General features: G+C 65.1%; 53 protein-coding genes and 2 tRNA genes (1 of these 55 only partly in view). 17 read left to right on the top strand and 38 right to left on the bottom strand.

Annotated elements, in window-relative coordinates; genetic code table 11:
- Positions 1 to 730 carry the 5' portion of a PrpF domain-containing protein gene (locus AD89_RS0105985; protein WP_035320092.1) on the bottom strand. 404 nt of this gene lie to the left of the window's left edge, so 730 of the gene's 1134 nt are visible here — the first part of the coding sequence; its start codon is at positions 728 to 730; the stop codon falls past the left edge of the window.
- 113 nt (positions 731 to 843) lie between these two features.
- On the opposite strand from AD89_RS0105985, the gene AD89_RS0105980 reads away from it, so the two are divergent.
- Positions 844 to 1761 carry a LysR family transcriptional regulator gene (locus AD89_RS0105980; RefSeq protein ID WP_025777700.1) on the top strand — a complete coding sequence of 306 codons (918 nt, stop codon included), beginning with the start codon at positions 844 to 846 and terminating at the stop codon, positions 1759 to 1761.
- A gap of 70 nt (positions 1762 to 1831) precedes the next feature.
- On the opposite strand, the gene AD89_RS0105975 is transcribed toward AD89_RS0105980, so the two are convergent.
- Positions 1832 to 2743 (bottom strand): LysR family transcriptional regulator, encoded by a 912-nt coding sequence (locus AD89_RS0105975; RefSeq protein WP_025777699.1) that lies wholly within the window; start codon positions 2741 to 2743, stop codon positions 1832 to 1834.
- A 64-nt stretch (positions 2744 to 2807) separates the two neighbouring features.
- Between AD89_RS0105975 and AD89_RS0105970 the strand changes: the two genes are divergently transcribed.
- Positions 2808 to 4289: a malate:quinone oxidoreductase gene (locus AD89_RS0105970; RefSeq protein WP_025777698.1), complete on the top strand. Its 1482-nt coding sequence runs from the start codon at positions 2808 to 2810 to the stop codon at positions 4287 to 4289.
- Here AD89_RS0105970 and AD89_RS0105965 read toward each other — a convergent pair.
- Positions 4276 to 5187 carry a helix-turn-helix domain-containing protein gene (locus AD89_RS0105965; RefSeq protein WP_035320091.1) on the bottom strand — a complete coding sequence of 304 codons (912 nt, stop codon included), beginning with the start codon at positions 5185 to 5187 and terminating at the stop codon, positions 4276 to 4278. The genes AD89_RS0105970 and AD89_RS0105965 overlap by 14 nt on opposite strands.
- An 18-nt stretch (positions 5188 to 5205) precedes the next feature.
- Between AD89_RS0105965 and AD89_RS0105960 the strand changes: the two genes are divergently transcribed.
- Entirely contained in the window at positions 5206 to 5628 is a 423-nt protein-coding gene (locus AD89_RS0105960; RefSeq protein ID WP_025777696.1) for a VOC family protein, read from the top strand.
- A 44-nt stretch (positions 5629 to 5672) separates the two neighbouring features.
- Here the strand turns inward: AD89_RS0105960 and AD89_RS0105955 are convergent, their stop codons facing one another.
- From AD89_RS0105955 to AD89_RS0105915, 9 genes are all read right to left on the bottom strand, one after another.
- Positions 5673 to 6257 carry a hypothetical protein gene (locus tag AD89_RS0105955; protein WP_025777695.1) on the bottom strand — a complete coding sequence of 195 codons (585 nt, stop codon included), beginning with the start codon at positions 6255 to 6257 and terminating at the stop codon, positions 5673 to 5675.
- 1 nt (position 6258) lies between these two features.
- Positions 6259 to 7797: a sodium/proline symporter gene (locus AD89_RS0105950; RefSeq protein WP_025777694.1), complete on the bottom strand. Its 1539-nt coding sequence runs from the start codon at positions 7795 to 7797 to the stop codon at positions 6259 to 6261.
- Positions 7794 to 8000, bottom strand: a complete 207-nt coding sequence (locus tag AD89_RS0105945; protein WP_051505110.1) for a hypothetical protein — start codon at positions 7998 to 8000, stop codon at positions 7794 to 7796. The genes AD89_RS0105950 and AD89_RS0105945 overlap by 4 nt, the downstream gene beginning before the upstream one ends.
- Before the next feature lie 164 nt (positions 8001 to 8164).
- A complete protein-coding gene (locus AD89_RS0105940; protein WP_035320108.1) occupies positions 8165 to 9739 on the bottom strand; it encodes a molybdopterin-dependent oxidoreductase in 1575 nt (524 codons plus the stop codon).
- A gap of 22 nt (positions 9740 to 9761) precedes the next feature.
- Positions 9762 to 10088, bottom strand: a complete 327-nt coding sequence (locus tag AD89_RS0105935; protein ID WP_025777691.1) for a hypothetical protein — start codon at positions 10086 to 10088, stop codon at positions 9762 to 9764.
- Between the two features lie 260 nt (positions 10089 to 10348).
- Positions 10349 to 11143, bottom strand: a complete 795-nt coding sequence (locus AD89_RS0105930; RefSeq protein WP_035320090.1) for a Bax inhibitor-1/YccA family protein — start codon at positions 11141 to 11143, stop codon at positions 10349 to 10351.
- Between the two features lie 195 nt (positions 11144 to 11338).
- The gene (locus AD89_RS0105925; protein ID WP_025777689.1) at positions 11339 to 12922 is read right to left on the bottom strand and encodes an AbgT family transporter; all 1584 of its coding nucleotides are present in this window, start codon (positions 12920 to 12922) and stop codon (positions 11339 to 11341) included.
- A gap of 300 nt (positions 12923 to 13222) precedes the next feature.
- Positions 13223 to 14308 carry an inositol-3-phosphate synthase gene (locus AD89_RS0105920; protein WP_025777688.1) on the bottom strand — a complete coding sequence of 362 codons (1086 nt, stop codon included), beginning with the start codon at positions 14306 to 14308 and terminating at the stop codon, positions 13223 to 13225.
- A 152-nt stretch (positions 14309 to 14460) separates the two neighbouring features.
- Entirely contained in the window at positions 14461 to 16053 is a 1593-nt protein-coding gene (locus AD89_RS0105915; RefSeq protein WP_035320088.1) for a peptide chain release factor 3, read from the bottom strand.
- Between the two features lie 125 nt (positions 16054 to 16178).
- Here AD89_RS0105915 and AD89_RS0105910 point away from each other — a divergent pair, with 125 nt between their 5' ends.
- Positions 16179 to 16547: a hypothetical protein gene (locus AD89_RS0105910; RefSeq protein ID WP_025777686.1), complete on the top strand. Its 369-nt coding sequence runs from the start codon at positions 16179 to 16181 to the stop codon at positions 16545 to 16547.
- A 44-nt stretch (positions 16548 to 16591) separates the two neighbouring features.
- Here the strand turns inward: AD89_RS0105910 and hrpA are convergent, their stop codons facing one another.
- The 3 genes from hrpA to AD89_RS0105895 form a co-directional block, all read right to left on the bottom strand.
- A complete protein-coding gene (gene hrpA / locus AD89_RS0105905) occupies positions 16592 to 20899 on the bottom strand; it encodes an ATP-dependent RNA helicase HrpA (RefSeq protein ID WP_025777685.1) in 4308 nt (1435 codons plus the stop codon).
- Between the two features lie 60 nt (positions 20900 to 20959).
- Positions 20960 to 22282 (bottom strand): Nramp family divalent metal transporter, encoded by a 1323-nt coding sequence (locus AD89_RS0105900; protein WP_025777684.1) that lies wholly within the window; start codon positions 22280 to 22282, stop codon positions 20960 to 20962.
- A gap of 217 nt (positions 22283 to 22499) precedes the next feature.
- Positions 22500 to 22790, bottom strand: coding sequence for a mycothiol transferase (locus AD89_RS0105895; protein ID WP_025777683.1), 291 nt, complete (start codon positions 22788 to 22790; stop codon positions 22500 to 22502).
- Between the two features lie 86 nt (positions 22791 to 22876).
- Between AD89_RS0105895 and AD89_RS18225 the strand changes: the two genes are divergently transcribed.
- The 5 genes from AD89_RS18225 to AD89_RS0105870 all read left to right on the top strand — a co-directional run bounded on the left by AD89_RS18225 (position 22877) and on the right by AD89_RS0105870 (position 26348).
- Positions 22877 to 23305 (top strand): YidH family protein, encoded by a 429-nt coding sequence (locus tag AD89_RS18225; protein ID WP_051505106.1) that lies wholly within the window; start codon positions 22877 to 22879, stop codon positions 23303 to 23305.
- On the top strand, positions 23302 to 23664 hold the full coding sequence (locus AD89_RS0105885) for a DUF202 domain-containing protein (protein ID WP_025777681.1): 363 nt from the start codon (positions 23302 to 23304) through the stop codon (positions 23662 to 23664). Before AD89_RS18225 ends, AD89_RS0105885 begins: the two co-directional genes overlap by 4 nt.
- 79 nt (positions 23665 to 23743) lie before the next feature.
- Positions 23744 to 24061, top strand: coding sequence for a hypothetical protein (locus AD89_RS0105880; RefSeq protein ID WP_231488480.1), 318 nt, complete (start codon positions 23744 to 23746; stop codon positions 24059 to 24061).
- A gap of 101 nt (positions 24062 to 24162) precedes the next feature.
- On the top strand, positions 24163 to 25089 hold the full coding sequence (locus AD89_RS0105875; protein WP_025777679.1) for an AEC family transporter: 927 nt from the start codon (positions 24163 to 24165) through the stop codon (positions 25087 to 25089).
- A gap of 68 nt (positions 25090 to 25157) precedes the next feature.
- The gene (locus AD89_RS0105870) at positions 25158 to 26348 is read left to right on the top strand and encodes a TIGR01906 family membrane protein (RefSeq protein WP_035320106.1); all 1191 of its coding nucleotides are present in this window, start codon (positions 25158 to 25160) and stop codon (positions 26346 to 26348) included.
- A 207-nt stretch (positions 26349 to 26555) separates the two neighbouring features.
- On the opposite strand, the gene ppk2 is transcribed toward AD89_RS0105870, so the two are convergent.
- Together ppk2 and AD89_RS0105860 are read right to left on the bottom strand one after the other, a co-directional pair.
- Positions 26556 to 27458: a polyphosphate kinase 2 gene (ppk2, locus tag AD89_RS0105865; protein WP_025777677.1), complete on the bottom strand. Its 903-nt coding sequence runs from the start codon at positions 27456 to 27458 to the stop codon at positions 26556 to 26558.
- A 67-nt stretch (positions 27459 to 27525) separates the two neighbouring features.
- Positions 27526 to 28812 (bottom strand): MFS transporter, encoded by a 1287-nt coding sequence (locus AD89_RS0105860; protein WP_025777676.1) that lies wholly within the window; start codon positions 28810 to 28812, stop codon positions 27526 to 27528.
- 90 nt (positions 28813 to 28902) lie between these two features.
- On the opposite strand from AD89_RS0105860, the gene AD89_RS0105855 reads away from it, so the two are divergent.
- A tRNA-Leu gene (locus AD89_RS0105855) sits at positions 28903 to 28979 on the top strand.
- A gap of 68 nt (positions 28980 to 29047) precedes the next feature.
- Here the strand turns inward: AD89_RS0105855 and bioD are convergent.
- Genes bioD through bioB form a run of 4 tightly spaced genes read right to left on the bottom strand, consistent with a single transcriptional unit; the run spans position 29048 to position 33603 of the window.
- Positions 29048 to 29917, bottom strand: a complete 870-nt coding sequence (bioD, locus tag AD89_RS0105850; RefSeq protein ID WP_025777675.1) for an ATP-dependent dethiobiotin synthetase BioD — start codon at positions 29915 to 29917, stop codon at positions 29048 to 29050.
- Positions 29914 to 31047 (bottom strand): aminotransferase class I/II-fold pyridoxal phosphate-dependent enzyme, encoded by a 1134-nt coding sequence (locus AD89_RS0105845; protein ID WP_025777674.1) that lies wholly within the window; start codon positions 31045 to 31047, stop codon positions 29914 to 29916. Before AD89_RS0105845 ends, bioD begins: the two co-directional genes overlap by 4 nt.
- Complete coding sequence (locus AD89_RS0105840) at positions 31044 to 32369, bottom strand: adenosylmethionine--8-amino-7-oxononanoate transaminase (protein ID WP_155807381.1); 1326 nt, start codon at positions 32367 to 32369, stop codon at positions 31044 to 31046. The genes AD89_RS0105845 and AD89_RS0105840 overlap by 4 nt, the downstream gene beginning before the upstream one ends.
- 13 nt (positions 32370 to 32382) lie before the next feature.
- Entirely contained in the window at positions 32383 to 33603 is a 1221-nt protein-coding gene (bioB, locus tag AD89_RS0105835) for a biotin synthase BioB (protein ID WP_025777672.1), read from the bottom strand.
- A 71-nt stretch (positions 33604 to 33674) separates the two neighbouring features.
- Between bioB and AD89_RS0105830 the strand changes: the two genes are divergently transcribed.
- Positions 33675 to 34115 (top strand): hypothetical protein, encoded by a 441-nt coding sequence (locus tag AD89_RS0105830; RefSeq protein ID WP_025777671.1) that lies wholly within the window; start codon positions 33675 to 33677, stop codon positions 34113 to 34115.
- Positions 34116 to 34339: 224 nt separating this feature from the next.
- A complete protein-coding gene (locus AD89_RS0105825) occupies positions 34340 to 34780 on the top strand; it encodes a carcinine hydrolase/isopenicillin-N N-acyltransferase family protein (RefSeq protein ID WP_025777670.1) in 441 nt (146 codons plus the stop codon).
- A gap of 27 nt (positions 34781 to 34807) precedes the next feature.
- Here AD89_RS0105825 and AD89_RS0105820 read toward each other — a convergent pair whose 3' ends face one another.
- A complete protein-coding gene (locus tag AD89_RS0105820) occupies positions 34808 to 35197 on the bottom strand; it encodes a winged helix-turn-helix transcriptional regulator (RefSeq protein WP_025777669.1) in 390 nt (129 codons plus the stop codon).
- Between the two features lie 112 nt (positions 35198 to 35309).
- On the opposite strand from AD89_RS0105820, the gene AD89_RS0105815 reads away from it, so the two are divergent.
- Entirely contained in the window at positions 35310 to 35915 is a 606-nt protein-coding gene (locus AD89_RS0105815) for an NAD(P)-dependent oxidoreductase (protein WP_025777668.1), read from the top strand.
- Positions 35916 to 36031: 116 nt separating this feature from the next.
- Here AD89_RS0105815 and AD89_RS0105810 read toward each other — a convergent pair whose 3' ends face one another.
- The 5 genes from AD89_RS0105810 to AD89_RS0105790 form a co-directional block, all read right to left on the bottom strand.
- Positions 36032 to 37405, bottom strand: coding sequence for an NAD(P)/FAD-dependent oxidoreductase (locus tag AD89_RS0105810; RefSeq protein ID WP_025777667.1), 1374 nt, complete (start codon positions 37403 to 37405; stop codon positions 36032 to 36034).
- 91 nt (positions 37406 to 37496) lie between these two features.
- Complete coding sequence (locus tag AD89_RS0105805) at positions 37497 to 38741, bottom strand: S8 family peptidase (RefSeq protein ID WP_025777666.1); 1245 nt, start codon at positions 38739 to 38741, stop codon at positions 37497 to 37499.
- The gene (locus tag AD89_RS0105800; protein ID WP_025777665.1) at positions 38738 to 39685 is read right to left on the bottom strand and encodes a Ppx/GppA phosphatase family protein; all 948 of its coding nucleotides are present in this window, start codon (positions 39683 to 39685) and stop codon (positions 38738 to 38740) included. The genes AD89_RS0105805 and AD89_RS0105800 overlap by 4 nt, the downstream gene beginning before the upstream one ends.
- Positions 39686 to 39693: 8 nt before the next feature.
- Positions 39694 to 40221 (bottom strand): DUF501 domain-containing protein, encoded by a 528-nt coding sequence (locus AD89_RS0105795; RefSeq protein WP_025777664.1) that lies wholly within the window; start codon positions 40219 to 40221, stop codon positions 39694 to 39696.
- The gene (locus tag AD89_RS0105790) at positions 40221 to 40715 is read right to left on the bottom strand and encodes a septum formation initiator family protein (RefSeq protein ID WP_025777663.1); all 495 of its coding nucleotides are present in this window, start codon (positions 40713 to 40715) and stop codon (positions 40221 to 40223) included. The genes AD89_RS0105795 and AD89_RS0105790 overlap by 1 nt, the downstream gene beginning before the upstream one ends.
- 421 nt (positions 40716 to 41136) lie before the next feature.
- Here AD89_RS0105790 and AD89_RS18220 point away from each other — a divergent pair, with 421 nt between their 5' ends.
- Complete coding sequence (locus AD89_RS18220) at positions 41137 to 41784, top strand: hypothetical protein (protein ID WP_051505099.1); 648 nt, start codon at positions 41137 to 41139, stop codon at positions 41782 to 41784.
- A 173-nt stretch (positions 41785 to 41957) separates the two neighbouring features.
- Here the strand turns inward: AD89_RS18220 and eno are convergent, their stop codons facing one another.
- The 5 genes from eno to mfd form a co-directional block, all read right to left on the bottom strand.
- Positions 41958 to 43238 (bottom strand): phosphopyruvate hydratase, encoded by a 1281-nt coding sequence (gene eno, locus AD89_RS0105780; RefSeq protein WP_025777662.1) that lies wholly within the window; start codon positions 43236 to 43238, stop codon positions 41958 to 41960.
- 76 nt (positions 43239 to 43314) lie between these two features.
- On the bottom strand, positions 43315 to 44157 hold the full coding sequence (locus AD89_RS0105775) for a tyrosine-protein phosphatase (RefSeq protein ID WP_025777661.1): 843 nt from the start codon (positions 44155 to 44157) through the stop codon (positions 43315 to 43317).
- Complete coding sequence (locus AD89_RS0105770) at positions 44154 to 44639, bottom strand: MazG nucleotide pyrophosphohydrolase domain-containing protein (protein WP_025777660.1); 486 nt, start codon at positions 44637 to 44639, stop codon at positions 44154 to 44156. The genes AD89_RS0105775 and AD89_RS0105770 overlap by 4 nt, the downstream gene beginning before the upstream one ends.
- A 61-nt stretch (positions 44640 to 44700) precedes the next feature.
- Positions 44701 to 44895: a CsbD family protein gene (locus tag AD89_RS0105765; RefSeq protein WP_025777659.1), complete on the bottom strand. Its 195-nt coding sequence runs from the start codon at positions 44893 to 44895 to the stop codon at positions 44701 to 44703.
- A 120-nt stretch (positions 44896 to 45015) separates the two neighbouring features.
- Positions 45016 to 48615 (bottom strand): transcription-repair coupling factor, encoded by a 3600-nt coding sequence (gene mfd / locus AD89_RS0105760; RefSeq protein ID WP_025777658.1) that lies wholly within the window; start codon positions 48613 to 48615, stop codon positions 45016 to 45018.
- Between the two features lie 103 nt (positions 48616 to 48718).
- Between mfd and AD89_RS0105755 the strand changes: the two genes are divergently transcribed.
- Together AD89_RS0105755 and AD89_RS0105750 are read left to right on the top strand one after the other, a co-directional pair.
- Positions 48719 to 50191, top strand: a complete 1473-nt coding sequence (locus AD89_RS0105755) for an arylsulfotransferase family protein (RefSeq protein ID WP_197021715.1) — start codon at positions 48719 to 48721, stop codon at positions 50189 to 50191.
- Between the two features lie 122 nt (positions 50192 to 50313).
- Positions 50314 to 51030 carry a rhomboid family intramembrane serine protease gene (locus AD89_RS0105750; protein WP_025777656.1) on the top strand — a complete coding sequence of 239 codons (717 nt, stop codon included), beginning with the start codon at positions 50314 to 50316 and terminating at the stop codon, positions 51028 to 51030.
- A gap of 25 nt (positions 51031 to 51055) precedes the next feature.
- Here AD89_RS0105750 and pth read toward each other — a convergent pair whose 3' ends face one another.
- From pth to AD89_RS0105720, 6 genes are all read right to left on the bottom strand, one after another.
- Positions 51056 to 51655 carry an aminoacyl-tRNA hydrolase gene (gene pth / locus AD89_RS0105745; RefSeq protein ID WP_025777655.1) on the bottom strand — a complete coding sequence of 200 codons (600 nt, stop codon included), beginning with the start codon at positions 51653 to 51655 and terminating at the stop codon, positions 51056 to 51058.
- A 189-nt stretch (positions 51656 to 51844) separates the two neighbouring features.
- A complete protein-coding gene (locus AD89_RS0105740) occupies positions 51845 to 52489 on the bottom strand; it encodes a 50S ribosomal protein L25/general stress protein Ctc (RefSeq protein WP_025777654.1) in 645 nt (214 codons plus the stop codon).
- Between the two features lie 148 nt (positions 52490 to 52637).
- The gene (locus AD89_RS0105735; protein ID WP_035320100.1) at positions 52638 to 53654 is read right to left on the bottom strand and encodes an alpha/beta hydrolase; all 1017 of its coding nucleotides are present in this window, start codon (positions 53652 to 53654) and stop codon (positions 52638 to 52640) included.
- A gap of 144 nt (positions 53655 to 53798) precedes the next feature.
- The gene (locus AD89_RS0105730; protein ID WP_025777652.1) at positions 53799 to 54770 is read right to left on the bottom strand and encodes a ribose-phosphate diphosphokinase; all 972 of its coding nucleotides are present in this window, start codon (positions 54768 to 54770) and stop codon (positions 53799 to 53801) included.
- Positions 54763 to 56220, bottom strand: a complete 1458-nt coding sequence (gene glmU, locus AD89_RS0105725) for a bifunctional UDP-N-acetylglucosamine diphosphorylase/glucosamine-1-phosphate N-acetyltransferase GlmU (protein ID WP_025777651.1) — start codon at positions 56218 to 56220, stop codon at positions 54763 to 54765. Before glmU ends, AD89_RS0105730 begins: the two co-directional genes overlap by 8 nt.
- 32 nt (positions 56221 to 56252) lie before the next feature.
- Positions 56253 to 56324: transfer RNA gene (locus tag AD89_RS0105720), tRNA-Gln, on the bottom strand.
- A gap of 64 nt (positions 56325 to 56388) precedes the next feature.
- Between AD89_RS0105720 and AD89_RS0105715 the strand changes: the two genes are divergently transcribed.
- Entirely contained in the window at positions 56389 to 56781 is a 393-nt protein-coding gene (locus tag AD89_RS0105715; protein WP_025777650.1) for a hypothetical protein, read from the top strand.
- The last annotated feature ends 24 nt before the right edge of the window (positions 56782 to 56805 follow it).

Here is a 56805-nt window from a genome sequence, read left to right as displayed (position 1 = left end):
CGCTCAGTCCCATTGACCTCGAGGCGGCCGAGCGGATCTCGATGAGTTCCTTGAGTCTCAGACGAATCTCCGCGGTCGGCTCGGCCCCGGACAGTCCGAGGTCAGCGGCATTGACGAAGCAGGCTGGAGCACCGGCGTCGATGCAGCTAACGGTGATCGAAGCACCGTCGAGGCTCAACTCGGTGGCTGCCTCTCCAGCCGGCAGCAGTTCGCCGGTTGAAGCACCGTCGACGTTTTCGAAGAAGACGTTGACCGGAATGCCCGGCATCGAACTTCCCGGTATCGCTTCGGAGCCGTTCGATGGAATCCTCTTTCCGGGTGTCGCGACATGAGCGACCACGACGGAGCGAGTGTTCTCATTCACCATCCTCACCGGAGTGACTTCACCGTCAGGGCGGACCAGTCCGTTCTGGATGGCATAGAGCGCGACAGCCGAAGCACAATTGCCGCAGTTCGAGGTGAATTCGACCGCTGACTGACCGATTCCGACCTGTGCGAACAGGTAGCTGATGTCGATGTCGGGGATCGCCGACGGCGAAATGACAGCAGCTTTGGAGGTCGTCGAGGAAGCCCCGCCGACTCCGTTGAGCTGGCGGTCGTCTCCCGACCCAAAGGCCGCAGATAAGGCTTGCGCGATCCCGGCTCTGTCTGCAGGCATCTCGTCATTGGCGAACAACCAGCACTTGGATGTTCCGCCTCTGTACCACTGTCCGTGGAGCTGACTTTCCACTCGCTTCTCCTTGGTCCATCGCCGCTGCCTGCGACGACGAACATCAAGTTTTCACATCGGCAAGTTAAGTTCAATCAACACCTATTAACCTCGCTATAAGCTACGCTTAAATCATGAGCTCAGCGCCCTATAACGTCGATCGCCTGCTCCTGCTGCTTCTCGTCTTTCGGACAGGCAGCCTCTCTGCCGCCGCCGACGAACTCGCGTTATCGACCTCGGCAGTGTCACAGCAGATCAGCAAACTGGAACGCGAAGTCGGCCTTCCGCTGGTCGTCCGCCACCCGAAGGGCATGCGCCTGACAGATGCCGGAGTCAAGCTTTCGTCTTATGCGGCGACCATCGACAATGCGCTCACTGCGGCACGGAACGACATGTCCGCGTTTGCTCAGCTCGACCGAGGTGAAGTGCGGATTGCCACTTTTCCGACCTTCGCCGCGTCGGTGATGCCGAAGATCCTTCAGCATTTCCATCAACTGCACCCGGACCTTGATGTGACGGTCAAGAGCTACCGTCTCGACCGCATCCAAGAGGCGCTCGAACGACGCGAAGTCGATCTCGCGACACTGTGGGACTACCCCTGGGCACCGATCGACGACCAGATCCCCGTGACGACGCTGCTCGAAGAACCCACCATGCTGCTCCTTCCATCAACTCACGCGCTGGCACGGCGCCGAGTCGTGGAGCTCCAAGAAGTGGCGGACAATCCATGGATCACTCGCTCTTCGCACCCCGTGGCCTCGGTGCTCGGGCGGATCTGCAGTGATGCAGGATTTGCACCACGCATCGTCTTCGAGGCCAATGACTACCAGGAGCTCCTGGGTATGGTGGCCGCTGGACTAGGGGTGGCAATCGCTCCCCGCCTTGCGGTCCAATCCCATGGCCCCGATGTCAAAGTCGTCTCCATCAGAGGAAATTCTGCACCGAGACGCATCGTTCTTACTCAACTGCCCGAACGAGTCCCATCACCGGCAGTGCTGTCGCTGGTTCGCGCCTTCCGCAAGATCGCCAGCGCGAAGGAATGGCGAAATTGACTGGCCCCTCCGGCTTCAGGACCGGGCACCTTCCACCAACGGCGCCCTCATCGGCACCCACGCTCGGGCGTCAGCCCTCTCGCGCCCACTCGGCCGCGTGCTCGCGGATGAAGTCGCGCAGGCGTTCGACGACTCGGCCGGGCCGGCGCACGGCCGAACACAGGGCGATCTCACGGACATGATCGGGCCCGTCCAGGGCCACCTCGGTGATCCCGTCGACCGGACGCACCGCGGGCGGGATCAATGCCACGCCCATTCCGCGGCCGACGAATTCGCGGATCGTCGAGAATTCGGTGACCTCGATCTTCACTTCCGGATCGAATCCGCTCGCCCGACACCACCGGTCGGTCAGCACCCGCAGGTTGTAGCTCGCAGGGGTGGCAATGAATTCCTCGTCGGCCAGCCGATCCAGGGTGATGCTGCGAACGCCTGCCAACGGGTGCGCATCGGGCAGGGCTGCGATGATCGTCTGCCGAGCGAGCACCTCGTGGTTGACCTCGGCCGGAGGCGGAATGATGATCGCCAGATCAAGGGTTCCCGTCTGCAGATCAGCGACGAGCTCGGCACCGTGGGCCTGCTTGAGATCGAGTCGGATGCCGGGATGAGCCCGATTGAATGCCGCGAGCAGATCGGGCACCTCACCGGCGCCCATCGTCAGCGGAAATCCGAACCGGATCGTGCCGTGTTCGGGGTCGGTCGCCTCGGCGAGATCGGCCAGCGCCGCATCGATCTCCGTCAGCGGGGCACGCACCGCGGCCACGAGATCCAGTGCCGCCGTCGTCAGACCGATGGCGCGTCCGCGCGGGACGGTCAACGGCACGCCGAGGTGGCTCTCGAGGGCATGGATGCGTCGGCTCATCGTGGACTGGGGTATGCCGAGGGCGGCGGCGGCCTCGGTCAGATGCCCGTCCTGATCAGCAAGTTCGACAAGTTCCCGAAGTGCCGTCAGCAGAGCCGTGCGGGAATCCGATGATCGTTCCATATTCGGATCATACAGTTCCGAACGCTCATTGGACGGATGATTCCTGTGGGCGCATGGTGAGAGCATGACTGCGAACCCCCAGCACACCAACCAGCTGCCGGATGCCGATATCGTCCTCATCGGTGCGGGCATCATGTCAGCGACTCTGAGCTCAATGCTGACCTTGCTCGATCCTGATCTGCGGATCCTCGTCCTGGAGAAAGCCGAGGACATCGCCGATGAGAGCAGCGACCCGTGGAACAATGCCGGCACCGGTCATTCGGGGTACTGCGAGCTCAACTACATGCCCGATCCGGCTGACGCAGCGAAGCCTGCCGAGATCGCCGGGCAGTTCCACCTCACCCGGCAGTGGTGGACCCATCTCGTCCGACTCGGGCTCCTCGACCCGGCGGACTTCGTCCATTCGGCCCCACACATGAACCTCGTCTTCGGCGACACAGACGTCGCCTACCTGCGCCACCGAGTCGACACCCTCAAAGCCGATCCGCTGTTCTCAGAGATGGAATACACGGAGGATCCGGACACCATCGCCCAGTGGGCTCCGCTGACGATGGAGGGACGGGTCGACAGCGACGAACCCATGGCGGCGGCACGGCATCCGCGCGGCACCGACGTCGATTTCGGCGCGCTGACCTCTCAGCTGCTGAGGATCGGGTCCACCGAGGTGCGCACGAGTCACGCGGTGACCGGGCTCGAATCACGCGCTTCGGGCTGGATGGTCAGCGGTTCGACGCCGACGGGACCATTTGCCGTGCACGCGAAGACCGTGTTCGTCGGTGCGGGCGGCTTCGCGCTGCGGCTCCTGCAGAAGGCGAAGATCCCCGAAGTCCGCGGCTATGCGGTTCTGCCGGTCGGTGCCGCCTTCTACCGGTGCTCGACGCCGTCGGTCGTCGCCCGGCATGATGCGAAAGTCTACGGTCAGGCCGACGTGGGAGCCCCGCCGATGTCGGTGCCGCATCTGGATCGGAGAGTCGTCGACGGCAGGGAGCATCTGCTGTTCGGCCCGTATGCGACCTTCAGCACGAAACTGCTCAAGCACGGTCGCCTCTCGGATTTCTTCACGACCGTCCGGCCGGGCAACCTGCACGTCATTGCGGCAGCCGGTCTGCAGAACCTCAGCCTCGTGTCGTTCCTCGTCAAAGAGCTGGCGGCCAGCCCGTCGGGGAAGTTCGCGCAGCTGCGTCGCTATGTCCCGTCGGCCCGACGCAACGAGTGGACCCTGCTGCCAGCCGGGCAGAGAGCGCAGCTGGTCAAACCGAATCCGAAGAGGATCGGCGTTCTGCAGCAGGGCACCGAACTCGTCGTGTCCGCCGACGGTTCGATCGCAGGCCTCCTCGGGGCCTCCCCCGGAGCATCCACGGCGGTGCCGATCATGGTCGACCTGCTCGCGCGAGCCTTCCCCGCCCAGTGGCACGGCGGCTGGAAGTCACAGATCGCCGAGGCGGTCCCCGACCTCGACCGCACCGACTGGACCGCCGAGGCGGTCGCCCGCTCCCACAGCGACACCGACGAGGCGCTCGGGCTGACCGCGCTCAGCCGCGGGTGACCCGCGCGGACTTCCGCTGCGCGTACTCGGCGGGGCTGAAGCCGGTGACGCGAACGAAATCCGTGCTGAAGTGCGATTGGTCGAACCAGCCGAAGTGTGCGCCGAGGTCGGCCAGAGTTCCGTCCCAGCCACGGTCGATCGCACCGACGGCGTCGATGACACGCGCCCGGGCCAGGACCTTCTTCACGCCGACCCCGCAGAAGCTGCTGAACATCCGCTGCAGGGTACGTTCACCGATATCGGTTCTCTCCGCCAGGATCTTCAGGCTCACGACGTCGGGGTCGGAAAGTATGTCAAGCACCCGTTTCAGCCGTTCGAACGACGGGGTCATCTGCGGTCTCCACGACAGCAGCCAGCTCTCCACCGACGCGGCCAGATCACCGAACTCCGGTGCCCCAGCCGTCTGCGACTGCGCAAACATCTCTGCCAGTCCGAGGTCGGTCTCCAACCGCGGAAACCACTGCTCGGCCGGGATCGTCGAATCACGGATGCTCGCCGGCTTCCCGTCGGAGAAGGCCAGAGTCGCGCCCGGCTGAAAGTTCACGCCGAAGACTCCGCCACGGCCGAAGATTCCCACATCGAAGCGCCGCTTCGTGACCGGACCGGTCACCCACGCACCCGGCCCGTCGACGTGGGCCCGACGGCTGTTGCCGAACTCGAAGGTCAGATGGATGGTCGGTTCGGACAGAGTAGCCGTCTGGTAGCTCTCGCCCTCCGGCAGGTCCCATTCGACAGCCCAATAGCGTTTGACGAACGGACGCAGACGCTCGGAGACAACGCGCACCGACGAATAGCGCGCGTGCTCGAGCATCTCCCCCGGCTTGAGCACACGGCCGAGGAAATGCTGCGGCATGTCTTTGCCCGGTGACGCATTTTTCCTAGTGACCTCATCGTCCATGGCACAAGAATGTCAGACATGACTGACACACAGAAGACCGACACCGCCGCGACCACCGCCGACGACACCACCGCTGCCCCCATCGCCACCTTGGCGATGGTCACCCTCGACGCCCCGAACGCCGCAGTCCTCGGAGAGTTCTACTCCTCCGTCCTCGACTGGCCCATCGCCTACTCAGACGAGAACTATGCGATGCTCACCGGCCCGAGCCACGCTCTGGGCATCGGCACGATCCCGGACTATCAGCGACCGAGCTGGCCCGACGACGGACACAAGCAGTTCCACCTCGACCTCGCCGCCGACGACATCAAGGCGGCGGCCGATCGCTGCGTCGAACTCGGCGCCACCCGAGCCGAACCGCAGCCGGGCGAGACCTGGGTCGTTCTCCTCGATCCCGCCGGTCACCCGTTCTGCATCTCGGACGCGAAGAACTGGGGCTGAGCACCCCGGCACCCCACCACACCCGCACGACCTCAGCTGAGCCCTCAGCTCTGTCCGGCCTTGTCCACCCGCACGATGTAGTGAGACCCGTCGAGACCGTCGACGAGAATCGTCGCCGAATGCTTCGCGTTCCCACCGGTGACGATCCAGTTGGGTTTGAGCACTCCGCGCAGACCGCCCGCGGGAGTGACCTCGATGCCCATTCCGAGCTTGACCGTCTTGACGACCTTCGCACGCGCCAATGATCGCGCGGTTCGCTCCGCCTCTCTCCGAGCCGGCAGCGGTCCCGACTGCTCGCCGAACCGACTCAACCACTCCGATGATCCCGCAGTGGCGCCGCGAGGGGTGAAGTCGGCGATCATGCCCCGTCCGGACACAGCATTGACGAGCACATCCAGGAGCTGCCCCGGTCCGGACGCATCCCGGCGGAAGAGCCCGCGAATGCGCACATCGAGCGCGGCCCACCAGAAAGGATGATGCGTCTGCCTGACCTCGGCGAGCGCGCCCGGGAGCTTGCGCTGGAAGACGGCGAGCGCCTCGGCGGCGGTGACGAGCGGTTCCATCCGCATCGGGTCCTCGACCTGCAGGTCCGGGCGAAGCGAGTGCCCGGTTCCGATCTCGGCACTCATCTCAAGCGTCCTTCGGAACCTGACCGGCCAGGGAATCGTTCTGACCGGTGAGCATGTGGGCGGGAATCGCACCGATCTTGTCGGTCTCCTGCATCGCCTCGAGAACGTGGCCAGGCACCGGGTGCGACCGCTGGGTGGCCAGAGAGACGAGGATGAGAGCCAATGTCGAGCAGACGATGCCGATTCCCATCGGGTCGACTCCGGTGACGTCGACGAGTCCGGTCAGCTGCCATACGACCGACGACACGGTACCCAAGATCATCGAGGCGATCGCACCGGGCACGTTCGCCTTCTTCCACCAGGCGGCGGCGATGTAGACGGGAACGAACGCGGCACCGAGCACTGTGGTGGAGAAGATGACCACCTCGGCGACGGCAGGAGGATCGTTCACGGCGACGAGGTAGCCGATGACTGCGAGCACGAGGACGGTGAACCGCGACACCCACACGGACTGCTGGTCGGACATGTCCTTCTTGACGAAGCGTTGGAACAGATCCTGGCTGGCGATCGTGCCCGACTGCAGCAGCAGAGCATCGGCGGTGGACATGATCGCAGCCATGATTCCGGCCATGACGATGCCCACGGCGAAGTCCGGCAGCACTGTGTCGGCGACTGCGAAGACTGCGAGCTCCGGGTTGTCCAAGGTCGGCAGCAGGATGAGCGCCATGATGCCGACGATGTAGGGAGCAGGGATGAACAGCAGATTGAAGCCGGTGGCGTAGAGGCTGGCGCGCCTGGCCACCGACGGCCGCTTCATCGCCATATGGCTGACGTTGACGTGCGGCCAACCCATATAGCCGATGGAGAAGACGAGGACGGCACCGACGATGACTCCCCATTGGACGGATTCGATGCCGTCCGGGCCCCACATGGTCAGCAGGTTCGGGTTGATCTGCCCGACCGCCTCGTTGCCGGCCGTCCATCCGCCCACCGCCTGCAGGCAGGCGATGAGGATCCACACCATGCCGATGAGCATGATGATCGCCTGCACGAAGTCGGTGTAGGCCACGGCGAGGTAGCCGCCGAGGAAGGTGTAGAAGACGATGACGCCGACAGCGATGAGCAGCGCCCACGCGTACGGGATGCCGGTGACCATCTCGAGCCCGCGTCCGCCGGCGATGAACTGACTCATCACATAGAAGAAGATGCAGAACACGGCGACCGGTGCGGCGATCGCGCGGATCCACTTCGACGGATACCGATGTTCGAGGTATTCGATCGACGTCAGCGACCCGAGGATCTGAGAGAGCTTGCGCATCCGCCGGCCGAGGATCGAGAGATTGAGGACACCGCCGCCGATGTCGCCCATCGCGTACCAGAGTGAGAAGTAGCCCTTCGTATAGGCCAACGAACCCGCACCGAGGAACATGTACCCAGACATCGACGATGACTGCAGACGCAGAGCAGTGACCGCAGCGCCCAAGCTGCGTCCGCCGAGCAGATAACCCTCGCTGCCCTTCGACCCGACCTTGAGCGTCCACACACCGATCCCGGCCATGGCGGCGAAGTAGATGAGCAGGAACCAGGTTTCGATATTCATGCCGCTCCCCCGTTCCCCTTCGCCGAGGCGGCCCCGCCATCTCGTCCGCCCGCTCCGTTCGCGGTTGATGCCAGGGCCTGATCCTCGGCCACGTCCTCAGCCTTCCAGCCGCGGGAGAGGAAGACGAAGACGAGGGTGTAGATCACCCAGATCGCAGGAATGCCGGCAATGATGACGACTGTCGCCGTCGGGAGACCGAACACGTAGACCACCTCGTTGTGATGCGGGGATACTGATGCTGTGAGTGAGATTACAGCTTATCGCGAGAAGCCTGAGGCTGCCGCGCCGGGTTCGCATGGTGGGAACCCGCCCGAACTGCATGTCCGGGCTGTCGGTCCGTACTGCCTGTCCGTTCCGCAGTGCCGCCTCACTCGATGGTGAACTGGCGCTCGTGAAGCCCCGTCGCCGCACCCGGAATAGGCGGTCGGCGCTCCGAGGTCTGCACGTTGCCTGCCTGGTCGATCGCGCGCACGGCGACCGTGTGCGTGCCGGAGCTCAGTCCCGTGTGCTCGCATCGCCATTGTCGCCACGTATCTGTGGTGAGCTCCTCGCTGAGTTCCGCTTCCGCCCAGTCCCCGTTGTCGATGCGCACCTGCACCTTCGCGACGCCCGTGTGCTGCGCCCAGGCCATTCCTGCGGTGATGATCCGGTCGCCGCTCTTGGGTGCCACGGTGGCGCCGGGGCGAGGCACATCGATACGCGAGGCCACCAAGACGGGTCCGTGCGTGGACCATCCGCGAGTCGTCCAATACGCTTCCCTGTCCGCGAACCGGGTGACCTCGATGTCGGTCACCCATTTCGTGGCCGAGACGTACCCGTAGAGCCCCGGGACGACCAGCCGGGCCGGGTATCCGTGATCGCGGGGCAGGGCATGGCCGTTCATTGCCACGGCCAGCAGGGCCGCGCGATCGTCGGTGAGCACTTCGAGCGGGGTGGAGGCGGTGAATCCGTCATCGGAGCCTGAGAGCACCATGTCTGCGCCGGTGTGCGGTTTCGCCCGGGCCAGAAGGTCCCGGATCGGATAGCCCAGCCATTTCGAATTCCCCACCAGGTCGCCGCCGACTTCATTCGAGACGCAGGTCAGGGTCACATAGTGCTCCTGAAGAGGGAGGTCGAGGATTTCGACCATGGTGATCGTGAACTCGTTCTCGACCATGCCGTGGACGCGCAGCATCCACGTTCCCGCGTCGATCGCCGGCGGGAAGAGCGCTGTGTCGATGCGGTAGAAGTCCGAGGTCTCCGTGACCAGCGGAGTCAGTCCGGACACGTCGAGTTCCGCGCCCGCGGGGATCTCCGGCGCCGAGGTGGCCGGCCGTGGCAGGACGAGTTTCGTCACAGTGCCTGCCGCACTGCGTGCCAATGTGGCCGCGGACTGCCCGGCCGCGACGGCGGCGATGCCGACCGCGCTCAGTCCCGCCGCCAGCCCGAAGAACGCCCGCCGCCCGGGTCGGGCAGGAGATCGATTCTGCTGGTCGTCTCCCGCCGCAGTATCGGCCGAGGAGTGATCCGCCGTGCCCGCGAGGTGGAGAAGGACGAGGAAGGCTGCGGCCCCGGCGGCGGCTCCGCCGAGACTCGGGCCGGTGGCCGCAAGACCGGCACCGGAGCTGAAGCCGACGACGGCGGGCAGCAGTCCGAAGCCGATGAGCAGCACGAGCGCGAGACCTTGACGACGGGCACCGATCCACCCGATGAGCGCACCGCACCCGGCACCTCCTGCGACGATGGTGATGACGAGGGCGAGCTTGTCGTGAGTGCCGAAGACCGCGATCGCGGACTTGATGAGCACGGTGGGCATCAGCGGGATGAGAGCTTGGCCGATGAGCAGTGCCGGGGCTGACGCGACGTCCAGGCTGCGGGCGATGAGTTCGGCGGTGCCGAAGTAGATGAGGGTCGCGACGACCCCGGTGACCACGGACAGCCACGCGCGCCGAGTGCCCGCCATCATGCCTCCCCCGTCCGCATTCTCAGGCCAGGGCGCGACGCAGCCGCACGGCCGCCTCGGTGAGGGCGTCGATGCGGTTCTCACGGTCGGGTTCGGGCAGTGTCTGAGCCGAACACAGACCGTGTTCGAGGAGCACGACGACCTGGTCGGCGAGGTTATGATCGGCGAGCTCCGGGACCGGTCGGGCCTCGGAGCCGACCTGCGAGAATTCGGTCAGGGCCGCACGGATGGCGGCACGCCTGCTCGGTGCCGGCGGGGCCGCCTCGTCGAGTTGGGCAGTGGTCAGTGAGATGATCCGGATGCGCAGACGACGCACCTCCGTCTCGAGTTCCGCCGCTGCTGTGGTCATGGACTCATGATAGTGCTCATCGAGCGGTGCAGCGGCAGAACATCAGCCGATGCTCAGGTGTCTCCCACCCAGGCGATCATGGTCTCCCGATCGGGCTTCCGGGCCGTTGTCTCGGTCCCGGAATCCGGACTGTCGCGCGGCCATGCGCCGGGGAAGGGCCGCCTCGGCGCAGATGACGAAGGGCGGATCCCCACTCGGGGATCCGCCCTTCGTTCAGCGATCGACGGCAGCCGGCCTGGCAGCTGCGGTCAGTGCTGCGCTCAGTCTCTGAAGTAGGAGATGAGGCGCAGGATCTCGATGTAGAGCCACACGAGAGTGACCATGAGCGAGAAGGCGCACATCCAGGAGTACTTCTCCGGGATCTTGTGCTTGACGCCCTCTTCGATCATCTGGAAGTCCATGATCAGGGTCATCGCGGCGAGCACGGTGGCGACGATGCCGATGATGACACCGAGCGGGAACGTCATTCCCATGATGTTGACCTCGACGCTGCGGGCGCCGCCGGTGCCGGTGAACATGGCGATGCCGAAGTTGATGAGCGAGAAGATCGCGTAACCGCCGACAGCGATCATCATGAACTTCATCATCTTCGAGCCGTAGCGCACACCCTTGAACTTGAACAGGGCGAGCATGACGCCGAAGACGCAGAGCGTGGCGAGCACGGCCTGGACGACGATTCCGGGAAACGCCGCCTCGAACATGGACGAGATGCCGCCGAGGAAGACGCCTTCGAATGCGGCATAGCCGATGATGAGGGCCTTGCTCGGCTCCTTCTTGAAAGCGTTGACGAGGCCGAGCACGAGCGCGATGAGCATCGCCGGGAAGGCGAGCACCGGCACGAACCAGCCGACGGCGGCTCCGGCGAGGAGGATGGCGAAGAGCACTCCGGTCTTCATCATCACATCGTCGTAGGTCATCGCGCGGTCGGCGACCTGAGGTCCGGCGTTGCGGTTCTCGGCGGCCGGCTGGTTGAACAGGTTGTTGAGTTCCTGATCGGACATGACCGGCTGGTTGCGGCCGGCCTGGGCGCCTTGGTTGATCGCCCGGTTCATCATGGGGTTACTCACGGTCGAGATCCTTTCGATCTGAGCAGAATGTGCACAGCCGAGAAGCTGCGCATCAGTCGTTCACGATCACAGTCTAACCGGACGGTCTGGACGGGAACTGAGGATTCCGGCCTGCGGAGCCCGACGTTGCATGATCGTGATCATGTCGTGGACAACGCCCGCATCGGCCGGAGAATTCCCGGTTCAGCCCATCTGGTAGTGGGTGGCCGAACCCGGGCCCCAGGGGATGCCGGTGGCCCACCAGATGAAGAACAGCAGCCCCCAGAGGACGAACATGGAAAAGGACAGCGGGATCGTGAAGGAGAGCACCGTGCCGATGCCCGCATCCTTCTTGTACCGCTGGACGAAGCCGAGGACGACGACGAAGTACGGGCTCATCGGGGAGATGATGTTTGTCGTCGAATCGCCGATGCGGTAAAGCGCCTGAGTGGTCTCCGGGGCGATGGACAAGAGCATGAACATCGGCACGAGCACCGGGGCCATGAGCGTCCACAGTCCCGATCCGGAGGTGAGGAACAGGGCACCCAGCGCCACGAGCAGCCAGCCGCCGAGCAGGATGACGAACGTTCCGGTGTCGAGCGCCCCGAAGACCTCCGCCCCCTTGATCGCGAGGATCTCACCGAGGTTGGACATCTTGAACAGCGCCAGGAACTGGCTGGCCGCGAAGAACAGGACGATGACCGGGACGAAGGGCAGCAGACCCTTGCCCATCATCTCGGGGATGTCGGCGGTGCGCTTGATCGACCCGGTGGCATAGCCGTAGACGATGCCGACGATGAAGAAGCCGAAGCCGATGATCGCGGCGATTCCGGCCATCAGACCCGATTCGGGGCCGAAGCCTCCGGATTCATCACGGAGGAACGATCCGGCGGGCCAGGCGAGGGCGAACAGCACTGCGGCGCAGACGACGATGGAGATGACGGCGATGACGATTCCGCGCTTCTCCGTGGCGTCGAGCGCCATCTTGACGTCGAAGCTGTCGGGATCGTCATCGGCCTCCTCGTCGAGTTCGATCTGGTCGGCGCGCTTGGACAGCACCAGCTCGGTCACCAGGGTCACGGCGATGGCGACGACGAACATGGAGACGAAGTTGAAGTAGAAGTTCGCGACCGGGCTGACGGTGTAGTCCGCGTCGATGATCTGCGCGGCCGAGGTCGAGAGACCGCCGAGGATCGTGTCGAGCGAATTGACCATCGGCGCTGCCGAATAGCCTCCCGAGGTCGCGGCATAGGCGACGAGGCAGCCGAGCAGCGGATTGCGGCCGACAGCTTTGAATGCGAGCCCGCCGAGAGGAATCATGATCATGTAGGACGCATCGGAGGCGATCGACGCGGCGGTTCCGGCCAGGGCGACGATGAACGTGATCCACCGCGGCGAGGCTCCGGCGATGGTGCCGCGCAGCATCGCCGGAATGAGTCCGGACTGTTCGGCCACGGCCACGCCGATGAGCACGATGAGCACGAGTCCCAGCGGTGGGAAGGTGACGAAGTTGTTCGTCGCTCCCGCGACGATCTCTCGCAGCGATTCGGTGGCGAAGAGGTTCGTCACCGTCACCGTCTCGTCCGTGGCCGGGTTGACGGCGTTGAGACCGGTGGACGAGAAGATCGCCGAGAGGACCATGACGATGACCGCCAGCGACAGGAACAGCCAGAACGGGTGCGGCAGTTTGTTGCCGGCCTTCTCGATGATGACGAGGACGCGCATGAGCCAGCTCAGCTCGGAACCGTCGGTCCTCTTCTCTGCGGTCGCAGGTGTGGTGCTCGACATCAGTTCTCCTCGGTCGGTGTGGCGCTGGCGAATGCGTTGTGCCAGGTGTCGCTCCTGTGAGTGCGATCACCTCAAGGGGCAAGTCTCATGGACAATCAGCATTGTGTCGCGGGAATCTCATATTCCGGATGTTCGGTGGCTGCCAGATGCACCCGTCCCCCGCCGAGGCGGCCGTGTGGTCTCGTACTCACCGACCTTGGTGAATGCGGCAGGGCGCCGACCGCAGAAGTCTGCGGTCGGCGCCCTGCCAGCCGGACGGCGGCGCAGCACTCGGGCTGAGGGTGGGCCGCCTCGGCGAGATCAGCGTTCGAGGTCGCCGCGGATGAAGGCTTCGACGGCCTCGTGGGCGGCGTCGTCGTCCTTCTGCTCCGGCGGCGATTTCATGAAGTACGAGGAGGCGGAGATGAGGGCTCCGCCGATTCCGCGGTCGAGGCCGATCTTCGCCGCACGCACGGCGTCGATGATGACGCCGGCAGAGTTCGGCGAATCCCACACCTCGAGCTTGTATTCCAGGGACACGGGAGCGTCGCCGAAGTTGCGGCCCTCGAGGCGGACGAACGCCCACTTGCGGTCGTCTAGCCATTCGACGTAGTCGCTGGGTCCGATGTGGACGTCGCGGTCGGACAGCTGAGCCGACGTGTTCGAGGTCACGGCCTGGGTCTTCGAGATCTTCTTCGACTCAAGACGCTGACGCTCGAGCATGTTCTTGAAGTCCATGTTGCCGCCGACGTTGAGCTGGTAGGTCCGGTCGAGGACGACGCCGCGGTCTTCGAACAGCTTCGCCATCACACGGTGAGTGATGGTCGCACCGATCTGGGACTTGATGTCGTCACCGACGATCGGGACACCGGCGGCACGGAACTTCTCGTCCCATTCCTTGGTGCCGGCGATGAACACGGGCAAAGCGTTGACGAACGCGACCTTCGCGTCGATGGCGGCCTGAGCGTAGAACTCGACGGCTTCCTGGGAACCGACGGGCAGGTAGCACACGAGGACATCCGCCTCGGCGTCCTTGAGTGCCTTGACCACGTCGACGGCCTCACGGTCGGATTCGACGATCGTGTCGCGGTAGTACTCACCGAGACCGTCGAGGGTGGGTCCGCGCAGGACCTCGATGCCGGTCGGCTCCACGTCGGCGAGTTTGATGGTGTTGTTCTCGCTGGCGGTGATGGCCTCGGCGATGTCGACGCCGACCTTCTTGCCGTCGACGTCGAAGGCGGCAACGAAATCGATGTCACCGACGTGATAATCCCCGAATTCCACGTGCATGAGGCCGGGAACCTTCGTCCCGGGCGACGCGTTCCGGTAGTACTCCACGCCTTGGATCAGGGACGAGGCGCAGTTGCCCAGTCCGGCAATCGCGACTCGAATCGATTTCGTTCCCACAATTCTCCTTTGTCTGTACGGGTTTCACCGAGCGGCGGGAGGGTCCCACACGGGCGGTTGGCCCTGCGGGGCTTCGCTTCGGCCCCGACTCACCATAATAATGTCCGCGTCAAAATGCCGAACACCGGCATCCGACCACGGCAGCGTTCGTCTCAGCTGACGACCAGAGGTTCGAGGACCAGGTCGGGGTGGTTCTTCTGCACGCCCTGCAGCCGCCACCGGTCGGAGAACAGCGCCAGCAGCTCTCCGTCGGAACGGTGGAGGACCTCGACCGAGCGCTCCCGGGCCAGGGTCGGCACGCATTCGGCTGTGGTGCGTCGGGCGAGGGAGAAGTTCAGACGCTCCAGGGTGCAGGGAGCGTTGAATTCGTTGGTCATCCGGTCTTCGGCCACTTCGAACTGCATGGGGCCGACCGCCCCGAGCACGGGCGCCTGGTCACCGCGCAGATCGGAACGCAGCACCTGGATGACACCTTCGTGGTCGAGCTGTTCGATGCCGCGGCGGAACTGCTTGTACTTCGAGGAGTCCTTGGCGCGAATGACCATGAAGTGCTCGGGAGAGAACGTCGGGATTCCGGGGAACTCGACTTTCTTGTCGAGGTAGAGGGAATCACCGACGCGCAGCGCGGAGGCGTTGACCAATCCGACGACATCGCCGGGGAACGCTTCGTCGACGACGTCGCGGTCGCGGCCGAACACCTGCTGAGCGTACTTCGTGGCGAAGGGTTTGCCGGTGCTGGCGTGGGTGAGCACGGTTCCGCGTTCGAAGACTCCCGAGCAGACGCGAATGTAGGCGAGCCGGTCGCGGTGGTTCGAGTCCATTCCGGCTTGGACCTTGAAGACGAAACCGGAGAACGGTTCGTCGACGGGACGCGGTTCGTCGTTCTTGTCCAGGCGCGCCTCTGCCGCTGGGGCGAGGTCGACGAGGAGGTCGAGGAGTTTGTGGATGCCGAAGTTGAGCACGGCCGAGGCGAACATCACCGGGGTCGACTTGCCCGCCAGGAAGGTCTCCTGGTCATGGTTCTGGTCCTCCATCTCCAGCAGATCGGACTCATCGACAGCGGTCGTCCAGGCATCGCCTTCGAGGTCGGCAGCCGCCTCGTGGGTGTACGTGTCCTCACCGGCGATCGTGGCGCCTCCGTCGGTGCGGGTGTACTTCGTGTACTCGCCGCTGGCGCGGTCGAGGACTCCGCGGAAGTCGCCGGACTGGCCGACGGGCCAGGTGATCGGGGTGGGCAGGAGGCCGGTGCGCTGCTGGACCTCGTCCATGAGTTCGAGCGCGTCGAGGCCGGGACGGTCCCATTTGTTGACGACCGTGATGATCGGGATATTGCGGTGGGCACAGACTTCGAAGAGCTTCATCGTCTGCGCCTCGAGGCCCTTGGCGGCATCGATGAGCATGACGGCGCAGTCGACGGCGGAGAGCACACGGTAGGTGTCCTCGGAGAAGTCGGCGTGGCCGGGGGTGTCGACGAGGTTGAACACGGCGTCGCGGTACTCGAACTGCAGAGCAGCCGAGGAGATCGAGATTCCGCGGTCCTGCTCCATCTGCATCCAGTCGGAGACGGTGGCACGGCGACCGGCCTTGCCATGGGTGGCTCCTGCCTGGCCGATGGCACGGGCGTGGAGGGCGAGCGCCTCGGTGGTCGTCGATTTGCCCGCGTCGGGGTGCGAGATGACAGCGAACGTGCGGCGGCGGGACGCCTCGTGTCGGATGTCCTTGTCGGAATACTGGCCAGAAGTCACCGCAATATCCTATCGTTCTTCGCCCCGCTCCGGCGTGTCCGCTCAGTCACAGTGGCCGAGGCCGGGTCCGCCGGTCCGCGTTGCGTCCAGCATCCTGTCGGAATCGGCCCATATGCTGGGGGGCGATGTCTGAGGAATACGTCGAATATGCCGGCCGTTCGGAGCCGAAGGAACGGTGGCTCAAGGCCCTGCCGCTCATCGTCGCGGGAGTCCTGGGCGTCCCGCTGCTGTGCGCGGCGATCTGGTTCTCCTGGCAGATAGCACAGACGACGAAGTACCTCTTCGATCTCGGCACCTCCGGCGGCGAGGCGGCCGGAATGGTGCTGCTGAGCCTCTCGGGCGCCTTCTGCCTCATCTTCTATCTCGCGTTCCTCTTCATCGGCACCCGCCGTCGCACGTGGAAGTGGCGCCTCTGGTGGAGTGTCGCGACCCTTCTTGCCGCCGGAGCTCTGCCGCTGTGGTGGCTCTTCAGCGGCTTCTTCGCCGACGTCTGACGTTCGCGGGCCCCGGCGGCAGCTGCCGGTGAGAAATGGTCTGCTCAGAGCTGGGCGAGAGCCTTCGCGATGCGCTTCTCCGACACCGGATGTGCCGTGCCCAGCGAGTTCGCGAACAGTGAGACGCGCAGCTCTTCGGCCATCACGACGACCTCGACCCACTCGGTGGGCAGAGACACGATCAGCTGCGACCACTCGGCCTTCGCCAGTGCCGGGAAGCGGTTGCCGATCTTCTTGACCACATCGCTGCTGCAGCCGGTGACTCGATCCATGAGCTGCTTGTCACGGATCGGCGAGTCCTGCATTCCGCCGATGCGCACCACTTCGGCCTGCACCCAGCGGGGCAGCTCGCGCAGCATCTGCGGAGTCATCGCCGCAATGGCGCCTGCCGTCGTCCGGGAGGCCCTCCACGCCTGCACATCGGCGAGGTTCGACAGGATTGCCAACGAGGAGGCTTTCGAGACGAGCTTGTCGAGCTCGGTCGCCGCCTTCAGCGCCTTCATCAGGCGCGGCAGCAGCGTCGAACAGGTCAGCGGCAGCTCGGCGTCGACGTCCATGCGCAGCTGCGCGAACTCATCGGCGGTGGCCACCCACGACGTTTCAGCCGGCCCCAACCGGTCGGCGACGAGTCCGCGGATCCCCACTCGAATCAGCCCGACCAGCAGCTCATCGGCGGTCTTCTGATGACCGGCGAGGATGAGCTTCTCCTGAGTGGTCAGCCCGTCCTGCAGGTACTTCAGAGCATCAGCAGTGTGCCGGCCCAGCAGGGTGATGATCGACTCTCGCGTGGCCAGGCGTGCCTGCGCAGCGGTGTCGAAGGCAACCAAGTCCACCGAATCCGTACGGTCGGCAAGCCCCGGAACGACACCGGCTGCGGCCTGATCGGGGTCGGCCAGTTCACCGAACGACCAGTCCGTCAGCCCCGTCTTCGGGGTGAACGCGCTCTGCTTCTGGCGGGCCTTGCGCACCTGCGGTGTGGCCTTCGTCGTCAGTGCGCTCAGGTCCTCGCCGAGACCGACGGTCTTCTTTCCATCGACGACCCGGAAGGTCAGCCGCAGATGAGCGGGAATCCGCGATCGGTCGAAATCGTCGGCGGTGACCGTGATCGGCACGAGGTCGTTCAGCCCTCCCCCGCCGGCGCGTTCGCTCAGATACGCGGCGAGCACCTCCGGCAGGCTTCCCTGGTACGGGGTGAGCGCCGGCAGAATCTCGCGGGCGACGTCGGGAGCGGGAACGAAGTAGCGACGCTTGTTCTTCGGCAGCGACCGGATATAGGCGGCGACGAGTTCCTCGCGCAGGCCCGGGACCTGCCAACTGAATTCGTCCGCGTCGACCGCGGGCACCGCCTCGGCGGGGATTTCCACGGTCACCCCGTCCTCGGTGCTGCCTGGGTCGAACGAGTAGCGCAGCTTCGCCCGCGAGCCATCGGTCAGTTCCCATTCCATCGGGAAGTCCGAGGCCACCGAGGCGGTCAGTTCCTCGCTGTCGTCGCTGAGCAGCACCGAGGTGGTGAGGTCGAGCAGGTGCGCGTCCCGTCGTTTCTGCTTCTTCCACCATCCCCGGAAATCCGCCGCCGAGGTGATCCCCGCCGGAATCCGCTCATCGAAGAATTCGTACAGGGCATCGTCTTGGTCGAGCACCCGACGGTTCCGTGTCCGCGATGCCAGATCTTCGGCCTCGTCGATGACGGCCGCGTTGTGGTCGAGGAAGCCGAAGCGTTCGTGCCAGTCGCCTTCGATGAGACCCTTGCGGATGAAGGCGTCGCGTGCGGCTTCTGCGTCGATCTGCCCATAGCCGACGCGACGGTCGCTGACGAGTGTGACCCCGTAGAGGGAGATCTTCTCGTACACCATCGAGGCGCCGGCCTTCGTCGACCAGTGCGGGTCCGAATGCTGACGGGTGACCAGATCACCGGCGGCTTCGACGACCCAGTCCGGGTCGATCGCGGCCACGGTGCGTGCCCACAGGCGGGAGGTCTCGACGAGTTCGGCGGCCATGACGAAGTCCGGATTGACCTTGAAGAGTCCGGATCCGGGGAAGATCGCGAAGCGTGTGCCGCGGGCTCCCTGATAGTCCTTGTGCCGCTCCGACCGTGAACCGATCATCGTCAGCAGACCGGTGAGCAGGGACCGGTGGATGGCGGCGGCATGCGGGTCGAGTTTGGCTGCGGCCACCTGTTTCCCGGTGTCTCCGGCCGGCCCGGTCGCTCCTCGCTTCTTCGCGCTGCGTTTGGCGGCGCTGAGTTCGGCGAATCCGATTGTGCCGTTCGCGCCGCGTCGGCCTTGAGCATGTCCTCCGCCCCGACCGCCGCGGGTGTCCTGATCGCCACGAGCAATCTGGCCCTGACGACCACGACCGCTGCGACCGCCTTGACCACGGTCGGAACCGTCACCGGACTCAGCAGGATTCGCCTTGCCGCCGTCACCGTCGAGGTCCGTCTCGTCGGACGTCGCGTCCTCGCCCGGCCGCCAGACGGACTTCTCGATCCTGATCCCTGCGGAACCGAGCAGGGAGCGCAGCTGTCCGACGAGATCCTGCCATTCGCGGATGCGCACGAAGTTGAGGAACTCGTCCTTGCAGCGCCGACGGAACTTCGAGGATCCCATGTCCGCCTGCAGGCTCTGCAGATAGTTCCACAGGTTGAGGTAGGACAGGAAATCACTGCCCCGGTGGGTGAACCGAGCGTGCTTCTCATCGGCTGCGGCGCGGAATTCGGCCGGTCGTTCCCGGGGGTCCTGGATGGACAGTGCGGCGACGATGACGGTGACCTCTCCCCCGCAGCCGGCCTCCGCGCCGGCGATGACCATCCGGGCCAAGCGGGGGTCGATCGGCAGCACGGTGAGTTTCCGACCGATCTCGGTGACGTGGATCTTCCCGGCAGAGTCGCTGGTCAGCGCCCCGAGTTCGGTGAGCATCGTGCGTCCGTCGCGGACGGCTCTGGCCTCCGGCGGAGTGAGGAACGGGAAGTCGAGGATCTCCTGATCACTCGAGGCGAATCCCAGTGAGGCCATCTGCAGGATGACGCTGGCGAGGTTCGTGCGCAGGATCTCGGGATCGGTGAATTCGGGCCGCGACTCGAAGTCGTCCTGCGAGTACAGCCGGATGCAGATACCGTCGCTGGTGCGCCCCGAGCGGCCCTTGCGCTGGTTCGCACTGGCTTGGGAGATCCGTTCGATCGGCAGTCGCTGCACTCGGGTGCGATTGGAATAGCGGGAGATGCGGGCGGTGCCGACGTCGATGACGTATTTGATTCCGGGCACCGTCAGCGAGGTCTCGGCGACGTTCGTGGCCAGGACGATCCGAGGTCGCGAATGCGGTTGGAAGACCTTCTGCTGCTCGCCGGCCGAGAGTCGGGCGAACAGCGGCACGACCTCCCAGCTGCTCATCCGCGGGCGTCTGCGCAGGTGGTCGGTCAGGGCATCGGCGGTGTCACGGATCTCGCGTTCACCGGAGAGGAAGACGAGGATGTCACCGGGGTCCTCGGCGGCGAGTTCGTCGACGGCGGCGATGATTCCATCCGTCTGCTCCTCGACTCCGGTCTCGTAGTTCCCGGATTCGCCGGGACCGTCGACATCGTCATCGGCAGGATCGTCCCCGAGCGGCCGGTACCGGACCTCGACGGGGAAGGTCCGACCTTCGACGGAGATGATCGGAGCGTCGTCGAAGTGAGCGGAGAACGATTCGGGGTCGATCGTCGCCGAGGTGATGATGACCTTGAGATCGGGACGTTTGTCGAGGACTTCCTTGAGGTAGCCGAGGAGGAAGTCGATGTTGAGGCTGCGTTCGTGGGCTTCGTCGATGATGATGACTTCATAGTCGCGCAGCAGTTTGTCCCGGGAAAGCTCGGAGAGCAGGATGCCGTCGGTCATCACCTTCACCCGGGTGGAGTCGGCGACCTGCGCAGTGAACCGCACCTGATAGCCGATGGTGCTGCCGAGTTCTTCATCGAGCTCGTCGGCGATGCGCTCGGCCACGGTCCGGGCGGCGATGCGCCGAGGCTGGGTGTGGCCGATGAGTCCGTCGATCCCGAGACCGAGGTCGAGGCAGATCTTCGGCAGCTGTGTGGTCTTTCCCGATCCCGTCTCACCGGCGATGATGACGACCTGGTTGTCCCGGATCGCCTCGGCGATCTCGTCCTTCGCCGCGGTGACCGGCAGATCCTCGGGGTAGGAGACGGTGACCGGATGAGCCGCGCGGGCGTCCTTGAGTCGGGCCCGGCGCTGCTGGTGGTGCGCTGCCGTGGTTCTGCGTCGCTGAGACGCACGCCCACGTCCGTTCTTCCCGCGCCGAGGCGGCCGTCCCGGATTCGTGTTCGCTGGAGTGGTCGACGGGGTCGGGTTCTGTTCTGCCATTGCGTCTCCCAGCTTAGCGGCAACCCCACAGCAGAGGCAGACGACCGGGCAGAGCCCCGGTCAGCTTCCGCCGCCCCACAGCGGTGCCAGCGCCGAGTAGAGCTGCCGGATGCCGAGGATGATGAACAGCAGTGCGGTGATCGCCAGGGCGACGTTCGTGTGCAGCTTGTTCGCCCATTCCTTCGGGATCTTCTTGCCGTTGAGCAGCCCGAGGAGGGTGATGGCCAGGAACGGCATGAACAGCGAACCGAGGACGCCGTAGGCGAGGATCAGCCCGATCGGCTTGCCGAGGATGAACAGCAGCATCGGCGGGAACGTCAGCCACAGCACATAGAACTTGAAGTACTTGCCGCCGGTCAGGGTGTCGGGGTGCCCGCCCGGCTTCTTGCGCATGTGCCCCCAGAAATCGGCGAACATCAGGGACACACCGTTCCAGACGCCGATGATCGAGGAGAAGGACGCGGCCCAGAAGCCGACGAGGAATCCTATGCCCACGACCTCGCCGTAGCGGGCCTTGAGGACGTCGGCGAGGTCGAGCAGCCCCTTGTCCTCGGCGGAGATCGACACTCCCGCGGCACGGACGACCTCGGCACCGACGACGAGCATGGCGATGACGAAGATGCCGGTCATCACGTACGCCATCGAGTTGTCGATGCGCATCACCTTCATCCACTTCGGGGTGTGCCAGCCCTTCTCGCGCAGCCAGTAGCCGTAGGCGGCCAGCGTGATGGTGCCGCCGACTCCTCCGGCGAGCGCAAGGGTGTAGATCACGCCGCCCTCGGGGATGATCGGGATCAGACCGGTGAGCATGTCGGGAATGTTCGGGGCGGCGATGATCGCCAGCCCCACGACGGTGATGAACATGATTCCGACGAGGACGGCGGTGATCTTCTCGAACACGGCGTAACGGCCGAACCACACCATGGCGAAGCCGGCCAGGCCCATGAGCACCGACCATACTGTCAGGTTGATCCCGGGGAAGAGCGCGGCCAGCGGCAGTGCCGCCGAGCTCATCGCGGTGGCCCCGTAGACGAAGCCCCAGATGATGATGTAGGGACCGAAATACCATGTGGTCCAGCGGCCGAGCGATCGCCAGCCTTCGAAGATCGTCTTACCGGTCGCGAGGCTGAACCTGCCGGCGCCTTCGACGAGAACGATCTTGAGGATGACGCCGACGATCACCGCCCACAGCAGTCCGTAGCCGAACTGGCTGCCGGCCACCAGGGTCGCCACCATATCGGCCGCTCCGACACCCGTGGCCGCGACGACGAGGCCGGGACCGATGACCTTCCATTTGGCCGGGCCCGAGGCCTCTTCGATTCCCGAGACGGTCTCCGCATCACCCGCGTCGCCGGGGCCGGAACCGTTCGACTGCTCACTCATGGTGTCTTTCGCTTTCGTCTTCGGCCGCGCACAGTCTCACGATGTGGTCGGGGGTCGATCATCGGGCTCTCCCACACACCGGCGACGCAGCGGTCTCCGTATTTCCTCAGTCATGATAGGTGACAACCGCGCTTTCGTCTCAGCGGTGTCTCACGAGCGTCTCACCAGTCGCCTCCCCCACGACGGCCGACCTCGGAATGACGCGGATCGTTCCTGATCAGAACCGGTCGGCGATGCTGGCCAGGCGTTCGAGATACGCATCCTGATCGAAGTCCTGCGGCAGGTTCGGAGCCGCCTCGGAGAGTCCGGCGGCACCGTCGATGCCTTCCCGGATGACGTCGATCTGGCCCACGTGTCGGGTGAGATCGACGAGGACGTGGACCATGATCTGTCCCAGGGTGGTCTCGTCGCGGCCATTCGGCCGATGCGGCACCCGCCCCGGCGAATCGAGCCTGAGCGACTCGATGGTCTCATCAGCGAACTTTCGTCGAGTCCGGACAACTTCCACCGCAGGTTCGTCCGGCCTCGGTGAAGGGACTGCTGCAGGAAGGACTTCATCGTCTCGTCGTCGCCCATGAGCTCAGGGTTCCACACATGCCGCACACCGTCTGCCGCTATCCTCGAAGGGTGAGTGAGAACAATTCTTCGCAGGACTCCCGCAGCCGCATCGCCCGTCGGGTCTTCCCCGACGGCGTCGACCCCGATCCGCGATTCACCCTGGCCAACGAACGGACCTTCCTGTCCTGGATCCGCACCGCCCTGGCCTTCATCGGCGGCGGCATCGCCGTCGAGGCCTTCACCTCGGAGATCTTCTCGACCGGTCTGCGGGCGACCCTGTCGATCGTGCTCATGGTGATCGGGTTCATCCTCGCCGCCGGTGCCGCGTTCCGCTGGCACCGCATCGAATCGGCGATGCGGCGCAAGACCTCCCTGCCGCTGCCGCTCATCATTCCCATCGTCAGCCTCGCCTCGGCGCTGGGTGCGGGGCTGCTCGTCCTGGTGTTCGCCGGCCTGCTGCGATGAGTCCTCGCATTCCGCGACCGCGGCGGCCCCGGCCGCTGCCGCACCCCGATCCGGGCCTGCAGCCCGAACGCACCACGCAGTCATGGCTGCGCACGAGTCTGACCATGACCGTCGTCAGCCTCATCTTCATGCGCTTCATCCATGTCTTCGGAGGCTGGTCGGTCGCCGTCTTCGTCGTGTGCATCGGACTGGCCATCGCGGCGCTGTCCATGCAGGTCAGGCGCTACCGGCTCGGTTCTGTCTCGATCCAGGCCGAACGCAGCCGCCCGACTCCCTGGGCCGTGGCCTTCCTCACCGCCTCGGTGTGCCTCATCGCGGTCATCAGCATCGCCTCGGTCATCAAGATCTCACTGCTGTGATCATCAAGACGTCGCATCGGAGTTCCTCGTTATGAGACCACCGTCCGAGCCGATGACCTGCGCGCCTAAACTGGTCCGTATGAAGGATGCACGCGAAGTCTCCACCGCCCCGCTCGTCGCCGTCGGCCTCATCGGCGGTTTCCTCACCGCCCGCGAGACCGGGATCCGCCCCCTCGGCGGAGTCGTCCTCGCCGCCGCAGGCGCCTACGCAGCCCGCTCCTGGTATGTGAAGAAGGGCTGGCCGGCCGCCACCGGACTGAGCGTGGCCTACCTCGGCGGGTTCGGCGCCTCCCATCCCCTGGCGAAGAAGATCGGTGCGTGGCCGGCCGTGTTCGCCGTCAGTGCGGTCAGCGCCGCAGCGTCCTATGTCGTCTCCGATATCGCCGAGGCGGACTGACCCCGACCGTCCGACGCTGACCCCGACTTTCCCGGACCGGCACACCGTCCCGAACTGACACCGACCGACCCTGACGCAGGAAGCGAGGACCCGAACAGCCCATGCTGGCCGTATTCGAAGGTTTCGCCGTCATCGCCGGAGTCATTCTGGTCGGGTTCATCCTCGGCCGCTCCGGTGTTCTCGGACCCCACGGCCAGCAGGTCATCGCGAAGCTCGTCTTCTACGCCGGCACCCCGGCTCTGCTCTATGTCACCGTCGCCGATACCGACCTCGGGCTGATCTTCAACACCGCCCTCTTCGCCACCGGCGGGTCGGCGCTCATCGTCGGGGCCGCCCTCTTCGTCCTCACCAAGTGGATCCGGAGACGCAGCACCGGGGAAGCGATGTTCTCCGCGTGGGCGACCAGCTACGTCAACATCGGCAATCTCGGCATTCCGATCGCCGCCTATGTCCTCCATGACATCGGCTACGTCGCCCCGGTCCTGCTCTTCCAGCTGCTCATCCTCGCCCCCATCGGCATGGCCGTGCTCGACGGGGCGGGCAAGAAGCAGCATGATTCGCACTGGTATTCCGCGATCCTCCAAGTGCTCAAGAATCCCATCGTCCTCGGTGCCGCAGCCGGAGTGGCCGCCTCGGCGACGGGTTTCGAGCTGCCGCGGTTCGTCTTCGAACCCATCGACATGATCGGCGCCACGGCCGTGCCGGGCGCCCTGCTGGCCTTCGGCATCTCGCTCAAAGACGGTTGGGGAATACCCGTCAAGGGCAGCCGCGCACAGCTGAGCTACATCACCGGCACGAAACTCATCGCCCAGCCGGTCATCGCCTGGGCCATCGGCGGCCCCCTGCTCGGCTACACCGGGATCGACCTCTTCGCCATCGTCGTCACCTCGGCCCTGCCGACCGCACAGAACGTCTACATCTACTCGATGCAGTACCGACAGTCCGAGGCACTCATGCGCGATGCCGTCTTCATCACCACGGTCCTGTCCGTTCCAGCGCTCGTCATCATCGCCGCCCTGCTCGGCTGACTCCGCGAAATCGACCGCCGTGGCGTGTCCTCCCCCGCTTGGACCCGGTGGTCACTGACAATGGGGATGTGTCCAGAGACGAGAAGAACGAGACCGAAGACCTCCTGAGCAGGCGGATGAGTTCAGGGTCTGCCAGTGCTGCCGATAAGCAGTCGCAGGCTCCTCTGGAGGCGGCGAATGATCCCTCGACCGACACCGAGGCGTTCGATCCGATCACGGACCCCATCGCCGAGGATGCCCCTGAGCATTCCGCGGATGCGAAGCCCTCGACGGGTCCGGTGAGGGTGGCTCCCGCCCATTCGACGAATCCGCACTCCCAGCCCGCGACCGCGAGCACGCGTGCCGCCGAGCAGAATGCTGCGCAGAAGTCCGCCGGCACGCATTCGGCCTCCGCTGCATCGACTGCCGGGGCATCAGCCTCGACCGATGCCGGGGCCACCCGCGAGGTGCCACAGAATGCGCGCACCGCGGTGATGAGCGAAGCCGATTGGGCAACGGTGTCGAAGGCGGCGACGTCGACCGATGTCCGCGACCCCGACGTGCCCGAGCGCCGTCGGTCGGTGCTCGACGTCATCGGCACGATCTGGATCATGATCGCCACCCCTTTCGTCCTGCTGGCCCTGGGGGTGCGCTTCGTCGCCTCGGGGATCTTCCTCAAATTCGAGTACTTCCGGCCCGGGTTCCCGGCCGATCAGTTCGGTTTCAGTGCCGCCGACCGTGAGCACTACGGGACCTATGTCATCGACTACCTGCACAACTTCGATTCCCGGCGCTACCTCGCCGATATCATCATGCCCAACGGGGAGCCGATCTTCATCTCCGACGAGCTCAGCCACATGGCTGACGTCAAGGGTCTGATCTCACTGCTCTACCTTGTGGCGCTCGTCGGCATCATCGGGTCCGTCCTCTTCGGCATCTACATGTGCCGCAAGAACGGATCGGGCATCCACGCGGGCGTGCGTCTGGGGTCGATCTTCAGCATCATCTTCATGGCCGCCGTCGCCGTCGTCGCCGTGCTCGGATGGGACAGCTTCTTCCGCGGTTTCCACAGGGTGTTCTTCGCCGATGGGACGTGGGAGTTCTACGCCGATGATTCGCTCATCCGCCTCTTCCCGCCCCAGTTCTGGGTCGATGCGGGCATCGCCGGCGGCGGGCTGTTCGTGCTCATGGCGATCGTTCTCTTCCTGCTCAGCTTCACTGGTCACAAGAAGCGCCGTGCGCTGCGCAAGGCACGGAAGGACGCCGCAGCAGAAGTCTGATTCTTCTTCACTCCGCGCCGGCGGTCCGGCTCCGGGCGGCGCTCCGGTTCCGGCGGCACAGCAGCACGTCACTGCACAGCGGGTTCGAGTCCCGCTCCACGGTTCCGGCCGGGTGGTCTTTCCCCTTCCACCCGGCCGAATCTCTGTCCGGAGTCAGTCGACCGGACCAGCGATCCCCCGCCTCGGAGACGGTGAACGGTGACTGAACTAGTCGTCGACGGCGTCGCGACCGCGACGAACGAGCAGCGGGTCGGCTTCATAGACGACCGATCGGTCTTTGTCCGCGTAGTCGAACTGATTGAGGAAGTAGCGCATCGCATTGAGGCGGGCGCGCTTCTTGTCGTTGCTCTTGATCGTGATCCACGGAGCGTGATCGGTATCCGTGCGGCGGAACGTCTCTTCCTTCGCTTTCGTGTAGTCGTCCCAGCGATCGAGGGACTCGAGGTCCATCGGTGAGAGCTTCCACCGCCGCACCGGATCGATCTGACGAATCGCAAACCGGGTCCGCTGCTCTCTCTGGGTCACGGAGAACCAGAACTTCGTGACGTGGACTCCGGAGTCGATGAGCATCTTCTCGAACACGGGGGCCTGCTCCATGAAGGTCTCGTATTCGTCGTCGGTGCAGAATCCCATGACCCGCTCGACATTCCCCCGGTTGTACCAGGATCGGTCGAACATGACGATCTCCCCGCTCGTGGGCAGGTGGGAGATATAGCGCTGGAAGTACCATTGGCCGGCTTCGCGGTCAGAGGGTTTGTTGAGTGCGACGACGCGGGCGGCACGCGGATTGAGGTGTTCGGTGAAGCGTTTGATCGTTCCGCCCTTGCCGGCGGCGTCACGACCTTCGAAGACGATGACGTGTTTGGCGCCGGTGTCCTGACCCCAGTACTGGAATTTCAGCAGTTCGACCTGCAGTCTGTACTTCTCGAGTTCGTATTCTTCGCGGTCCAACTGTTCGTCGTACGGGTACCCTTCCCGCCACGTTTCAACGGCCCGGCCCATGGGGTCGATCAGGTGCGGATCCGTCGTCTGGCTGTCCGCGACGGCGTAGCCTTCGAGGCGGAGTTTGTCGATGTACTCCCGCAGATTCTCTTGGAACAGACTGTTCACGAGATCCTTCCCTTTCACTGTCGACACCGGAGTGTGCCTCGTGCACGATAATGTGCCGAGATGAATATCAGGTTATGCGATCGACGTCGCGTCGCGGGATGATTCCGACGCTCAGAAGTGGGGCCAGTGCGATGAGTCCGAAGGACAGCGGATAGCCGAACGCCGTCACCAGGGCACCGAATCCGGGACCGAGCAGAGCCGACATGACGAACTGTCCCGTGTTCTGGGCTCCCAGCGCCTTGCCTGACCACCGCGGTCCGGCGGCTTCGGCCACCGAGGCGAAGGCCAGACCGTTGTCGGCCACCGACACAGCAGACGCGAGGACGAAGACGACGGCGGCGATGACGGGCAGCTGTGTCAGCGACAGGACGGCGATGGCGACCACGACGATTACGGCCGCGACGGCGACGATGCGCATGAGGCCCACGCGTGATTCCGTGCGGTCGGAGAGTCCGCCGACGACCATGCGACCGACAGCGCCGACGATCTGCGCGATCGCGACGATCGCTCCGGCGGTGCCCGCCCCGATCCCTTGGACGACGATGAGCCAGACGAGTCCGTAGGTGGAGAACGCGAACTGCGGGACGACGAGGAGCGCGGAGACAGCGTGGATGCGCCACAGGAAGGAATCGCTGCGGTAGGGATTGATCGCCGAGGCGGCGCTGGGCTGTCTTTCCCCCGCCGAGGTGATCCTCGGTTGGGTGTCATCGGTGCGCGGCGTTTGGGGATCGGTGTCCTGGTCGAGTTCGGCCACCTCGGTGCGGGTGGGGGTCTGGTCCGGTGGGTTGCGAATGAGGGCGAAGCAGACGAGGCCGAGCGCCCCGGTCACAGCGGCGACGAACCACAGGTAGGCGGGGAATCCCCCGGCCGCGGCGATTCCCGGGATGGTCACGGCGGCCACACTTGTGCCCAGGGGTTGGGACATCTGGCGGATGCCCATGGCCAGTCCTCGGCGGTGGCGGGGGAACCAGCCCATGACGACGCGGCCGGACGCCGAATTCACGGAGGCGGCGGCAGCACCGGAGGCGGCGATGACGATGACCATCCAGATCGGCGAGTCGACGACGAGGACAGCGGCGGCCGAGAACGCAGCGGTCAGCCCGATCCCCAAGGTCATCGCCAGTCGTTCGCCGAAGCGGTCGGCGAATGCGCCCCAGGCGATGAGGGTGAGGATGAGTCCGAAGCTCGGAGCGGCGGCGACGGTGCCGGCCTGGGTGAGGGTGAACCCGAGGTCGGAGTGCATGTAGGGGATGAGGAAGGCGGGTCCGGCGATCGCGATGGTCGCCGCCATCTGCGTGAGGACACCGACGACGAGGATCACCCAGGCCTGCCCGGTGGGTCCGTTCGTCGTCATCGTTCCAGGTTAGCCGTGTGCCCGGATTGTCCGCGGAATGTCTCAGATCGCGGTGGCCGGGCTTTGCCGATAAAGTGTGTTCTGAGCATTCCCCCTATAGCCCAATCGGCAGAGGCAGTCGACTTAAAATCGATTCAGTGTGGGTTCGAGTCCCACTGGGGGGACCAGAGATATTTGAGCTGACCTGCGACGATTCACAGTGACGACCAGGCTGATTCCTTCACCGCCTCTGCGATCAGGACAGCCGCAGCCACCCAGGTGCCCGGGCAGTGAACTCGTTCCGATCGAGCCTGTCTCCGACCCCGGCGGGAATCGCTCCGAGGACAGGCGCCATCGCCGACAGTGCAGCCAAATTGTCACGGTCAACCGGAGACGCCTTTTCGGGCCACGAACCGATGATGATGCCGGTGGTCGAAACCCGCCGTCTCTCAAGGGCTTCAGCGGTGAGAGCAGTGTGGTTGAGAGTCCCTAGGCGTGAGCGGACGACGATGGCGGCACCGACCGAGTTTTCTCCCTCTGACAGTCCGGCTGCGATGTCGGCGAGGGTCAGCCCTCCGAAATCGACGAGGACTCCCCCGGACCCTTCGACGAGGACATGGTCGGCATCGGTTCGTGCCAGTGCCGTGCGTATGAAGTCCACATGCTCGGCCGCGCTCGGCAGATTCGAGACTCTGTCGGCTCCTGAAAAGTCCGGAACGGGTCGTACAGCGCCAGCTGACTCATCATCGACTGACTCAGGGTCTGCTGGCCATGGGTCGGCTGATCTGGCATCAGCTGATTTGTCGTCGGCCGACTTGAACCCGTCCCGTTCGGCTTTGGCGGCGGGAACCGGAGCCATCGACAGGCGGAGGGTGGTGTTCGTGAACGTATAGATGCCGGTCAGCCGCGCCACCGCCTCCGCGTCGGATTCTGTGACGACGTCGCAGTAATCGGACTCGAGCTGCTCACGTTCAGGATCGTCGGACCTGATATGCCCCGTCTGGATCGGCTTGCACATGATCACTCGACGTCCAACCGCCGTCAGTGCCGCGGCCAGCGCCGCGGTGGCGATGGTCTTGCCGACGCCGGTGTCCGTTCCCGTGACGAGCAGAAAGCGCGGGATCATGCCGCCGACTCCGCAGCGCAGATTTCGGTGATCGCCCGAATGCGCTCACAGGCGTAGGCCAGCTCCCCAGGACTGAGTCCGGCACGAGCTGTCAGCCGCAGACGCGTGATGCCGTCGGGCACCGAAGGAGGGCGGAAACAGCCGACGAGGAGCCCCTCCTCGCACAGCAGTTCGCGCGCCCGGACGCCTGATTCCGGACTCGGCATAGGAACGGACAGCACGGCGCCGGCCGGGACCGGCACATCAAGTACGGCTGCCAGTTGTGCGCGGGCCGCCTTCATCGACGCCACCCGCTCAGCGGTGATGAGGTCGAGTGCGGCACGCGCTGCGGCCGCCATGGCAGGGGAAAGACCGGTGTCGAAGATGAAGGTGCGAGCCGTGTTGACCACAGCATCTCGGACGAGACCGGCTCCCAGCACAGCCCCTCCCTGGGAGCCGAGCGCTTTCGACAGCGTGGCGGTGACCACGAGGCGGTCGCGGAATTCGCTCACCGCGGCAGCCGCCCCCATTCCGACGGCTGTCTCGGCGCCGGTCACACCGATCCCGTGCGCTTCGTCGACGAGCAGCAGAGCGTCGTAACGAACGCAGAGGTCAAGAAGACAAGGCAGGTCCGCGGTGTCACCGAATACGGAGTACACGGATTCGACGACGACAAGCGCCTCTGGCTGCTGACGACCAGCCAAAGCGGCTTCAACGGCCTCCAGGTCGTTGTGGGCGACGATTCTCGTCGGAGCTTTCGCCAGACGGCAGGCATCGATGAGTGACGCATGGTTGTGGGCGTCGGAGATGATGAGAGTATCAGGACCGGCCAGAGCAGTGACGGCGGCGATATTAGCCAGATAACCGCTGGAGAAGGTCACACACGCAGGGTGCCGCAGCCGTTCGGCCAGCGCAGCTTCCAATCGGTGGTGGGCGTGTGTGGTCCCGGTGACGAGTCGCGATGCGCTGGCCGAGGTGCTGCTGCGTTCGATCTCCTCGATCGCTGCGGCACGCACCAGCGGATGCGCCGAGAGCCCGAGGTAGTCGTTCGAGGCGAGGTCGAGTCCGTCGAGCACGAGGTCACTGCGATGAAGACCGGCAGTACTTCGGCGCTCGGCGGCTGCGGAAAGGCGGGAGAAGAGGGCATTCACGATGCAACCTCGAACTCGCACCCATCCCCGTGTGCCGCGGCTGCCGCGACAATCGCCTTCGTGATGGTGTCCACCACCGCCGGAGTCGAGATATAGGGCGGCATCGTATAGATGTGCTGCCGAAACGGCCGCAGCCACACCCCGTGTTCGGAGGCTATGCGCGTGGTCAGCGCCACGTCGACCGGGCGGTCGAGTTCGACGACGCCGATGCCGCCGGTCACCCGCGCCTCGATGACATGATCCAGCCGCCTGGCAGGAGCGAGGCCCGTTTCGAGGGCCTGAGAGATCCGTCCAATGGCCGGCTCCCAGCCGCTCGTCTCGTCATCGATGAGGAGGCCGACAGACGCATTTGCCGCAGCACACGCCAGGGGATTCGCCATGAACGTGGGCCCGTGCATGAGCGCCCGGTGGGACGAAGTGGTGATGACGTCGGCAACCGTTCCACTGCACAGCAGCGCCGCCAATGTGAGATAGCCGCCGGTCAGAGCCTTGCCCAGGCACATGACGTCCGGGGTGATCCCCGCGGCCCGACAGGCGAAGTCAGAGCCCGTGCGTCCGAAGCCGGTGGCGATCTCGTCGGCGATGAGTACGGCATCGATCTCGGTGGCCAACCGCCGCAGTGACTGCAGGGCGGCGGGGTGATACGGGCGCATACCTCCGGCACCTTGGAAGAGGGGTTCGACGATGATGCCGGCGATCTCTGCCCCGTGAGCATCGACGAGGTTTTCAGCCTTGACCGACCATTCGTGCACCTCGGAAGCGGATGCCTCCGGCAACGGCGGACGAGGCAGGAACAGCTGGGTTGCGAGCAGCCCGGCGAAATCGTTGTGCATTCCCCCAACAGGGTCGCACACGCTCATCGCCCCGGTGGTGTCACCATGGTAGGCACCTTCGAGGGCAAGGAAGCGCCTGCGGTCGCGGCCGCGGGCCAGCTGGTATTGGACGGCGAGCTTGAGCGCGACTTCGACCGAGACCGAACCCGAGTCTGCGAGGAAGACATGGTCGAGTCCGTCCGGTGTGACTGCGACGAGCCGCTCGGCTAGTTCGACGGCCGGTTCATGGGTGAGACCGCCGAACATGACGTGCGAGAACGATCCGATCTGGGTGGTCAGTGCCGCATCCATGACCGGATGCTGGTATCCGTGGACGACCGACCACCACGAGCTCATCCCGTCGAGCAGTCGATGCGCCGATCCCGAAGCATCGCGCAACTCCACATAGGGCCCATCTGCGCCGGTGACCGAGAAGTGCGCGCCGGCGTCGAGCGGACCGTAGGGGTGCCACAGCAGGCCGGAATCGCGCTCGAGCGTGCTCGTCGGCATCCGTTGTCCCGCCTCAGACATTGGGCGCGTGCTCTGTGCCCGCGCCGCGGCGCCGGATCGTCGGAATCATCACTCCGGAGTCGTCGGCTTCTTGACCAGCCGTCGGCAGAGGTTTGCCGCACGGCAGGGTGCTCGCGGACTTTGCTGCCTCAGCGGACGTTCCGTCGCTCTTCATGTCACCGGGCGCCACCTCGGCGAAGGCGGCCTGATGGGCTGCCCGGTGAGCCTTGAGCTCATCACGCAGTCGTTCGGCACTCTCTGCTCCGACGATCTCGAAGCCTCCGTCGACGATCATGTCGAGGTCTTCCTCGGCGGCCTGCCCCTCCGAGGTCAGATAGTCGCCGAGGAAGAGCGAATTGGCCACATGAAGCGACAGCGGCTGCAGCGTACGCAGGTGCATCTCCCGACCTCCGGCGATGCGCAGCTCGCGGTCCGGGCACAGGAATCGCACGGCGCAGAGAATCCGCAGGCAATGCTGCGGGGTCAGAGTCCAGGTTCCTTCGAGCGGTGTGCCGTCGAAGGGAATGAGGAAGTTGACCGGGATCGAATCGGAGTCAACGGCCTTGAGCGATTCGATCGCCTCGATGATCTGCTCGTCCGTCTCCCCCATTCCGACGATCAGCCCCGAGCACGGGGAGAGCCCTGCACCACGCGCCTTGTCCACGGTGTCGACACGGTCGGCGAACGTATGAGTCGTGCAGATATCGGGGTAGAGAGATTCGGCAGTGTTGAGGTTGTGGTTGTACGCGTCGACACCGGCGTCCTTGAGTCGCTGTGCCTGACCGTCCTTGAGGAACCCGAGGCAGGCGCAGACCTCGACGTCGGGACTGGATGTCTTGATCTCCTCGACCATCCCCGAGACGCGCTCGACGTCCCGGTTCGAAGGACCGCGTCCGGACGCGACGAGGCAGACCCGCGAGGCTCCCCCTGCCAGACCGAATTCCGCCTGCCGCTTCGCCTCATCCTTCGGCAGCCATGAGTACTTGAGAATGTCGGCTTCTGAGCCCAAACGCTGCGAGCAGTATCCGCAGTCCTCCGGGCAGAGTCCCGATTTGAGGTTGACGAGGTAGTTGACCTTGACGCGATTGCCGAAATGTTCGCGGCGCAGCCGGGAGGCAGCGGCGACAAGGTCGAGGAGGTCCTCGTCGGACGACGACAGGATCGTGCGGGCATCGGAGGCGGTGGCCGAATCGCCGGCGAGCACGCGCTCGGCGAGTGTTTGATAGCTATCCATGTTGTCATTATTGAACACTGTTCAATAGAGTGCCAAATCACACTCTCCGCCCGAACAGGCAGAATGGTGTGATGACTTACGCGCTTCTCACCGCCCGCGATCATCCCCGGTTCGTCGAAGGCACGGACGACCCGCGCCTCGCCGAGGCGGACGGACCGGCCGCACTCCTCGACGTCGACAGCGATGTTGCCGACTCTGGAGCACCGCCGCTCGGCGAATGCATCAGTGCTCCCTGCCGTCCCCTCGCCTACCGCGAGATCGGTGGCGAATGGACGGAGGTCGGCTTCGAAGCCGCCGACCATTGGAAGCAGATGGGCCCGGACCTGCGCAGCCGCCTCGTCGCGGACCATCTCGCGACGCTCGACGTCGCCGAGTTCAAACAGGCGACGAACGGCGGCAGCGCCTCGATCATCACGAACAACTGGGTCTACTCCGGCCAGCCGCGGATCTATCGGGTCGCAGGAGCCCTGCGTGATTTCGTCACCGTGTTCGGACAGCTCGCTCGCGCCTGATGTGCAGCACTCGGTGTGCCGCCTTCATCGCCTGCCCGGGCCGAGCGAAACGACTTTGACAGTATTCGCCCCACACCGATGACCTGCATCGGACCGATGCCCTCTCGGCCCTCTGCGTCCAAGGACGGACAGCACATGGCACATCAGAGATCGAGCCCAACTCTCCTGAGTCCGCCTCCCACTCCCCTGAGTCGACGATCGGTGCTCATCGGTGGTTCGGCGGCTTGGGCATCCAGCGCATGGTGCTCGACCACGCGGAGAGACTCGAGGACGCACTCGACCTCTTCGACGACCACAATGTCGATTTCACCGGCGGGCCAGGACTGCACTATCTGATCGCCGACGGCACGGGGGCGAAAGCCGTCGTCGAATACGACGCCGGCACGATGCAGGTCGTCCGTCCTCCGCAGGGGCAGCCGTGGATGTGCTTGGAGAACGTCCACATGTCCATGACGTCCGAAGATCAGCGCAGCGGACAGTGGCGCTACTCCACCTGCGCGGACACGCTCTCGGCCGCCGCCGGGAAGGTTTCCGTCAACGAGGCGGTCGGCCTGCTCGACGATGTGCGCCAGGCCCACACTCAATGGCAGTGCGTCTACGACCTCGGCGAAGGCACCCTGCGGGTGATCGCGGAGAAGTCACACGACTTCACCCTCTCCAGCTGATCGCTCGAGCTCTGGCTTGGGGAACGTTCACATGCCCGCGGACACCTGTGCTTCGTCGTGACGGTCCCGGTTCTCGACGATCTCCGCGACATTGGCTTCTGCCCACGTCCGGAGCGCGGCCACGGGTTCCTGCAGTGACCGGCCGAGGTCGGTGAGCGAATACTCCACCCGCGGCGGCACCTCGGCGAAGACCTCGCGTTCGATGAGGCCGTCGGCGACAAGCGACCGCAGGGTCGAGGTCAGCACCTTCGGAGTGATTCCGCCGATGGCCAGACGGATCTCGTTGAAGCGCTTCGGACCGGCATCGAGGATGTCGACGATGAGCACCGTCCACTTGTCCCCGACTCGATCGAGCACCACTCGGGTCGGGCATTCGGGGTCGAAGGCATCGCCTTCCCATCGAACTCTCACGCTCATGGCCCAATAGTATCCTTGAGGTACTCGATATCCCAAAAATATCTTAGGAAGGTCAGACTACGACTTCCACCGTGCATCGCAGGCGCGCTGCACGTCGAACGAAGGGACTCTTATGAAGATCGCACTCTTTGGAGCATCGGGAATGATCGGCTCGCGCGTCGTCGCGGAGGCGGCCTCCCGCGGGATCGAGGTCACCGCCATCACCCGTTCCGGCACCGAGGTGGCGGGAGCCGCCCGTTCGCTGACCGGCGATATGGCCGATGCGGAACTCGGAGCACGCTTGGCCGCCGACCATGATGTCATCGTCTCCACAACCGGTCCCAGCCGCACGGGCGGAAACCACCAGGAATGGCTCGACGCTCTGTCGACCGTGGCGAAGGCCAGCGGTGAGACCCGACTGTTCGTCGTCGGCGGTGCCGGTTCCCTGTTCGCCGGGGACACGATGCTCAAGGACACCGAGGGCTTCCCTCCCGCGTACAAGGCCGAATCGGAGACCGGCACCAAGGCACTCGAACTGCTGCGTGCGGCGAACCCGTCCCCGTGGACGCTCATCTCCCCCGCACCGGAGATCGCTCCGGGTGAGCGCACCGGTTCCTACAATGTCGAGCTCGAGGTGCCAGCGGGCGACTCGATCTCGGCCGAGGACTTCGCTGTGGCCATGGTCGATGAGATCGCCGAGCCCAAGCACATCGACGCCCGCTTCACCGTGGCGAACTGAGCAGGGCTCACTCACTGCAGCGTCTGCAGATATGACTGACGCCGGGGATGCGATTGCATCCCCGGCGTCAGTCGTCTCATCAGGGCGTATCGCCGGATGGCACCGGCTGCCTCGAATCAGGCCTTGGCAGGCTCCTTCTTCGGAGCCGGCTTCGAGTTCGCGGCCTCGACGAAGTTCTTGCGCGGAACATCGAGGTCTGCCAGCGGCATGACGTCGCGGCCGAGGACGGCGTTGAGGAACCAGTTGCCGAAAACCTTAACCTTGCGGTCCATGGTCGGGATGGCGTAGCCGTGGTACGCCCGGTGCATGAGCCAGGCGAGAATTCCGCGGGCTTCGAAATCGCCCATCTGCGACACACCCTTGTACACGCCCAGACCGGCGACCGTACCGATGGTCTTGTGGAAGTACTGCTTGAACTCGGTCTCTCCGCGCAGTGCGGCGAGCACGTTGGCAGCCAGCACGGGAGCCTGACGCACAGCGTGCTGAGCGTTGGGCACGCAGAAGCCTGCCACTCCGCCGCCAGACAGGTCGGGAACAGCGGCGTTGTCGCCGGCGGCCCAAGCACCCTCGACGACTCCGTCATCGCCTTCGACCCGCAGGTCGGCGCGCACGGTGACGTTGCCGCGTTCGTTGATCGGCAGGTCGGAGTCGATGAGCATCGGATTGGCCTTGACACCGGCGGACCAGACGATCGTGTCAGCGTCGAACTCTTCGCCGTTCGAGAGCTTGATGTGCTTGTCGGTGCAGTCCTGGAGGAAGGTCTCGAGGTAGACGTCGATTCCGCGTTCGCGCATGTGCTCGACGACCCAACGGGCCTGAGCCTCGCCGACCTCGGGCATGACGCGGCCGAGAGCCTCGACGAGGACGAAGCGGACATCGGCTTCGGTCAGCGTCTCGTACTGGGCGATGGCCGAACGGACCATGTCCTCGAGCTCGGTCAGCAGCTCGATGCCGGCGAATCCGCCGCCGACGAACACGAAGGTCAGAGCCTTGCGACGCTCTTCGTCATCTTCCATCAGAGCGGCGTCGGCCAGGCGGGACAGCAGGTGGTCGCGCAGGGCGACGGCTTCTTCGATGCGCTTGAGCGCGATCGCGTTCTCCTTCAGGCCCGGGATCGGCAGCGCACGGGCAACCGAACCGGAGGCGAGGATGATGTGGTCGTAGTCGAGTTCGAACGCTTCATCGTTCTCGGGTTCGATGGTGGCGAACTTCTCGGCGTGGTTGATCGAGGTGACCTTCGCGGTGATGACCTCGGCACCCGGCAGGTTGCGGCGCAGCGGCACCACAGCGTGACGGGGCTCGATCGACCCTGCTGCCACCTCGGGGAGGAACGGCAGGTAGGTCATGTACGGGTTGGGATCGACCACAGTGACGGTGGCTTCGCCCCGACCGAGGTTCTTCAGCAGATTCTGAGCGGCGAGCAGGCCGACAGAGCCGCCGCCGACAACGAGGATTCGTGGACGCAGTTTTGAGTTTCTGATGAGTGCCATAATCCCATGCTAGACCCTTGTGAAAACTTTCACTAATTGTTTGTCTCACGGACTCGAACGCCCCAGATCAGAGCAGTTCCGTCTCCCGGTTTCAGCGTCGACGGCGGGCGAAGGAGACGACCGAGGTGATCATGAGGACCAGGGCGATCAGGGCACCGGCACCGAGAACGGCGAAGCCGAGAGTCGGTGTCGATTTCCTGGCGACGATGTCGGTCGGTGCGAGAGCTTTCGGACTCTCGGACTCATCCGGAGCGGCGGTTTCGGTCTCTTCGGCCTTCGCATCCCCGCGACGATGCATCTTCACCCAATCCGCCAGCTCATCCTCGGCGGAGGAGACGTTTTTGGGCACTTTCGCTTTGACCGCCCCCTGCGGGTCGACGCGGCCCCAGCCGACGATCGGGTCGGGCTTGCCCTTCTTGCTCACGCCCTTGTGACCGTCGACCGGTTCGGCGCTCGACTGCAGTTTGGCGCGGACCTCATCGGCGCTGAGGTCCGGGTTCTCGGAGCGGATGAGCGCTGCCACACCGGAGACGATAGGAGCGGCGAATGAGCACCCCTGACCTTCGGCGTAGCCGCCGCTGTAGTAGGGGATGGGAATGTCCTCGGCCGGGCCCATGAGGTCGACGGCGGTGCCGGGGGCGGTGGAGTCGTGAAGGACCTTTCCGTTCTGGTCGAGTCCGCCCACCCCGATGACGCCGGGGACCGTCGACGGCGACCACGCCTGGGTCGCTCCCTGTGAGGCGTTGCCGACGCAGGCGACGACGAGCACGTCCTTCTTGTAGGCGTAGGCGAAGGATTCGTCCCAGCTCTCGGGCCAGCCCGGATCGTCCCATCCCAAGGACATGTTGATGACCTTCGCACCGGAGTCGACGGCCCACCGGATGGCCTGATCGGCCTGTTCTCGAGTCGATCCGGATTCCTTCGGGCGGTCGGGGCCCAGCCACATCGACGCCGACAGGATCTCTGCGTCCGGGGCGACGCCGGTCGGTCCGGCACCGACTCCTCGGCCGGCGATGACTCCGGCCACGGCGGTGCCGTGGTGGATGGTGGTCTTCCCGCCGATCGGGGTCTGTCCGTCCTTGCCCAAGCCGCTGAAGTCCTTCGACTTCGTCACCACGCCCTTGAGGTCTTCATGGTCGGAGTTGACGCCGGAGTCGATGACCGCGACCTTCACGCCCTTGCCCGTGGACTTCTTCCAGACCGCGTCGATGCCGTAGCCCTTGATGAACCACTGGCCGGGCCCGGCCTTCGGTGCGGCAATGACCGGCTGGGTGGTGCCGACGACGAGTCCGAGGACGACGGTCGCGACGGCGAGGAGTCGGGCGGCGGCTCTCACGAGCTCGTCAGCGCGAGATCGAGCGCGGTCCCGTCGAGGATGTCGGTTTCGGAGATCCGAATGTCGAGTGATCCCCCGGCAGCCGCCACTGCCTGGTCGAAGCGAGCGACGATCCGGGCGAAGAGCAGCGATCCGGCGCCGATGACATCGACGCGCCCGGGGTGCATATACGGCAGATCCGTGCGGGCCTGCCGGTCCATGGCCAGCAGCTTTCGGGATTCGTCTGCCACATCTGCGACGCTGATATGCGCTCCGTGGATGCGCTCTCGCTGGTAGCTCTCGAGCCCGAGCACGCCTGCGGTGATGGTGGTGACGGTGCCGGCGACTCCGATGAATGTGCGTGGTGCGGAGAAGTCGACGATACGGGCTGCCTGGTCGAGCTGGCCGTCGATATCGGCAAGTGCCGCCTGGATCTGAGCGTCGTCGGGTGTCTCGACGGGCATATGGCGCTCGGTCAGACGCACCGACCCGATGTCCATACTCACTGCCGCTCGGACATCATCGTGGCCGAGGACGAGTTCGGTCGATCCGCCGCCGAGGTCCATGACGACATACGGTCCATCGGCATCCGTGAGCCCGGCAGTGGCGCCGAGGAAGGACAGTCGGGCCTCTTCCTCACCGGCGATGACGTCGGGGACGACGCCGAGAACCGAGAAGATCCCGGCGAAGAACTCATCCCGGTTCTTCACGTCGCGGCTGGCCGAGGTCGCGACGAATCTCAGCTTCTCCGGCTGGTAGTCGGCGGCCACCTCGGCGAATTCCTTCGCCACGGCGAAGGTGCGCTCGAGCGCCTCGGCAGCGAACTCGCCGGTGGCGTCGACGCCTTGGCCGAGGCGGACTATCCGGGTCTCACGGCGCAGGTCCGTGAGGGTGCCGTCGGCGGCGACATCGGCGATGAGCAGACGCAGGGAGTTCGTCCCGCAGTCGAAGGCGGCAACACGCATGGCAGGTCCTAGTCGGTCGGTTCCGGGGTGGCAGCGGCCTCGGCCAGCGGCGGCACATCGCTCATGAACGACAGCGCGCGATCACCGATCGGGTTGACACCGAGCCCGGCGGACAGCGAATGCCCGACGAGGGCGTGGAGGCATTTCACCCGGTTCGGCATTCCGCCGGCGGAGTAGTCCTTGATCTCCTCGACTTCCGCGAGGCCCGCTGCGGACCTGATCTCTGAGCGCACGTCGAGGTAGGCACGGTGCGCGGCGGCATAGGCGGCGGCAAGTTCCTCGTCATCGCGAATCTCGGCGGTCCACTCGGCCATGATTCCCGATGCTTCCAGCCGTGAGCATTCGGCCACATAGGCGGGATGGGTGAGGTAGAAGGTCGTCGGGAACGGAGTGCCGTCTTCGAGGCGGGGGGCCGTGGCGACGACGAGCGGCTCACCGGCGGTGCTGCGAGCGGCGATGCCGACGACGCCCCGGGGAATGCGTCCGAGTTGGTCTTCGAGGACTGCGAAATCCGCCTCGGTGCACTCTGTGATCATCAGCTCTTCTCCACGGTGTTTCCGGTCTCCTGAATGGACTCCAGCAACTCAAGGTACCAGGCCTGCTTGCGAACCGGCCGTGCGGACTCGGTTTCGTCGTCCACAGCTTCTTGGTTCGTGACGATGACCGCGTTCTTGCCCTTCTCCACGTAGTACTGGTCTTCACGGGCCTTGCGCTTGATGTAATCGGGGTCCCTGAGGTTCTCGTTTTTCTCCTCGAGGCTCTTGACCTCGGCCTTCGTCGTCTCGATCTCCTCGTTGAGGGCGGCGATCTGCTGGGCCTGCTTGAGGGCGGCGTTCAGGGGCGAGAGGAAGGCGAGGAGGACGGCGGCGATGACGAGGAGGAAGATGCCCGTGCGCAGCGATATGCGGCGGCTCCGCGCCTCGGCGTCCGTGCCGGCATCGGCTTCGATGACCGGTTTCGGGCGTCGACGAGGGGTGGCTTTGCCAGGAGCCGATTTCGGGGCACTTCGTCTGGGCTTGCTCGGGACCATGCTTCTTTCCTCTGCGACTGGGGATCGGGGAAGAGTGTCGCAACATCTCCAAGTGTGCCGTGTCCGCATTCTCTGCGCGAGGATTTCGGGCCCGTGGCGTGTTCGGTTCTCACGTATCTTCCATCACGTTGCAGCGTGCTCGCTGACCCTCAGCATCCGGAGCCTCCCCTCACCTTCACCGCCACTCCCTCCCGGCGGCTGCTTCTCCTACACCTGGCAACGCACCCCTCACCGTTCACGGCAAACCCGCTCGTTCCTGCAGTGGGTTATGCGGCCAACGGTGATGCATGCCCGCAATCTCTTTCCCTCAGACCTCCGATGCCTGCCGATCGCTCCGCGCAAACCTCAACTATCCACAAGGCTATCCACACCGCGAGGTTGATCTATTGTCTTTTGTTGTCATTAGGCCCACTTCAGTGACATGTACAAACTTCTGAGCACCGAGGAAATCGTCCGACTCGGATTCAACCACGCGGACATCCGCGACGAGGTCAACGAGCTCAACGCTTCTTCGTCTGGGCACTTCAGTCAACGGGCCGATCAGAGAACGGACGGTTCGAAACCCGACCCGCCGGAGGAGATCGACTCGCACAGCTCGGCGGCTCTCATCCACGGCCTGCCTGTCCCCTCCCCCGTCACACACCAGATCGAGGTCGTCCTCCCCGGCGTCAACCGTCGCTTCAAGAGCATCCATGTCCGCGGCAATCAGATTCCCCAGGCTCATCGCGCCAGGATCGGGGGTGGCGAGCTCACCACGCTCGAACGCACACTCATCGACGTTGCCCGCAGCTGCAACCTCGACGTCTCCGTGCCCATGATCGATGATGCGCTGCACCGAGAGCTGACGACCAGAGAGAAGATCGTCACGACCCTCGCCCAATGTCTGGAGAAGCGCAACGGCTCCACAGTGCGGTTGGCCATCGACCTGGCTGATTCCCGTCGCGAATCCCCCACCGAGGCGGTCGCCGCCGGGCGCGACTCGTCATCGAGGGCATCGGCAAGCTGTATCTCGGCTCAGGTGTTCCCCGACAAGAGCTCGAAGCGGAATGTCGCCGATGGGCAGGCATGAGACGACTGGTGACAGATGATGGCACGAAAACCGACTACCGGCAGCTGGGAATCGTCGCGGCAGAGATGGGAGACCATGAGGTGGGGACGCCGGAGCGGCAGACGACGAGGCGGGGCCGGGCGATCGTTGTGATCGTCCGGCCCCGACTCGGGGAGTTCAGGACCCTGCTGACCTCAGGCTTCGAAGCGCGGGAAGGCGCTGCGGCCGGCGTAGCGTGCGGCATCGCCGAGCTGCTCTTCGATGCGTAGCAGCTGGTTGTACTTCGCGACGCGTTCGGACCGGGCCGGGGCACCGGCCTTGATCTGACCGGCGTTGGTCGCCACGGCCAGGTCGGCGATCGTCGTGTCCTCGGTTTCGCCGGAGCGGTGCGAGATCATCGTGGTGTAGCCGTTCGTCTGTGCCAGCGACACAGCGTCGAGGGTCTCTGTCAGGGTGCCGATCTGGTTGACCTTGACCAGCAGCGAGTTCGCCGTGGCATTGTCGATCCCGCGCTGCAGACGCTCGGGGTTGGTCACGAACAGGTCGTCGCCGACGAGCTGGACCTTCGACCCGATCGTCTCGGTCAGGGTCGCCCAGCCGTCCCAGTCGTTCTCATCGAGGGGGTCCTCGATCGACACGAGCGGGTACTTCGCCAGCAGCTCTTCGTAGTAGGCGGCCATCTCCTCGGCGGTCTTCTTGCCGCCTTCGAACTCGTAGGCTCCGTCGGAGTAGAACTCCGAGGACGCCACGTCGAGGGCAACGGCGATATCGCGTCCGGGACGGTGCCCGGCGATGTCGATGGCCTCGATGATGAGGTCGAGTGCCGCAGCGTTGGAGTCGAGGTTCGGAGCGAAACCGCCCTCGTCGCCGAGCCCGGTCGCGAGTCCGCGCTCCTTGAGCACGCCCTTGAGCGCGTGGTAGACCTCGACGCTCCACTGCAGCGCTTCATGGAAGCTGGCGGCGCCGATCGGGGCGATCATGAATTCCTGGATGTCGACGTTCGAGTCGGCATGGGATCCGCCGTTGAGGATGTTCATCATCGGCACGGGCATGACGTGTGCGTTCGGTCCGCCCAGGTAGCGGTAGAGAGGCAGATCGGCCGAGACCGCTGCCGCGCGAGCCACGGCCAGAGAGGTTCCGAGCATCGCGTTCGCGCCGATGCGGGACTTGTTGTCGGTGCCGTCGAGTTCGATGAGCGCCTGGTCGACGAGACGCTGATCGTCGCTTTCGAGCCCGACGACGACTTCGTGGATTTCGTCGACGACGGCGTCGACGGCCTGGGTGACGCCCTTGCCCAGGTAGCGCTCCGGATCACCGTCGCGCAGCTCCACGGCTTCGAACTCACCGGTGGAGGCACCGGAGGGGACTCCGGCGCGACCGACGGACTCATCGGCCAACAGCACTTCCACCTCGACGGTGGGATTTCCCCGGGAATCCAGGATTTCACGGGCGTTTGCGGCAACGATCTCGGCCACTGAGTACTCCTTAGCATTCGGTTTCACATGGGGAACATGTGCCTGCAGGACAGCTTAATGCACCGCGCGTCCGGGCTCACCCTCGGTCCGAGCCCCGGTTGGACTCGGAATCGAGCAGGCAGTGCCGCAGTCGTTCGGGCGTCGCCGGGTCCATCCCGTGCGCGAGCAGGTAGGCTTCGACTCCCCCTGGCACTCCCCCGTCCTTCGCCGAGGCGGCCCCGTGCTCGGCTGCGATCCGATCGAGGATCTCGTGCATGAGTTCGGCAGGGGCGGCAGTGGCCGTCGCAGCGAGGTTGCCGGAGATGCCTGCATCGGAGAAGTTCCGGGTGATCGCTTCCAGGAATCCCCCGGACAGGTGGGTGGAGGTGATGGCGTATTCGGCGACGATCTCCTCGCGTCCCACGCCGAGGAGCTCGAGCAGGAACGCTCCGATCACACCGGTGCGATCCTTCCCGGCAGAGCAGTGGAAGACCACGCCTTCGGTGCAGTGTTCGGCGATCAGATCGACGGCGGCGGCCAGCCGGTGGCCGAAGTGGGCGATCATGAGTTCGTAGATGCGGCCGAGGCTCCGGTCGCGCAGATCAATTCCGGTCGCCTCGGCGGCGGCTTTCATCTCTTCCCTGCTCAGCGGTCGGCTGGGGAAGAAATGGTCGTCGAAGACCGGCAGCTCGATATGGCGGACGCCGAGGTCACCGAGCGCATCGGGCAGCTTCGCCCGCTCGCCGATATCGCGCAGATCGATGACGGTGCCGATGCCGAGTCCGCCGATGTCGGCGCGCGCCCGATCGCTCAGCTGCGCCAGACCGTCAGCCCGGAACACCTTCCCGGATCGCACTCGATGCTCCCCCGCCTCGGTGACGGGTCCTCCGAGGTCACGGAAATTGAAGGTGCCTTCGATCTCGAGTCTCTCCAGACTCATGGGGTTCTGTCCTCGTCCCGCACCGCGGCCTTCTCCTCTGCTTTGATCCGACGGTATTCGCGTTCGACGTCATCCAACGATGCCATCTCGTCCCCGGAATCACCGGTGAACGCCAGGGGATGACGACGGATGAGTTTGGCCTCGAGGCCATCGATGATGGCACCGAGGCTGTGCCCGTATACCTGCCCGCTCCTCTCATCGAGCAGGGCGGAGTGGAAGAGCACCTGGTAGAACACATCGCCGAGCTCTTCGATGACGGCCGCCCGGTTCTCGGGCGTGGGTGCTGTCGTGAAATCCTCGAGAGCATCGATGAGTTCGTCGGTCTCCTCCCGAGCGTACTTCTCCAGGCTCTGGTGATCCTGCCGGCTCGACCAGGGGCAGCGTCGCCGCAGAGCCGCCATAGCGTCGATCACCGGTTGCAGCCGCGGTTCGGCCTGACTCGGTCCGATCCGGTCCGTTCCCTGATCGTCACGTTCACCCACGAAAGATCCTCCTGCCGCCACGAAAGGCCCTCACCACAAGCGGTGAGGGCCGGTTCGCCGGTCACTTCGAGAATTTGTCCTTGACCGATGAGCCGAGGTCCTTGACCGACTCGCCGACGTCCTTGGTCTTGGCCTTGAGCTGGTCGGTGGCGCCTTCGGCCTTGAGCTGATCGTCACCGGTCACATCGCCGATGGTCTCCTTGGCACGACCGCCGAGTTCTTCGGCTTTGTTCTCGAACTTGTCGTCAACACCCATGGTGATTCTCCTTAGCAGACGGCTGAGTGAAATGCACTTGCTGCGGATGCCTCCGCGCTTCGCACTCTACGCCACTGCACTGACACGCGGGCCGGTCGACGATGAACAGTCGGCGAGTTCTCAACCGTTCTTCGCAGCACCGGCTTCCTTGACCTCCGCGGTTTCGGACTCGATGACCGGCAGGATCGCGTCGAGGAACTGGTGAGCCCACCGCAGAACGTCCGAATCGGTCATCTCCTTGGAGTCGAATCCGCTGCCGGCCATCGGCTTGGGCACGAGGACCGAGCGCAGCGCCGGTTTGAGCAGCGACTTCGGATACAGGCGTTTGAGCCGGACCACTTGGGAGTCGGAGAGTTCGACGGGTCCGAAGCGGATGAAGTTGCCCTGCATGACGATGTCGTTGACCCCGGAGGCTCGGGCGCGGATGCGCAGCCTGGCCACATCGGCGAGGACGCCGACGGGTTCCGGATAGGGGCCGTAGCGGTCGGTGAGTTCGTCGAGCACCTCCTGCAGCTGCGTTTCGTCGGTCGCCCCAGCAAGCTTCCGATAGGCCTCGAGTCGCAGTCGTTCGTGATCGACGTAGTCGGCCGGCAGGTGGGCGTCGACGGGCAGTTCGATGCGCATGTCGGCCTCGGGCTCGGTCTCCTCACCGCGGAACTTCGCCACGGCCTCGCCGACGAGGCGAACGTAGAGGTCGAAGCCCACACCTTCGATATGGCCCGACTGCTGACCGCCGAGCAGGTTGCCGGCTCCGCGGATCTCGAGGTCCTTCATCGCCACCTGCATTCCGGCCCCCAGTTCGGTGTGCGCGGCCAGGGTCGTCAGACGGTCGTGTGCGGTCTCGGTCAGCTGCGTGTCCGGCGGGTAGAGGAAGTAGGCGTAGGCACGTTCGCGTCCACGGCCCACACGTCCGCGCAGCTGATGCAGTTGGGAGAGCCCGTAGCGGTCGGCATTGTCGATGATGAGCGTGTTCGCATTCGCGATGTCGATTCCGGTTTCGACGATCGTCGTGCACACGAGCACGTCGTACTTCTTCTCCCAGAAGTCGACGATGACCTGTTCGAGTCGGGTCTCGTTCATCTTGCCGTGGGCGATGGCGATCCGCGCTTCGGGCACCATTTCGGCGATATGGCCGGCGACGGCTTCGATATCGCGGACCCGGTTGTGGATGTAGAAGACCTGACCTTCGCGCATGAGCTCGCGTCGGATCGCGGCCTTGATCTGCTTGTCCTCGCGTTTGCCCACATAGGTCAGCACCGGGTGCCGCTCCTCCGGCGGTGTGGCCAGGGTCGACATCTCGCGGATGCCGGTCACGGCCATCTCCAGGGTGCGCGGGATCGGGGTCGCTGACATGGCGAGGACGTCGACGTTCGTCCGCAGCGCCTTGAGCGTCTCCTTGTGTTCGACTCCGAAGCGCTGCTCCTCGTCGATGATGACGAGTCCGAGTTCCTTGAAACGCACTTCGCCGCTGAGCAGTCGGTGGGTGCCGATGACGAGGTCGAGCTTGCCGTCGGCCAGATCCTCCTTGACCTTCTCCGATTCCTGCTTTGTCTGGAACCGGGAGAGTGCGCCGATGGTGACGGGGAATCCGGAGTAGCGTTCGGCGAAGGTCTCATAGTGCTGTTGGACGAGCAGTGTGGTCGGCACGAGCACGGCGACCTGTTTGCCTTCCTGGATCGCCTTGAACGCGGCGCGGACCGCGATCTCCGTCTTCCCGTAACCGACATCGCCGCAGATCAGACGGTCCATCGGCACGGTCTTCTCCATATCCGATTTGACCTCGTCGATGGTGGTCAGCTGATCGGCGGTCTCGACATAGTGGAAGGCGTCCTCGAGTTCGCGCTGCCAGGGAGTGTCCGGACCGAACGCGTGACCGACCGTGGCCTGGCGGGCCGAATACAGGCGGATGAGCTCCCCGGCGATCTCCTTGACGGCTTTGCGGGCTTTCGCCTTCGTCGTCTGCCAGTCGGCGCCGCCCATCTTGTTGAGGTTCGGGCTCTCCCCGCCGACATAGCGGGTGACCTGGTCGAGCGCATCGCTGGGGACGTAGAGGCGGTCGCCGGGCTGTCCGCGTTTGGCGGGCGCGTATTCGATGATGAGGTATTCGCGGGTGTGCTTGTTCGCACCCCTGCCCGTGGTCCGCTGCGTCATCTCGACGAATCGTCCGACGCCGTGCTGGTCGTGGACGACGTAGTCGCCGGGTGCCAGGTTGAGCGGGTCGACCTGGTTGCGTCGACGGCGGGTGGGCAGCTTGCGCATGTCCCGCGTCGAGGTGGCCGCCGCCCGACCGAGCACATCGGCTTCGGTAAGCACGGCGAGCTTGAGATCGTCGAAGACGAATCCGCCGAAGGAGGCGGCCGTCGTCACGGTCACCAGGGCTTCGGGCAGATCGGTGGGGTCATCGACGAAGGCGGCGGGCACTCCGGCTTCGGAGAACACCTCAACCATACGTCGGCCGGGCCCCTGGCCCTCGGTGAGCACGAGGATGCGCCACCGGTCGTGGATGAGTCCCTTGACGTCGGCGAGGATCGCTTCGACGTCGCCGGCATAGCCCTTCGGGATGCGCGCGGGAACGGAGAAGATGTTCTCCTCGGGGCCGGCGAGCTCCTCGTCGGCGGCGAATCCGCCGATCTCCCACCAGGCCAGGCCGATGAGGCGAGCGCCGTCGGCCATCTCGGCCACGGTGCGGAAGCTGGCGGCCGACAGGTCGATCGGGGTCTGCCCCCCACCGGCGGCTCCGGTCCAGGCGGCTTCGAGGAATTCGTTCGTCGTCTCCACGAGATCCGCGGCGCGGGCGTCGACGCGTTCTGGTTCGGTGATGATGATCTTCGACGTGGGCGGCAGCAGAGCGATGAGCGGCTCCATCCCGTCGGCGAGGACGGCGGTGAGCGACTCCATGCCTTCGACGGCGACCCCGCCGGCGATCTTGTCGAGCATATCGGCGGCGCTGGGGACCTCCTCGGCGAGTTCTGCGGCCCTCTTCCGCACCGAATCGGTCAGGAGCAGCTCCCGGCACGGCGGTGCCGACAGGTCCACGGGTGCGTCACCGTCTTCGGTGGGAATGGAGCGCTGGTCGCTGACGGAGAATTCGCGGATCTCGTCGACCTCGTCGCCGAAGAACTCCACACGAAGCGCCCGCTCGGACGTCGCCGGGAAGATATCGACGATACCGCCGCGCACAGCGAATTCGCCGCGTCTGGAGACCATGTCGACGCGGGAGTACGCGAGTTCGGTGAGCCGTTCGGCCAGGGCATCGATCTCACATTCGTCGCCGACGGCGAGCTCGACCGGTTCGATGTCGCCGAGCCCCTTGGCCAGGGGCTGGAGGAAGGCGCGCACGGGCGCGATGATGAAAGTCAGCTCTCGACCGGGAGTGGGATGGGCCAGGCGGCGCAGCACCTCGAGACGCTGACCGACGGTGTCCGAACGCGGCGACAGCTTCTCGTGCGGCAGGGTCTCCCAGCTGGGGAAGATCGCGATCGACGCCGATGGCACCCAGTCGGCCAGCGCCTGGGCGAGGTCTTCGGCCTCACGCGTCGTGGCCGTGACGATGAGCTGCGGCGCCGAGGCCCCGTCGGGGGTGACGGTGCGGCGCAGGATCGACGGCCACAGTCCCTTGATCGCATCGATCGTTCCACCGGCGGTGTTCGCGTCGTTGAAGGCCGCGACGAGTTCGGTGATGGTGGGATTCCGGCGGGTGAGATCAAGTCCGTTGAGCACCCGAACAGTCTAGGCCACGCAGCTGACACGACCCATTCGGCACACGAATCGAAACGGTGGAGGGGCGCGGGAGCCGAAAACGTGTGAGGATGAGCATATGGTCATGAAGAGAACAGTCCTTTCAGGATTGGCCGCAGCGGCTCTCCTGCTCACAGGGTGCACGGCCGATGCCGATGACGACATCGCCGTCGCCGAACGGTGGGACTTCCGCTCCCGCCCCGAACTCGCCCCGCCCAAGGTCGACATCGATTCCGGGTCCTTCCCCGACGACAACGGAGAGCTGGAGACGTTCCTCGCTCCGAAGGGACAGACTCGGACCGATGACAAGTCCTGGGTGGGCGGCCTCATCCTCGACTCCGCCGGTGACCCGGTGTGGATCCGGAACGAGGCCGAGGCACTGTGGGATCTGCGCGTCCAGGAATATCAGGGGCAGCCGGTGCTCACCTGGTGGGAGGGGCTGGCCGAGACGCCGCACACCGCCGGTGAGGTCGTCATCGTCGACACCTCGTATCGGGAGATCGCCCGTGTCGGCATGGGCGGAGAGCTCCCCAAGGACACCTCAGACCTCCACGAGACGACTATCACCGCCGATGACACCATGTTCCTCATCTCCTATGTCAAGACGCAGACGGATCTGCGCTCCGTCGGCGGAGACGAGGACGGCTGGGCCTGGGAGGGAATCGTCCAGGAGGTCGACATCGCAACCGGTGATCCGCTGTTCGAGTGGCACTCCCTCGATGCCGTCCCCGTCGACCAGTCCGAGGCGGAGCTCAAGGACGGTGAGGGCACGAAGGACGACCCCTTCGACTACATCCACCTCAACTCCGTGTCCGAGGACGACGACGGCAAGTCCCTGCTCGTCTCGGCACGCAACACTCATGCGGTCTACCAGCTCGACCGAAAGAGCGCCGACCTCAACTGGGTCCTGGGCGGCAAGGCGACGGATTTCGAGATGGGCGACGGAGCACAGTTCGCGTGGCAGCACGATGCGCGGCGCCGCTCCGATGGAACGCTGACCATGTTCGACAACCACGCCGCGCCCCGGCTCGGTGACACCCGCGGTCTGCGCCTCGACGTCGATGAGAAGAAGAAGCGCGCCGAGGTGGTCACGGAGTATCCCGCCCCCGACGACCGTTCGTCGGGCAGTCAGGGCAACTTCCAAGAGCTGCCGGGCGGCAACGTCGTCCTCGGCTGGGGTTCGGAACCCTATGTCTCGGAGTACTCCAAGGACGGCAAGCTGCTCGCCGATCTGACCTTCACCGGCGGATCGAACTACCGGGCCTACCGGTTCGACTGGCATGCCCAGCCGACCGTTCCCCCGACCGCGACGAAGTCGCAGCCGCAGGCCGACATCACCCGCGTGCACATGAGCTGGAACGGAGCCACTGAGGTGGCTTCGTGGAGAGTGCTCAGCGGAGACGACGAGGAGCACCTGGTCGAGAACACCGAGGTCGAACGCACCGGCTTCGAGACGGCGGCGGACATCACCCCGAACGGTTCGACGATCATCGTCGACGCTCTCGACGCCGACGGCAAGTCCCTCGGGTCGACCAGAGCGGAGTCCCGGAACAGATAGCTCCAGGGGCTTGCCGGGCCGTGAATATTTCGAGGCGATAACGTGCCTAACGGTACGATCACGATTGACCGGGCGGCCCGGATGTTCGGGGTTCTCCAATCTTCATCGCCCACAATTGGACCATGACCGACCACTCCCCTCGTTTCTCCGCCGAGGAATCCCGCCTCCTCTTCGGCTCTGACTCCACCGACTCCGGCGATCCCCGCAACGGTCGTTCCGCGAATCTCCCGGTCGCGCACCTGAACACCACAGTCGACCGGCCGCATCTGCTCTCCCGGTTCGCTCCGGTGCTGATCGTCCTGGCGGTGATGTGGGTCGTCGAGATCGTCGACGCGATCCTGCCTCTCGACCTCGACGCTTTCAGCCTGCAGTCATGGAATCCGCTCTCGCTCTACGGCTTGATCACCTCGCCGCTGCTGCATTCGGGCTTCGGCCATCTTCTGGCCAATACCTTCCCGTTCTTCGTCCTCGGCATCGTCATCGCGTTCGAGGGCAGGCGGCGCTTCTGGACGGTCACGGGCATGACGGCGCTCAGCTCCGGGCTCGGCGCATGGCTGACGACTCTGCCCGGCCAGCACATCGTCGGAGCGTCGGGCATCGTCTTCGGATTCTTCGGTTACCTCGCCCTGCGCACGTGGTTCACCGATGACATTCTGCGCAAGATCATCTACTTCGCGATCGGCCTGTTCATCTTCGTCACCTACGGGGCATCGATGATCTTCGGCATGCTGCCGCAGACCAACGACATCTCGTGGCAGGGCCACCTGTTCGGATTCGCCGGCGGCATCTTCGCCGCGTGGTGGCTGCACCGCCGCCCGGAGACGCAGAAGTCGGCCTGAATCCCGGGCAGCGCCCGCACCCTGATCAGCGGGAGTGGAACTTCTGCTGCATATCGGTGAGTCCGTTGACGATGAGCTCTTCGACGGCGTCGGCGAGGTCGGAGACGAAGATCGGCAGCATCGCGCGTTCGTCCTTCGAGAACGGGCGCAGCACATGATCGGCGGTGTCCTGGCGCCCCCGCGGACGTCCGACTCCTGCTCGCACCCGCAGATAGTCCTTCGTCCCCAATACCGAGGTCATCGAACGCAGACCGTTGTGTCCGCCCTCTCCCCCGCCGAGCTTGGCTCTGATGGCGTCGAAGGGGATGTCCACATCGTCGTGGACGGCGATGATTCGATCGGTGCCGATTCCATAGAAGTCAGCCAGCGCGCGCACCGGTCCGCCGGATTCGTTCATGTATCCCGTCGAGGTGGCCAGCACCACCCGCGGACCGGGCAGTCCGGGCACGCTGCCGCCGGGCAGCCGCCCGGTGCCGACGTTCGCGCGCAGCTTCGTCCGCGTCAGTGAAGTTCCGATGCGGGAGGCGAGTTCGGCGATGACCATCTGTCCGATGTTGTGCCGGGTCGATTCGTACTTGGGTCCGGGATTGCCCAGTCCGAAGACCAACCATGCGTCGTTCGACATTGCCGTCCTTGTCCGTCGTGTCCGTGCCCGATGACCGGGAAGTGATGCTGCTGCTCGCTGCCGGGCGAGTCAGCTGCCGGGTTCTCTCCTGACAAACATATTCGGTGGGCCGCCCACCGGGCGACCCACCGAACCGCGTAGTCAGTCAGTGCTCCTCACGGCACCTTTGGGTGCAGCGAGGAGCGAAGATCACTCCTCTTCGGAGGCCTCTTCTGCATCGGACTCCTCAGCAGCCTCGTCCTCGGTCGACTCTTCAGCAGACTCTTCCTCGGCATCGGACTCGGTGTCCATCTCGATCTCTTCGGAGACGTTGACGATGAGCTGCTCTTCGTCGGCGACGAGCTCGACGCCTGCAGGCAGCTCGACCTGACCGGCAAGGAGGTGCTCGCCGGCGGGACGGCCTTCGATGGAGACCTCGATGATCTCGGGCAGCTTGGTCGCATCGGCCTTGACGGCGATGGTCGACTCTTCCTGCGAGACCATGGTGCCGGGAGCGGCTTCTCCGACGACGTGGATCGGCACGTCGACCTCGATCTTCTCGCCGCGCTTGACGATGATGAGGTCGAGGTGTTCGATATCGCGACGGACGGGTTCGATCTGCACGTCACGCGCAATGGCGAGGACGTTCTTCGATCCGTCGGTGCTTTCGATCTCGAGCAGAGCGTTGGCGTGCTTGAGAGCCAGCATGGTGGCGTGGCCCTCGAGCGACACGTGCACGGGATCTCCGCCGTGACCGTAGATGACCGCGGGGATGCGTCCCGCGCGGCGGATGCGGCGCGCTGCGCCCTTGCCGAACTCGTTGCGAGCTTCGGCCAGAAGTTTGAAGTCAGCCATTTTCTTCCCTTCGTGGTGAACTTACCTTCGAGCACCACGGCGAAACAGCCTGAGCACCCACGCGAATCTCGAACCCCGTGGGCTCGCTTCGTGGGACAGGACCGCGTCGATCACGGAGACATCAGTCTCCCTCGCCGAGGCAACCAGGCTATTCTACGGCACCGTCTGTCTCGGCACCAATCCGAGAAGTCACGGCCGCAGCACACGCGTCGATTCCGGATTCGGTGAGAAGGATGTCGTAGTGGTTCGTCCCCTGCACGTCGACGATGTCCATCCGCGGCCATTGCCGAGCGAAGTCGTTGGTCGTCTCCGGCGGGTACAGGCCCGGTTCGGCGGCGACGAGGTCGCGTTCGGCGAAGAGGAAGACCACCTCGGCCTGGGAGTCATCACTGCCCATGACCGTGTCCAGGGCTTCCCGGTAGGCGGAGCCGGTGTACATATCGGCCGAATCGGCCTGCATAGCCTCCACCGAGGTCGACGGCTGGAACGAGTGATCGTCTTTGGCCGCCAGATCGTATACGAAGCTCTCGGTCGCCACGGTGTCGAGACCGTCGACGAACGCGGGATGAGCGGCGAAGAAGGCCAAGTACTCCTCCACACTGCCGAAGCTCATCGACAGCCGCTCGGCGGCCGGGCCGAGGACGGCGGCGATGAGGTCATCGGTGTCGAGGTCCTCGTCGTTGAGGTCATCGACCGGTCCGTCGCCATGGGACTGCCCCACCGGCAGGGGAAGGCCTCCGTCGATGAGGACGGGTCCGCGGAATCGGCGGGCCGCCTCGGCGCCGGTGTCGACGTTCTGCTCATCCGACATTCCGGCCAGGGTCATGGCGACGAACCCGCCCATGGAATGCCCGACCAGGGTGACCGGGCCCTCCGGGGCGAAGGCATCGAGAACGGCGGTGACATCCTGGGCGTGGGCGGCCATCCCGAACGGGCCGGGCAGGGTGCGTGAGTCGGCTCGTCCGCGCAGGTCGGGCCCGATGACGCGGACGCCGGGCAGGGCGGAGACGAGGCCCGCGAAGAACAGGTGGTTGGAGGTGATGCCGTGGATGACGCACACGGTGGGCACACGCCCGGGACCGCTCGCCACCGGCTCCCACACTCCCACGGACAGCTGTCCGCCGGGGACGTCCACGCGGTACCGGTTGTAATCGTGTGAGGACATCGTCCCTGATCCCTTCGCCGAAGTCTTGCCTCCAGTGTAGGACCTCACGGCAGTCCAGACGATGCGAACCCCGAGTCGCATCGGCTCGGGGTTCGCATCAGATCCGGCGCGATTGCGCGGATCACGGGGCCTCAGCCTTCGGGATCAGACTTCGAAGAGGCTCGTGACCGATCCGTCTTCGAAGACCTCGTGCACGGCACGGGCGATGAGCGGAGCGATGGAGAGCACGGTGAGCTTGTCGAAGATCTTGTCCTCACTCAGCGGCAGAGTGTTCGTGACGATGACCTCTTCGGCCACGGAGTTCGACAGACGCTCGACGGCCGGGCCGGAGAACACGGCGTGGGTGGACACGACGATGACGCCCTTGGCGCCGGCGGCCATGCAGGCATCGGCGGCCTGGACGATGGTGCCGCCGGTGTCGATCATGTCGTCGACGAGCACGCAGGTGCGCCCCTCGACCTCACCGACGACGCGGTTGGCCTTGGTCTCGTTCGGTCGGGTGATGTCACGGGTCTTATGGATGAAGGCCAGCGGCACTCCGCCCAGCGAGTTCGACCAGTTCTCGGCGACCTTGATGCGGCCGGCGTCGGGCGAGACCACGGCGAGGTCGCCGGGATACTTGTCCTTGACGTAGCCGGCGAGGATCGGCATCGCGATCAGGTGGTCGACGGGGCCGTCGAAGTAGCCCTGGATCTGCGCGGTGTGCAGGTCGACGGTGATGATGCGGTCGGCGCCGGCGGTCTTGTACAGATCGGCGACGAGACGGGCGGAGATCGGTTCGCGTCCGCGGTGCTTCTTGTCCTGCCTGGCGTACGGGAAGAACGGAGCGATGACGGTGATGCGCTTTGCCGAAGCACGCTTGAGCGCGTCGACCATGATCAGCTGCTCCATCAGCCATTCGTTGATGGGAGCGCAGTGGGACTGCAGGACGAAGACGTCGCTGCCGCGCACTGACTCGGAGTAGCGGACGTAGATCTCGCCGTTCGCGAAGTTGTAGATGTCGGTGGGGAGGAGTTCGGTCCCCAGATTCTCCGCGACTTGTTCGGCGAGTTCGGGATTCGCCCGACCGCTGACCAGGACGAGCTTCTTATCGCCCGCCGTCGTTATCTCATTCACTGATCCGTTCCCCTTCGGATGCGTTTTCGGCCGCCTGCGCTGCAGGCGTACCGGGACGGTTTGTCTGGACCCAGCCCTCCAGGTTGCGCTGCGGGGCCACCGAGATGGCCAGCGCTCCTGCAGGGACATCCTTGCGCACCGTCGTGCTTGCACCTGAGTAGGCGCCGTCGCCCACGGTGACAGGGGCGACATACATATTGTCCGAGCCCATGCGTGCATGCTTGCCGATGACGGTGCGGTGCTTGTTGACGCCGTCGTAGTTGACGAACACCGAGGCGGCTCCGATGTTCGACCCCTCCCCGATCTCAGCATCGCCGACGTAGGAGAGATGGGGCACCTTCGCACCCTTGCCGATATCGGCGTTCTTCGTCTCCACGAAGGTGCCGATCTTTCCGGACTCGCCGAGTTTGGTGCCCGGCCTCAGGTAGGCGAACGGTCCGACGTTGGCATCCGGGCCGACGACGGCGAGTTCACCGTGGGCGCGCACGACCTTGGCGTTCTCCCCCACTTCGGTGTCCTTGAGCGTGGTGTCGGGGCCGACGACGGCGCCGGCTCCGATGTCGGTGGCGCCCAGCAGCTGGGTGCCCGGCAGGATCGTCGCATCGGCGGCGATGGAGACGTCGACGTCGATCCACGTGGTGTCGGGATCGATGATGGAGACTCCGGCACGCATGAACTTCTCACACTGCCGGCGGTTGAGCTCTTTGCCGAGGTTCGCCAGCTGCACACGGTCGTTCGCTCCCTCGACCTGCCACAGGTCGTCGGTGGCGGTGGCGGCGACGGACAGACCAGCCTGGCGGGAGAAGCCGATGACATCGGTGAGGTATTTCTCACCCTGCGCGTTGTCGGTGGTCAGAGAGGCCAGGCCCTGCCGCAGTGCGGAGGCGTCGAAGGCGTAGATTCCGGAGTTGATCTCACGGATGGCCCGTTCGGTCTCGCTCGCATCCTTCTGCTCGACGATGCTCAGCAGGGCCCCGTTCGCATCGCGGACGATGCGGCCGTACCCGGTCGGGTCGGCCACCTCGGCGGACAGGACGGTCACCGCGTTGGCGTCGGATTCATGGATCTCGACGAGCCCGTTGATCGTCTCCGTGGTCAGCAGGGGCACATCGCCGTAGGTGACGACGACAGTTCCGCTGAGGTCCTCGGGCAGCTGTGTCAGTGCGCATTCGGTGGCCCGTCCGGTGCCCGGAACGTCATCCTGGTCGGCGATGAGCAGGCTCCGCTGGGAGGACACGGGAAGGGAGTCGAGGTGGGCGACGAGCTGATCGCGCTCGTGGCGGACGACGACGATGAGGTGTTCGGGAGAGGTTCCCGCCGCGGCGGCGACGGAGTGGTGGAGCAGGGAGCGGCCGCCGATGGGATGCATCACCTTGGGAAGAGCCGACTTCATTCGAGTGCCTTGGCCCGCTGCCAGAACGATGACGGCGGTCGGATGAGTCTGCGACATAGTTGAATCCTTCGCATGTCGGGTTGGGCCAGCTCCGCCCATAGGATTCGAACCTATACTGCACGGCTCCAAAGGCCGGCGTGCTGCCATTACACCAGGGCGGAACAGCGTGCACCAGTAGAGGGGCCCGCGCTCACGAGACACCATCATGCCACTACGATTAACTGTATGGAAATTCTACGCGAGATTCTGCTGACCCTGCATCTGCTGGGCATGGCCATCATCGTCGGCGGCTATTTCACCGTCGTCCGCTCCCCCAGAGTGATGCCCGGTATGCTGCACGGCGCCTATCTGCAGCTGGTCACCGGCCTGCTGCTCGTGGGCCTGGCCGAGATGGGCGATGGCGATGTCAACCATATGAAGATCGGCATCAAACTGGTCGTGGCGATCCTCGTCACGGTCTTCGCCTTCATCGGCAATAAGAAGCAGAAGGCCTTCGCCGCCTCTGCCGCTGCCGAAGGCGGTACTGGCGTGAAGGTGGCGAACCCGTCGGCGACCATGGCTCACCTGGTGGTGGCCTTCGCCGTCATCAACGTCATCGTGGCCGTCTTCATCCACTGACCCACTAATTACTACCTGACGGCG

Origin of the sequence: Brevibacterium sp. VCM10 (assembly GCF_000583215.1) — a bacterium.
Lineage (GTDB): Bacteria > Actinomycetota > Actinomycetes > Actinomycetales > Brevibacteriaceae > Brevibacterium > Brevibacterium linens.
This window is presented reverse-complemented; position numbering and strand designations above follow the sequence as displayed.

Bases quoted from the DNA above. Each gene is read 5' to 3' on its own strand.
- AD89_RS0105750 (WP_025777656.1), top strand. From the start codon at position 50,314: ATGACCGACCACTCCCCTCGTTTCTCCGCCGAGGAATCCCGCCTCCTC.
- bioD (WP_025777675.1), bottom strand. From the start codon at position 29,917: ATGATCCCGCGCTTTCTGCTCGTCACGGGAACGGACACCGGCGTCGGC.
- AD89_RS0105765 (WP_025777659.1), bottom strand. From the start codon at position 44,895: ATGGGTGTTGACGACAAGTTCGAGAACAAAGCCGAAGAACTCGGCGGT.
- bioB (WP_025777672.1), bottom strand. From the start codon at position 33,603: ATGGATAGCTATCAAACACTCGCCGAGCGCGTGCTCGCCGGCGATTCG.
- AD89_RS0105965 (WP_035320091.1), bottom strand. From the start codon at position 5,187: ATGGACGATGAGGTCACTAGGAAAAATGCGTCACCGGGCAAAGACATG.
- AD89_RS0105940 (WP_035320108.1), bottom strand. From the start codon at position 9,739: ATGGCGGGCACTCGGCGCGCGTGGCTGTCCGTGGTCACCGGGGTCGTC.
- AD89_RS0105715 (WP_025777650.1), top strand. From the start codon at position 56,389: ATGGAAATTCTACGCGAGATTCTGCTGACCCTGCATCTGCTGGGCATG.
- AD89_RS0105795 (WP_025777664.1), bottom strand. From the start codon at position 40,221: ATGATCACAGAGTGCACCGAGGCGGATTTCGCAGTCCTCGAAGACCAA.
- AD89_RS0105910 (WP_025777686.1), top strand. From the start codon at position 16,179: ATGTCTGAGGAATACGTCGAATATGCCGGCCGTTCGGAGCCGAAGGAA.
- AD89_RS0105960 (WP_025777696.1), top strand. From the start codon at position 5,206: ATGACTGACACACAGAAGACCGACACCGCCGCGACCACCGCCGACGAC.
- AD89_RS0105970 (WP_025777698.1), top strand. From the start codon at position 2,808: ATGACTGCGAACCCCCAGCACACCAACCAGCTGCCGGATGCCGATATC.
- AD89_RS0105820 (WP_025777669.1), bottom strand. From the start codon at position 35,197: ATGAGCGTGAGAGTTCGATGGGAAGGCGATGCCTTCGACCCCGAATGC.
- AD89_RS0105810 (WP_025777667.1), bottom strand. From the start codon at position 37,405: ATGGCACTCATCAGAAACTCAAAACTGCGTCCACGAATCCTCGTTGTC.
- AD89_RS0105935 (WP_025777691.1), bottom strand. From the start codon at position 10,088: ATGACCACAGCAGCGGCGGAACTCGAGACGGAGGTGCGTCGTCTGCGC.
- AD89_RS0105930 (WP_035320090.1), bottom strand. From the start codon at position 11,143: ATGATGAACCGGGCGATCAACCAAGGCGCCCAGGCCGGCCGCAACCAG.
- AD89_RS0105840 (WP_155807381.1), bottom strand. From the start codon at position 32,369: ATGCCGACGAGCACGCTCGAGCGCGATTCCGGCCTGCTGTGGCACCCC.
- AD89_RS0105800 (WP_025777665.1), bottom strand. From the start codon at position 39,685: ATGCGTGTTGCCGCCTTCGACTGCGGGACGAACTCCCTGCGTCTGCTC.
- hrpA (WP_025777685.1), bottom strand. From the start codon at position 20,899: ATGGCAGAACAGAACCCGACCCCGTCGACCACTCCAGCGAACACGAAT.
- AD89_RS0105955 (WP_025777695.1), bottom strand. From the start codon at position 6,257: ATGAGTGCCGAGATCGGAACCGGGCACTCGCTTCGCCCGGACCTGCAG.
- glmU (WP_025777651.1), bottom strand. From the start codon at position 56,220: ATGTCGCAGACTCATCCGACCGCCGTCATCGTTCTGGCAGCGGGCCAA.
- AD89_RS0105880 (WP_231488480.1), top strand. From the start codon at position 23,744: ATGAAGGATGCACGCGAAGTCTCCACCGCCCCGCTCGTCGCCGTCGGC.
- AD89_RS18225 (WP_051505106.1), top strand. From the start codon at position 22,877: ATGCCGCACACCGTCTGCCGCTATCCTCGAAGGGTGAGTGAGAACAAT.
- AD89_RS0105925 (WP_025777689.1), bottom strand. From the start codon at position 12,922: ATGTCGAGCACCACACCTGCGACCGCAGAGAAGAGGACCGACGGTTCC.
- AD89_RS0105900 (WP_025777684.1), bottom strand. From the start codon at position 22,282: ATGAGTGAGCAGTCGAACGGTTCCGGCCCCGGCGACGCGGGTGATGCG.
- AD89_RS0105740 (WP_025777654.1), bottom strand. From the start codon at position 52,489: ATGGCTGACTTCAAACTTCTGGCCGAAGCTCGCAACGAGTTCGGCAAG.
- AD89_RS0105860 (WP_025777676.1), bottom strand. From the start codon at position 28,812: ATGACGACGAACGGACCCACCGGGCAGGCCTGGGTGATCCTCGTCGTC.
- AD89_RS0105885 (WP_025777681.1), top strand. From the start codon at position 23,302: ATGAGTCCTCGCATTCCGCGACCGCGGCGGCCCCGGCCGCTGCCGCAC.
- AD89_RS0105755 (WP_197021715.1), top strand. From the start codon at position 48,719: ATGAAGAGAACAGTCCTTTCAGGATTGGCCGCAGCGGCTCTCCTGCTC.
- AD89_RS0105875 (WP_025777679.1), top strand. From the start codon at position 24,163: ATGCTGGCCGTATTCGAAGGTTTCGCCGTCATCGCCGGAGTCATTCTG.
- AD89_RS0105980 (WP_025777700.1), top strand. From the start codon at position 844: ATGAGCTCAGCGCCCTATAACGTCGATCGCCTGCTCCTGCTGCTTCTC.
- AD89_RS0105830 (WP_025777671.1), top strand. From the start codon at position 33,675: ATGACTTACGCGCTTCTCACCGCCCGCGATCATCCCCGGTTCGTCGAA.
- AD89_RS0105735 (WP_035320100.1), bottom strand. From the start codon at position 53,654: ATGTCCTCACACGATTACAACCGGTACCGCGTGGACGTCCCCGGCGGA.
- pth (WP_025777655.1), bottom strand. From the start codon at position 51,655: ATGTCGAACGACGCATGGTTGGTCTTCGGACTGGGCAATCCCGGACCC.
- AD89_RS0105950 (WP_025777694.1), bottom strand. From the start codon at position 7,797: ATGAATATCGAAACCTGGTTCCTGCTCATCTACTTCGCCGCCATGGCC.
- AD89_RS18220 (WP_051505099.1), top strand. From the start codon at position 41,137: ATGTACAAACTTCTGAGCACCGAGGAAATCGTCCGACTCGGATTCAAC.
- AD89_RS0105975 (WP_025777699.1), bottom strand. From the start codon at position 2,743: ATGGAACGATCATCGGATTCCCGCACGGCTCTGCTGACGGCACTTCGG.
- AD89_RS0105775 (WP_025777661.1), bottom strand. From the start codon at position 44,157: ATGAGTCTGGAGAGACTCGAGATCGAAGGCACCTTCAATTTCCGTGAC.
- AD89_RS0105790 (WP_025777663.1), bottom strand. From the start codon at position 40,715: ATGGTCCCGAGCAAGCCCAGACGAAGTGCCCCGAAATCGGCTCCTGGC.
- AD89_RS0105815 (WP_025777668.1), top strand. From the start codon at position 35,310: ATGAAGATCGCACTCTTTGGAGCATCGGGAATGATCGGCTCGCGCGTC.